This is a genomic window from Pseudarthrobacter sp. NamE2 (assembly GCF_005796205.1).
Taxonomy (GTDB): Bacteria; Actinomycetota; Actinomycetes; order Actinomycetales; family Micrococcaceae; genus Arthrobacter.
The window spans coordinates 115,344-171,971 of the sequence record NZ_VAHN01000006.1; the positions used below are offsets into that span (position 1 = coordinate 115,344).

Sequence of the window (56,628 nt, forward strand, 5' to 3'; positions counted from 1 at the left end):
GTAAACGAGCGGGATTCCCGCAGCGTTGGACTTCTCCTGGGCGGCGGTGATCTTCTCGAAGGTCCGGTTGCCCCACGTACCGGCCTTGACGCTGAAGTCGTTGGCGATGACACACACCTGGCGGCCGTCGACCCGACCGAACGCGATGACGACGGCGTCCCCCGGGAGTCCGTCTTCGAAACGGGCCAGCAGGCCGTCTTCAATGTATTCGTTGTCGTCGAACAGCAGCGCGAGCCGCTCACGCACCAGCAGCTTGCCGGATTCAACGATCTTCTTGCGGTTCTTCTCCGAACCGCCCAGCCGCGACTGTTCGAGCTTCTCCTGGAGAAGTTCGTGCACGGTAGGTGCTTTAGCCGTCGACGTCGACGCCTCTACTTCCGTGATCGTGGTGGTGCTCATACGGGCCTCCAGTTGAAACAGCAGGGTAAATACTTATGTGTTCCAGTATACGAACGAGCGCTCGCTCGTCTAGTCCTTCGAAAAAAATGCTTGGATTACAAGGGAAATTTGCTTCTGGACAGCAGTGAGGGCTGCCCGAAACGTCGGGCAGCCCTCGGTTCTGTGGCGCGCAGGAACTAGGAGCGGTAGTCGATCTCCAGGTCAACGATGTCCTGGTCCTCAAGGTTCACCACGATGTTGTCGGGGGTGCGGGTGGTCATCCAGATCAGCTCTTCGGTCTTGCTGGCGTTGCCTTCGATGTGGGGCATGTACGGCGGGACGAAGACGAAGTCCCCTTCTTCGAGGTAGACGATCTCGCTGTAGCCCTCGCCGAAACGAATGAAGCCACGGCCCTTGAGCACATAGCCGCCAGTGTTGGCCTCGCCATGATGGTGGGCGCCTGAGATCTCTCCCGGACCCGTGTAGACCTTGCCGAACCAGAGGCGCTCCACCGGGCTGTTTTCCTTGCTCACGCCGGAAATGCGGCGGGCGTTCTGCGTCTGGCCCGGAGCCGCTTCCAATTCGCCCGCCCGGTGAACACGGAAGATGTCTGTGTTCTTGTTGATGTCAAAGGCGACGTCAGTAGTCATCGCTGGTCCTTTCGAAGTGGGTGCGGGGATGTTGCGGATCGTCCAAACGAAGAACGAACGTCCTTTAGCCAAGTATCCAGCGAAGACGGCACGAGGTCAAGACGAACGTTCGTACGTAAATCGTAGGGGCACCTCCACCAGGAGCGAACTGTTCGATCGGGATTCCGAGCTAGAGATCGGACGGAAGCTCCAAGGACTCCGCAAGTACGGTGAGGGAGAACGGGCTAGGAAACGCGCGATCTGCTCTATCGCCACATTTGACCGTTATAAGGAAGCTGCTGCCTCTAACGCTAACGCCGAAGCCGACCGGATAATCCTGGCGGCGGCTCGGCTGCAGCCCCTCCACTCTTGGAAATGGCCCAAGCGGCTCATGGGTGAGGCGACTTCTTCAGGTCGTGTCGGTCATGAAGTAGTCGTTGTCCCCGGCGTAGATGCCCGGGAAGTTCGAACGGTAGATTCAGACGAGTTCGTGGGCGTAGTCCTCGGGCGCATTTAAGTCGTGGATCCCGCTGCACTGACCTTTTGCTTAGTGGATTGAGTGAAGGCGTCAGGCCCCGGCGAGGGCATCGCCTCGTCGCGGGCCTGCTTCACGAAGCCTAGCTGGGTCAGAGACCCCATCGTGGGGGGCTTAGATTATGCGAGGCGCGATACGCCACCGACCAAACAGTTGCCGAACGCCCATTCGATCCCGTTGTTCCGGTGAGTGACTTGCGCTGGCCTGACGCTAAGCCGTACTTCGGGGAAGGGTGGCCAGCTGATGTAGGTCCGATTGGTCTGTCGCCAGCGGCAGTAGGTAAAACTGGACGGCGCCGGCCCGAAAACCGGGCCGGCGCCGTCGCAGTTTAGTAAGTTAGGCCAAACCCGAAGGGGAAAAGCTCTCCGTCGGTGGTCTCCTTGTAACCCGGAAGGTCGCTGTACTGTTCACGGATCGCTTCAGCGGTGCCCGCCAGTGCGAACGGCATGCGGCCCTGCGGCGCGACCTTGCCCGAGAGGATATCCAGCAGTGCGGTGTCGCTCATGCCGAACCCGGCAACAATGGCGCCGGCGTCGCGCAGTCCGCTTGCTTCGTCCAGGACGAAGGGCTGGCGGAAGTACACCTGCAGTACTACCTTCTCAGGGTCCTCGACCTCGGCCATGACCTGCTTGATCGTGTCGAGTGACGGGGTGATCTTCCAGGACTCCGACTCGGCCATGGATGTGAAGTCCAGGATGCTTGACTCCCAGGGCAGGGAACCGCCGAAGCGCAGACCGTTGTCCGTGCACGACGGCGCACCCTGGGCTACGCATGCATCCGCTGCACCGTACGGGCTCTTCCCGTCCAGTCCAGCCACACCATCAAGCGTGATCGGGTTGATGTGCTCGGGGTTCATGCCGGAGGTCGGAGAATTGCTGACGTACGACGAGGTGTTGGTGTTGTTCACCGTCACCGAGATCAGTGCGTAGTCGCTGCCGGCGGCGCTCGGACGCTCGTCCGGGTTTGCCACGTTCCCGTTAGTGACGTTGTAGCCGTAGCTCTCCACGGTTTTCTGTGTGAAATCGCCAAGGATATAGACGTCTGATCCGTCCTTCAGCGGCAGGGTCTTGCCGCCGTCGGCTGTGTCCTTGTTCTGCAACAGAACCGCCGACTTGCGCTGGAGGTCCAGCCCCACTTCACGGTGGGCAGCGTTGCCGACGACGGCGCCAGCAGCTTCGGCGTCCACGTATGGGTTTTCGAAGAGACCCATGCTGAACATTGGCTTCAGCAAGCGGGTCGCGGCCAGCGTGACACGTTCCTCGGAGACAAGCCCGCTGTCCACCAAATCGGTGATGGTCTTGACGTCGTGAAAACCGGAGAGGGTGTCAGTTCCACCATTGATCGCTGCCGCGACGCGCTCGGGGACGGTCTTGTCCTCCAGGCCCCAGGCGCGGTCGTTGATGATGCCGGTGTCGGAGTTGACGTAACCGTCGAAGCCGAGCTTGCCGCGCAGGAGGTCGTTGACGATTTGGTTGGAGAATGCCATGCCTGTCTGGTCGTATGTGACGCCGTCGTGTGTGACGTCAACGGGAGCGCCGTAGTAGGGCATGATCGATGAGACGCCGGCTTTGATCGCCGCTTCGAAGGGCTGCAGGTGGTAGCCAAAGCCATCGCCGGGGTACACCTGCGTCTTGCCGAAGGAGTAGTGCGCGTCGAGGCCAAGCTCCTGCGGCCCGCCGCCGGGGAAATGCTTCATGGTCAGGGCCACGGAAGTGTCCGGGCTGAGCGAGTTTCCGTCGTCGTCAACAGGTCCCTGCAGGGTCTCCACGAGCTGGGTCATGATGTTGGAGTTAAGGTCCGCGTCCTCGGTGAAGGTTTCATGGGTGCGATACCAGCGTGGCTCCGTGGAGAGGTCGGCCATGTAACCGTACATCCCGCGCAGCCCGATCGCCTCCCATTCCTCGCCCATGACGGTGGCGAAGTCATCGACGACGGACATGTCACCGGTGGTGGGGTCCTGACCGGTCTGCCGTGCTTCCTCGCCGAGCGCTGCGGCGGCGATACCCGCTTCCTTTGGGAAGGCAGTGAAGGCGCCGGCTGCTTCGTTGATTCCTGCCCGGGCGTCCGGGTCGATGTGGTTGCGGGCGTTGGACTTGTAGAGCATGGGGATGCCCAGGCGGGTTGCTTCACCCAGTTCCTGGATGGTGTTCATGTATCGCGCGGCTTCTTGCGGTGTTAGAGACGTGCTGGCTGCGAAGCCACCAGACCCGCCGCCGCAGACTGCCTTGTCCTCGCTGGTCACGACGTTGCGGATGATGAACCGGTGCATTTGCTGGTTGTTGATGAAGTCGCTTGCCGTGGGGCCGAGGGTGCCGCGGGTCTGGGTTGCTGTGTCACACGCGGCGTTGAGCGTATCGATCAGCATAAGGCCGGCCTTCTCGTCCAGCGTCATGAGCGACACGAGGTTCGCCGTGCGGTCCTCGGCCGAAAGGCGCCAGTCCTCATAGGGGTCGAGGGTGCCGTTGGCGTTGAGGTCCTTAAAGGTCCGGCCGTTGACCTTGATCGTGTCCTTGACGCGTGCGCCGAGCACCGGGGGCTTGCTATGGTTGCCCTGGTCTTTGTTCGCGGCCTTCGTGGTCCCCTCCGGGGACTTGGCCTGAACCGGCAGCGCTCCGGCGGTCACCCCCAGCGTAAGGGTCAGGGGAACTGCCACCGCAGCGGCAAGGCGCTGGCGCGCCGACAATCGCTTCAATAAACGAGTCATTTCGTCTGCTCTCCATTGAGTGTGGGATGCTGCTTGGCGCCCGGAGACCAAAAGAGTCAGGTATGAAGCGCCTCTTCCACTCTTCCCGAATGCCAACCGAGGGTCTTAGGAGTTGCCACAAGTTGCTCCGGTTGCGGAAGTTGCATGGAACGGGGGCCGGAAACAACAAAAGCGCCGGAGTGGTGCAGGGATGGGTGATCCTGCACCTCTCCGGCGCTTCTATCGGTGTAGCCAGTCAATCTAAGCGACGATCAGCTCCAACTGCCTCCGCCGTCAATTAGCGATGGGTTGCCTACGGTTTCGTCAGGCCCATGACGGTGGGCAGCCACATGGATAGCTGGGGGATGAAGGCTACGAGGAAGAGGGCGACGGTGAGTGCCCAGAATATGGGCATGATCCTGGTAATCATTGGTTCAATGCTCACCTTGGCTACCCGCGCGGCCACGAAGAGGTTGTTTCCTACAGGAGGCGAGATATTCCCCAGGCACATGTTGAAGACCATCATCGTGCCGAAATGGATCGGATCAACACCAAGCTCCGTAACGATCGGCAGGAAGATCGGTGTGAAGATCAGGATGGCCGGCGTGGGATCCATCACCGTGCCGGCCAGGAGCATGATGATCATGATGATTACGAGTATCACGACGGTGTTGTCGGTCAGGCCCAGGAGGGCGTCACCGACGAGTGCCGGCACCTTCGCGAAGGACATTACCCAGGCAAGAATTCCCGAGACGCCGATGAGCAGCATAACGATCGCCGTCGTTTTGGCCGCTTCGAGGGTGATCGAGGGCAGCGCGCGCAGCGGCAACGTCTTCTGAATCAGGCCGAGGGCGAGGGAGTAGAGCACTGCGATGACGGCCGATTCTGTGGCGGTGAAGAACCCCGCGAGGATACCGCCGATGACGATGACGATCATCAGCAGGGAGGGGACGGCGCGCAGGAACACCATCCCGGCCTCGCGGGCGGTGGGACGCCGCCCGCCGCCCAGTTCGGGGTGCTTACGCGCGTAGATCGCGACCATGACGATGCAGACCAGCGCCCACAGCAGGCCCGGACCGACGCCGGCCATGAACAGCGCTGCGACAGAGGTGCTCGAGACCAGGGAATAGATAATGAAGGTGTTGCTCGGCGGTATCAGCATTCCCGCCGGCGAGGCGGCTGCGTTGACAGCGGCGGCAAAGGCCGGGTCGTAGCCCGCTTTACGCATCGGCGGCGAAAGCACCGAACCGACGGCGGCGGCCGAGGCGACGGAGGCACCGGAGACAGCGCCGAACATGGCGTTCGCCACTACGGTGGTCTGAGCCAGGGAGGCAGGCAAACGCCCTGCCAGGACCTGCGCTAAGTCAATGAGCCGTTGCGCAATTCCACCGGTATTCATCAATCCGCCCGCAAGAATGAAGAACGGAATCGCAAGCAAGGCGAAGGAATTACTGGCGGCGAACAGGCGCTGGGCCGACGTGAGAGCCGCGCCGTCCCAGCCGAGGAGGACGACAATGGCGAGGGCCGAGGGCACGCCCATTGCGACGGCAACGGGGACCCCCAGAGCAATTCCGATGACCAAGCCGCCGAGCAGTATGAGCGCGGCGAGTGTGACGGGTTCCATAATGCCTCAGATTCCTTGGTTGTTCTCGTCGATCTCAGGCATGGGCTCCTCCGTGCCAGCGAACATGCCGACCAGGTGGCACAGCGCGAAAAAGGTGATCAGTGCGCCCGCAACTGGCAGGACCAGGTAAATCTGGCCCACACTCACCGGCATCGTGGAAATGTTCTGGTTCCATGCATTCATCGCCACTTCATAACCGCCGAAGATCATCACGAACACGGCGAAGAATATGATCGTCGCTTCCACAACGAGGGCGACGCCCCTTTGCACCGGCTCCGGAAACTTCTTGATGAAGATTTCAACTGCGATGTGGCCACGCTCAGAGAACACCAGCGCAGCGCCGAGCAGTGCCAGGACGACGAAGACATAGCGGGCTGATTCCTCGGTCCAAGATGCCGGCGCGCCGAGCACCTGCCGTGAGATCACCTGCCAGGCGACAACGACTACCAGTGCAGCGAAGATCACCACGCACAGCAGGGCCAGGACCCGGTCGATGATACGCCGCACTGCCTCCAATGCGGCTACGGCAGGACCACCGGTGGGGCGTCGCTGCCCGACGCTTGCCCCTGGTGCCGGCACGGCGGAAGCACCGCCGTCCCGCCCGGTCATGGCCGGGACGTCACCGTCGGCCCCTGTTGGCTTCTTGCTGGTCATTATTTCCTCCGCTGGGGAGCAACGATGTCGCTGCTCCCTGTTGTCATCTATGTGCCCGATTCATGGGCACGCGGTGGTGGGGGCGCACTTGGTGCGCCCCCACCCGTTGGTCATTTCGCGGCGGCGCGAGCGGCGTCGTAGAGGGCCTGCTGGGCGTCATTCTCGATAAATTTTCCGGCGATCGGTTCGAGCACCTTGTCGAAAGCGGCCTCATCGACCTCGCTGAAGGTAGCACCAGCGGCCTTGGCGCTGGCGATATCCTCCTCGGTGGCCGTGGTCCAGAGCTTGGTGTGCTCTTCGTGCGTGGCCGTCCACTCCTTCTGGAACACGGCGCGGTCAGCCTCGGACATCTTCCCGAGCAGATCGGAGTTGACGATCAGATAGTCCAGACCGACCAGGTGATTGGTCTGGGAAAAGTGCGGGGCGACCTCGAAATGCTTCTGCGTGAAGTAGGAGACTTCGTTGTTCTCAGCTGCGTCTACCACTCCGGACTGCAAGGCTGTATAGAGCTCGCCGAAGGCCATCGGGGTTGCGGAGGCACCCAACGCCTCGGCCAGCGCTATCATCACGTCCGACTCCTGCACGCGCAGCTTTTTACCGGCCAGGTCCGCCGGCGTCTTCACCGGGGCGTCATTGGTGTAGATGCTGCGGGCCCCCTGGGTAAACCCACCCAGGACGGTGAGGTTGTTCGACTCCTCCAGCGAGGTGTACAGCTCTCCGGTGACCTTCGGGTCATGGATAACCTTCATCTGGTGCTCGACGTCATCGAAGACCTTGGGGAGGTTGAAGACCCGAAAGTCCTTATTGAGGTTCTCAAGTTGGGTGCCCGAGACGATCGCCAGGTCCACCGCTCCCTGGGAGACCAGCTGCAGGGCCTCCTGCTGGGCGCCGAGGGTCTCGTTCGGATACACGTCCATCTTCCAGCGGCCCTCAGTGGCCGCCTCAAGACGCTTCCCGAAGTTATCCAGGGCAATGTACGAGGGGTGCTCCTCGGTCTGGTTCAGCGCCACCCGCAAGGTGCCGCTTTCCCCACCGGTGCTGCTTCCCCCGGCCTCACCCCCGCCGCCGCAGCCCGTCAGGGCCAGCGCAGTGGCAGTGGCAACAGCCACCAGGGAAAAAATCTTTGTGCGCAACATGATGTTCCTTCTCTGCTCGTCGATGAGCTTCTGGGCACGTCGCGAGGCGACGCTGTCGTACCAATTGGGGCTGATGGCAACACGGGAAAACAAGGAGTTGCCATTTGTTGCAAGTCTTCAAATGACCCGCTCAACAACTCAGGTGGTTCCCGGTGCTTGAGCCGCCTCCCGCGCTTGCGCGCCGTCGTGCAGGGGTGCTTCGCTTCAAAAGTTCCCGGAGTACTAACTATGGGCCGTTGCGAACTGCACACTGCGGCATGGAGGCTTCCTCCATAAAGCCAATAAAGTACTGCAACCTACAAGTAGTTGCCAAGAATTGCCTTCACCGGTCTATGGTGGGCGGCGGAGGTAATCATGGCTGACTCACAAGGCTTACCCTCGATCTACGACGTCGCCCGCGTCGCCGGGGTGTCGGCATCTACCGTTTCGCGTGCCTTCGCCCGCCCGGGACGGGTCAGCCACCACACGGCACAGAAAATCTTCGCTGCCGCGATCGAGGTGGGCTACCGCTCGGCCCACGTGGCCGGAATCCAGCATCCCGGCGGGCAGCGCTCCTCGATGATCGCCCTGGTCATCGCGGACATCCGGAACCCTGTGTACGCGGAGATGGTGCGTGGGGCTGAAGCCGCGGCGGCAGAAGCGGGTTACACCATGCTGCTCGCCCACACACAGGAGTCCGAACGGAAGGAACGTGAAGCGCTCGAACGCGCTCTGCCCTCCGTAGACGGTATCGTCCTGTCCAGCTCGCGTATGTCCGACTCGGCAATCCGCATGATGGCCAAGCAGAAACCACTCATCGTCATGAACCGCGCTGTCAAGGACGTCGCCAGTGTGGTTACCGATAATCCCCGCGGCATCCGGCGTGCAGCCGAACACCTTGGGGAAATGGGACACCGCAGCATCACCTACCTGGCTGGGCCTGAGGCTTCCTGGGCCGATGGCATGCGGTGGCGTTCTCTACGCGAAGCTGCCATGGAACTGGAGCTCTCAGTTCGCCGGACCGCGTCGCATTTGCCGACGATTCAAGGCGGTGAGGAAGTCGCCGCCGAGTGGCTGCGCCACCGCACGCCCGGTGTCATCGCCTACAACGACCAAATGGCCATCGGCTTTATTCGTGCCCTGCAGCAGAGAGGCTTATCGGTTCCCGGCGACGCCAGCGTGGTAGGGCACGACAACAGCTACGGGGCCGCGCTCATCACTCCCTCTCTGACCACGATCGAGGCCCCCCTGTACTCCCTCGGTGCTACTGCAGTGAACAACCTGCTGGCCTTCGCTGCGGGCGCCCGTTCCCGATCCAACCAGCCGGTGGTTCTTCCTACACGGCTTGTTGTCCGCGACTCCACCAGGCCGGCGACCAGCTGACCCTCGCCTTGTTGCCAACAAATGGCAACTCGTTGACGCAAATCGTTCCCCTTGGCAACGATTGGGCGCATGCCCTCTTCAATTTCTTCCCTCGCAGCAGAGCCTGACCGGCTCCTGCCTGCGGAGCCCGGTGTGCGGGCGATAGCCCGGAACCTATTGGCCCGCGTGGAGTCACTGCCCATCATCTCCCCGCATGGCCACGTCGACGCTGCTGTATTGGCCCAGGATGAACCATTCCCCGATCCGGCGACGCTGCTGGTTACCCCGGACCACTATGTCGTCCGTCTGATCCACGCCAGCGGAGTTCCGCTCGACCGACTCAACCAAGGCCCGATTGCCAACACCGACCCCCGCACTGTGTGGCGCGAATTCTGCAAGGCCTGGCCGCTGTTCGATGGCACCGCATCCGGCTACTGGATCCGTTCGGAATTCGAGCACGTCTTCAAACTGGACCAGGAGATCTCAGAGGGCACTGCCGACAGCACCTTCGACGCGCTCCAGGCCCGCCTGAACGAGCCGGCATTCCGTCCGCGCCAGCTCTTCCATGACTTCAAGATCGAGGTGCTCGCGACCACCGATGACCCGCTTGACGACCTGCAGCACCACGCTGCCATCGCCGCTGATCCCACCTTCCGCGGCAAGGTGTTGCCCACCTTCCGCCCGGACGCGTACATCAATATCGCCCACCCTAACTGGGTGGAAAACGTCGACCGGCTGATCGGCCTCGCGGGCGATGGCGCGGCGGGCTACGCCGGATACATCCGGGCGATGGAGAACCGGCGGCACTACTTCGTGGAGCACGGTGCCGTGTCAGCAGACCACGGCGTACGCACGCCGCTGACCCTCAAACTGGGACGGTCTGATGCAGAGAGGCTCTTCACGCGTGCGCGGTGCGGTGAATGGACAGGCGAGGACCGCGACGTGTTCGAAGCCCACATGATGTACGAGATGGCGCGCATGTCCGTCCAGGACGGCCTCGTCATGACAATCCACCCGGGCTCCTATCGCAATCACCACCTGCCGAGCTTTGAGAAGTTCGGCAGCGACACCGGCCATGACATCCCGATTCCGGTGAGCTACACCGAAGCCATCCGCCCGCTGCTGCAGGACTTCGGAACCACACCCGACTTCCACCTGGTGCTGTTCACCCTGGACGAGACCGTCTTTTCCCGCGAACTGGCCCCGCTGGCCGGATTCTACCCTTCCGTCTACATCGGAGCGCCCTGGTGGTTCCTTGATGCCCCGGACGCAATGCTGCGCTTCAGATCCGCCATCACAGAAACCGCCGGGTTCTCCCGGTCCTCCGGCTTCATCGACGACACCAGGGCCTTCTGCTCCATCCCTGCCCGCCATGACGCCTCGCGCCGAATTGAAGCCTCCTTCCTCGCACGGCTTGTGGCCGAGCACCGCATCACGCCGGCACGCGCCGAAGAGCTGATCGTGGACTTGGTGGACCGTGCACCACGAAGGGTCTTCAAGTTGTGAGTACCCGGAACAAGCTAAGGTCGCTCAACCGCACCAACGTAGCCGCCCCCGCTGCACCCGTGCGGATTGTGCACATGGGACTCGGTGCGTTCCACCGCTCCCACCAGGCCTGGTATACAGAACAAGTCGACGCGGACCACCAGTGGGGCATCGCGGCGTTCACGGGCCGAAGCCCGGAAGCAGCAGCAACACTGGCTGCCCAGGACGGCCTCTACACCGTTGTCGAACGCGCTGATGATGGCGATACGTTCAGTGTTGTAGGCAGCATCACTGCGGCGTACGACGGCGGTGACCTCGCCCAACTGACGAAAGTACTGTCAGCACCGGAGACCTCGCTGCTGACAATCACCATCACGGAACCTGCTTACCACCTTGGCATGGACGGACTGCTCAATCCAGAGTCCGCTGCTGTCGCATCCGATGCAGCCGCCCTAAAGGAAATGTGGGCGGGCAGCGGGAGCTTGGAGGTGGAGGGTGATTATCCGCAGCTGACAACGATGGGTGCCCGCGTCCTGCCGGGGCTCGATGCAAGGCGCCGCACCAAAGCAGGCCCTATCGCCGTCGTCTCCTGCGACAACCTGACGTCCAACGGTTCGGCAGCTTCCCAGGCGATTCAGGGCCTCGCCGGCCTTGTGTCGGCCGAACTCTGTGAGTGGATTCAAGCGAACGTTTCGTTCGTCGATACCTCGGTGGACCGCATCACTCCCCGCACCACCGAAGCCGACACCACTGCAGTTTGCGAAGCCACCGGGTTTGACGACGCCGCGCCAGTTGTTACCGAGCCGTTTTCAAGCTGGATTCTCAGCGGTAAATTTCCCGCCGGGCGTCCTGCGTGGGAGAACGCCGGGGCCCTCTTCGTCGATGACATAGCGCCATTCGAGCAGCGCAAGCTTTGGCTGCTGAATGGTGCGCACTCGCTGCTTGCCTACGTCGGTCAGTTGCGGGGTTTGCGCACTGTCGCAGACGCGGTGGCCGACCCCTCCTGCGCCGCGGAGCTCGAGGCCTTTTGGGATGAAGCCGCCGCTCATCTTGATCACCCTGGCCTCAACACCCAGGCCTACCGGGCGGCCCTCCTCAACCGATTCCGGAACACCCGGATTGAGCACCTGCTGGAACAAATCGGCATCGATGGCACAACGAAACTCCGTATGCGTGCCGTCCCGGTCCTCATCGCCGAACGTTCAGCGGGCCGCACCGGTGAAGGTTCGGCACGCATCATCGCCGCATGGGCCGACTTCCTGGTCCACCAGCAGGAACACGGTGCGAGGCCGGCGGACGCAGAAGCAGACCGCCTCTCGGACATCCTAAAACTCTCCGGCAGGGACCTCACCAAGGCCCTCGTCACGACACTCAACGCCGATCTCGGAGCTGACACCGCCGTCGTGGACCTCGTCCACCGCCTCCGGTGCAGCTGGTAACAGATCCCCCTCCAATGCCTTTTCTCCCCCGCGCCTCAGCGCACCCGTAATGCACGAAAGGTTCAAAATGAAAATAGTCGCCGCTGAAGTCTTCGTGACCAGCCCCTCCCGAAACTTCGTGACCCTCCGGATCACCACCGAAGACGGTGTCACCGGTATCGGTGACGCCACCCTCAACGGCCGGGAACTCGCCGTCGCCGCCTACCTCAAGGAGCACGTCGCGCAGCTGCTGATCGGCAAGGACCCGCACCGGATCGAGGACACCTGGCAGTTCCTGTACCGCTCCTCGTACTGGCGCCGTGGGCCCGTGACCATGGCGGCCATTGCCGCCGTCGACATGGCGCTGTGGGACATCAAGGGCAAGCTGGCCGGCATGCCGGTGTACCAGCTCCTCGGCGGCGCTTCCCGCACCGGCCTTCGCGCCTACGGCCACGCCTCCGGCGCTGACATCCCGTCCCTCTTCGACTCCGTCCGTGAGCACCTGGAGCTCGGGTACAAGTCCATCCGCATCCAGACCGCCGTGCCGGGCATCAACGCCGTTTACGGTGTGGCCGCGCAGGCCCAGGCCTCCGGTGAGCGGTACGACTACGAGCCCGCCGGCCGGGGCGCGTTCCCTGTGGAGGAGGACTGGGACACCCGCGCCTACCTGCGCCACCTGCCCACCGTCTTCGAGGCGGTGCGGAACGAGTTCGGCCCGGAAATCCCGCTGCTCCACGACGGCCACCACCGCATGACCCCCATCCAGGCCGCCAAGCTCGGCAAAGCGCTGGAGCCCTATGACCTGTTTTGGCTCGAGGACTGCACCCCGGCCGAAAACCAGGAAGGACTGCGCCTGGTCCGCCAGCACACCACCACGCCGCTGGCCATCGGTGAAATTTTCAATACTGTGTGGGACTACCAGACCATCATCAAGGAACAGCTGATCGACTACGTCCGGGCAGCTTCCACCCACTTCGGTGGCATCAGCCCGTTGAAGAAGGTCATGGACTTCGCCGCGCAGTACCAGATCAAGTCCGGTTTCCACGGCCCCACCGATATCTCCCCGGTCGGGTTCGCCGCGCAGTTGCACGTGGGCCTGGCCATCCATAACTACGGCATCCAGGAATACATGCAGCACTCGGACAAGACCAACGAGGTCTTCCACCAGTCGATGACCTTCAAGGACGGCTACCTGCACCCCGGCGACAAGCCCGGCATCGGCGTCGAATTCAACGAAGAAGCTGCAGCGGCTTACCCGTACCAGCAGGCCTACCTGCCCTACAACCGCCTCATCGACGGAACGGTCCACGACTGGTGAGCACACACCACGTCATTGTCATGGGCGTCTCCGGCTGCGGCAAGAGCACCGTCGGAGCGCTCCTGGCGCAGGAAATCGGCGCCGCCTTCCTCGACGGGGACTCGCTGCACCCCTCCGCCAACATCGAGAAAATGGCAGCCGGAATCCCGCTGGACGACAACGACCGCCAGCCTTGGCTCCAGGAAGTAGGACGGCGCCTGGCAGCCGAGGGCGGTGATTCACTCGTCATAGCCTGCAGCGCCCTGAAACGTTCCTACCGGGACATAATCCGTACCGGCGCTGCAGACACCCGGTTCGTCCATCTGCATGGCACCGCGAGTCTTCTTGCCGCGAGAATGTCGGCTCGACCCGGGCATTTCATGCCGCCGTCACTCCTGGCGTCGCAACTGCAGACGCTGGAACCACTCGGCGAGGGTGAGTCAGGAATTGTTCTTGACATCGGTGAATCCCCTGCTCGGCTGGCGTCTGAAGCGGCGGCCTGGCTCGAATTCGCAGAACGCGGAGTCCGCTAAAGGTGCAAGCTAAGCGGACTCTATTAGCGGGTCCGCTTAGCTGGAAACCCGTAAACAGTATCGAAACAGTCTCTTCTCAGGTCTGCTCAAACTGCCGCTTCTCTAGATGCAGCGACCATGCGGCGTTAAGCACAGATGTCCTTCTAAGTACGACCTTCAGCGCGTCGGTTTTTCATAGTACGTACGGGTTTCGGGCATCCTCTCCGGTTCAACCGACGCCTGTCCGTGTCCGAAAGAAACTTGGCTGAGGTTCACCCCAGCCGGAGACGAGAATGCCGCCTCGTGGCAGGCCTGCTTTAGATGGCTAATCGGTCAGACCACTTCGCGGCGCTGATCGCTGCGCCCTTTTTCTGTATGGGACTGCTGTCGTGACTGTCGTGACTCCCTACGCTTGGTAGACGGAGCCCACCAAGAGCTCTGCGAGTCTGCCCGCGGCGCGCTTTAGTTCCGGGACTCCGGCCGTGAGGGAGTCTTCGGTGGCTGCTTCCATGGGGCTGGTGAGGGAGATGGATTCTGTTGGTCTGCCGCCCCTGTTCGGTACTGCGACGGCGACGGACATCACCCCGGTGGCCCGCTCGTCGGCGGAGTAGGCGTAGCCAGCGCCGGCCTCGGGCAGGCGTGCGTGGAGTGCTTCCAGAGTGAAGGCCCGGTCTTCGTGGCCGGCGGCGATGGCCGCCGCCGTGATCCGCTCCAGTTCCTCCTCTGGTTCGGAAGCGATCAGGATCTTGCCTGCGGCACCTGCGGTCAGCGGGAGCCGCTTGCCGAGCGGAAGGTCGTAACGGAGCGGCGCCGCACCGTCGAGGCGTGCCACGAGGAGCCTTTCGTATCCGAGCCTGGTGTAGAGCGATGCGGTCAGCCCCGTTTGTGATGCGAGCTGCTGAAGGATGGGGCGGGAGGCGACCACCAGGGGGTCATTCTCCAGGTAGCTGCGGGCTGCGGGCAGTACCGCCGGTCCAATGCGGTAGGACTTGTCCGTCTGCGTCACCATGCCAAAGTCCTGCAGGACGCGCAGGATGCGCAGGGTTGTCGGCAGGCTCATGCCGCAGGCCCTGGCCAGGTCGCTAAGCCGCTGCGGCCGCTCGGCGCGCTGAAGTTCGGCGAAGACTTCCATGGCGCGCGAGAGTGAGCGCATGTTCGTGGCCTTTGCGCCTTCATCGGCGACTCCGGCAGTGCTCTTCGCAGTCTCGGTCATTCTTTCATTGTATGTAACTTACTTGCGCTTGACATCACCTGTGGCTGGTGTCACTATTTTCTTTAGTCGAAACACTCTTTCAGTGTGTGTAAGAAATAAGCTAGTTGGAAGGAAGCCATGACAACGGAGTCAGTTATGACTGAACGTGCACCAAGGGTTGCCCCTTCTGTCCTGGTCGGAATCGGCTCGTTCGCTGCCGTCGGGACCTACACCTTGATCGATTCAATCGGTCTGGGGCTGTGGACATCACTGGGACCGGGGCCCGGGTTGTTCCCCTTCGCGATGGGCGTGTTGCTCGTAGCGATGTCAGCCCTGTGGCTGATCCAGGAACTGCGCAGCCCCAGTGAAGCAGCCGCGGTTGTGGACCGGCGGCTGGTGATCGAGGTTGTTGTCAGCCTCGTTATCCTCGCAGCGGTCATGGACCTGCTGGGGTTCCAGCTGAGCATGTTCTTCTTCCTGCTGTACCACCTGAAACTGCGGGGCCGCAGGTCGTGGGTTTCCTCGCTCATCATCGCCGTGGCCGGCAGCTTCGGAGCGTTCTATGCCTTTAATTACGGCCTGAACGTCGCCCTGCCGGTGTCCGCGATCCCCCTGCTGAACACGATCGGACTCTAGACGTGGATATTTTCAACGACCTGCTGGGCGGCTTTGCCGCCGCCATGACATGGCAGAACCTGCTGTTCGCCTTCCTTGGCTGCCTGCTCGGAACGATCATTGGCGTCCTGCCTGGCATCGGCCCTGTCGCCGGCGTGGCACTGCTGATTCCCCTGACCCTGAACATGGACGCCACAGGGGCCATCATCATGCTCTGTGCCATCTTCTACGGAACGGCCTACGGCGGAACCATCACCAGCGTCCTGCTGAACACCCCCGGTGAAGCTGCCTCGGCCATCACCACGATCGATGGCTACGCCATGACAAAGATCGGCAAGGCCGGCGCGGCTCTGACGATCGCCGCGGTCGGGTCCTTCGTTGGCGGAACCATAGCCACCATCGGCCTGGTCGCCGCCGCCAAACCGCTTGGGGAATTGGGCCTGCTGGTCGGGCCACCGGAATTCTTCGCCCTGATGGTGGTGGGGATCTCCCTGCTGGTTGCCCTGGCTGGAAAGTCGATGGTCAAGGCCGTCATTTCCGGCGCCCTGGGCCTGCTGATCGCCATGGTCGGCATCGACCCGGTAGCCGGTGCTCCGCGGTTTACGTTCGGCATGGACCGTCTGCTGGACGGCGTCAGCTTCGTAGCAGTGATCGTGGGTGTCTTCGGCCTCTCCGAACTGCTGTCCTACCGCAAAGACACCGCCACCGCCAACGTGCACGCCCCGAACTTCCGCTCGCTGCTTCCTACGGGCAAGGAATGGCGCCGCAGCGCCCCGGCCATGGCCCGCGGCACCGGCATCGGCTTCGGCCTGGGCCTGATCCCGGGCATGACCGGCTCGGTATCCTCCCTGCTGGCTTACGGGGCTGAGAAGAAGTTTTCCCGCCACCGCAACGAACTCGGCAAGGGTGCCATCGAGGGCGTCGCCGGTCCCGAAACGGCGAACAACTCCCACGCCAACGCGGCACTGATTCCTCTGTTCACCCTCGGCATCCCGGCCTCGCCCACCATCGCTGTGCTGATGGGCGCGTTCCTCCAGCAGGGCCTTACCCCGGGGCCCACCCTCTTCACCGAGAACTCCGAGATCGCCTGGGCCATCATCGCCAGCCTCTTTATTGGCAACCTGCTGCTGCTGGTGCTCAATGTCCCGCTGGTGGGCCTGTGGACCTCCATCCTGCGCGTCCCGTCATCGATCCTGACCGCCCTGATCCTGCTCTTCATGGTGATCGGCGCCTACACGATCAACTTCAGCGTCTTCGACGTGTTCGTCATGATCGGCTTCGGGCTCCTCGGCCTGGCGCTCCGGCACCTGGACATTCCGCTGGCGCCCATGGTCCTCACCCTGGTCCTTGGGCCCCTGATGGAACGCTCACTGCGCGAATCCCTTGAAATCTCACAGGGCGACTTCGGCATCTTCGTCAACCGCCCCATCTCCATGGTCCTGATCGGACTCGGACTCCTGATCCTCTTCAGCCCGCTCCTCAAGCTGCGCAAGCCCAGGGCACTGACCGAAGACCCCGAAACCTAAACCACGCTTCATCCCCCTCACCGGCTGAAAATCCCCCTCCAGCCATACACCCCAAGCAATAACACCCCTTCGAAGGAGAAGACCTTGTCCCGCACACGCATTGCCGCAGCCTTCGCAGTTGCATCCCTGATCGCTCTGACCGGTTGCGGCGCCAACGCCGGAGCCGGCAACAACGCCGCCGATGACTTCCCCAGGAAAGGTAAAACGATCGACCTCGTCGTCGCCTTCTCCTCGGGCGGAGCGGTGGACACCGCTGCCCGGCTCATCCAGCCCATCCTTGAAGAAGAGCTGGGAACCAACGTCGAGGTCATCAACAAGCCCGGCGCCGGCGGTCAGATCGGCTACACACAGCTGACCAGCGCCGCCCCCGACGGCTACACCATCGGCGCCACCGGATCCCCCTCTGTTGTGGTCTCACCCCTTGATCCCAGCCGCGGGGCCAAGTACACACGCGACAGCTTCCAGCCCCTTGGCCGGCAGGTCATCGACCCCACCGTCATCGCCGTCCAGCCCGACAGCCAGTACCAGACGCTGAAGGACCTGCTGGACGCCGCCAAGGCGAACCCGAAGTCGATGACCGCCAGCACTACCGGCCTGCAGACGGGCGAACACTTCGCACTGGCCCAGACCCAGGAAACCACCGGCGCCGAATTCGCCCCGGTCCACTTCTCCGAAGGCGCATCCCAGGCGACAACCGCGTTCCTGGGCAAGCACGTCGATGTCCTGGTGGCCAACGTCAGCGACGTGACCGACCTGACCAAGCAGGGCAAGGCACGGGTCCTGGGCGTGATGTCCGATGAGCGCGCACCTTCCCTGCCCGACGTTCCCACCTTCAAGGAGTCCGGCTACGACCTTGTCGCCGGAACAGCCCGCGGTTACTCCGCCCCCGCCGGCCTGCCCGACGCGGTGGCCAAGAAGCTTGAAGCCGCAATCCAGAAGGCCATCGAGGACCCCGCCGTGGTCAAGAAAATGGAAGACCTCGGCCTGCAGACCAGCTACCTCTCAGCTGCGGACTACAAGCAGTTCTGGGCCAACCAGGAGGAGGACTTCAAGAAGGTCCTTCCGCTGGTCACGAAGACTGACTAACCCTCCTGCACACTTTACGGAAGACACCATCATGACAACCCCAGCCCTCGACGCTATCGACGCCGACTTTCCCCGACCCGGCAGCGACGTCATTGCCCGACTCGCCAAATTGCCTGCCGCCAACATCGGCGACGCCACTGACCGTCTCGGTGTAGCGGACTCCGCCATTCAGGCCATCTGGCCCGGCGCACAGCTCGCTGGCCCGGCCTTCACGGTTTGGACCCGTCCAGGGGACAACAAGGGAATCCACCAGGCCTTGCAGCTCGCCCGCCCCGGGGACGTCATCGTCGTTGCCGGCGGCGGGGACGAATCCCGGGCGCTGCTGGGTGAACTCATCGGTGAACGTGCCATCAACGCCGGTATTGCCGGGTTCGCACTCGACGGCGCCGCCCGCGACGCCGAAACGCTGGGTGAAATCGGGATGCCCGTCTTTGCCCGTGCCACTAGCCCCGCCGGCCCCTACAAGGACGGCCCCTTCCGGATCGGCACCGCTGTTGCGTTCGGCGGGGTTCCCGTCCTGCCCGGCGATGTCATCGTCGGGGACTCGGACGGCGTCGTCGTTGTCCCCCGTGACCTTGCAGAAAAGGTGGCTGAAGCGGCTGAAGCCGTGTTCGCCGACGAAAGCAACCGCCGCGCCGCGATCATCGCGGACCGCCGCTAACCAGGAAGGACGGAAAATCCATGACAGCGTGCACCGTTATCGGCCTCGGCGAAGCCGGAGCCATCTACGCCACGGCCCTTGTCACCGCCGGCCACGAGGTCACCGGTTTCGATCCTGTAGCCCCTGCCACTCCTGACGGGGTGACCAGGGCCGCAACGGCAGCCGAAGCCTGTGCCGGGGCAGACATCGTGCTGGTCCTGACCGGTGCCGCCGCGGCACGGGCCGTAGCGGAGGAGTGCCTTCCGGTACTTCCTGAGGGCAGCACCTACGCGGACCTGACCTCATCCTCACCCCAGGTCATGCGCGAACTGGGACAGTTGCCGGGCAAAGCACTCTTCGCCGACGTCGCAATCCTCGGGCCCGTCCCCACCCAGGGCGCGAAAACACCGCTCATGGTCAGCGGTCCCGGAGCCCGCGCCGTGGCAGACCTCCTCTCGCCGCTCGGGGCCGAGGTAGAAATCGCCGAGGGTGAACCCGGTGAAGCGATGGCCCACAAGCTGCTCCGCAGCGTCCTGATGAAAGGCCTGGCCTCCGTAGTGGTGGAAGCCGTCACCGCAGGCCGGGCAGCTGGTCACGAGGACTGGATTCGCGGCCAGATCGCGCGCCAGCTGGCTGGCGACGGGCAGGCCGTCATCGACCGGTTCCTCACCGGAACAGTGAAGCACGCCCAGCGGCGTTCCAAGGAAATGCAGGACACTGCCGACTACCTGTCAGCCGAACTGGGCGTCCCAGCCGAAATGACCACCGCCTCGGCAGCAGCACATGCCCGGCTGGCAGCAACGACCGCGGAGCCCACACCGGCCTTGCGCTAACGCCTTCGTCTCGGACCTGGGGGCACGCGGCCACTGAAGGCCGCGCGCCCCCTTGCTGTGCCTCCGTTAAACCGACAGAGTCTGCTCAGCTACGGACGATAAGTACACCTGCCGCCTGTGAGGCGTCGGCACGACTTTACACGTCGGTGCGGTCGCCTAGTTGAGCTACACCGCAACCTGACACCGGCAGTCACGTGACGGAATTATCCGGCCCTTAGATAAAGGCGGGGAGAACCCGAAAAGGGCGTGTTTGCCCGCGCCGATCGACGGCATCCTGACAGCGCACCTGGAGGCGTAGCCTAACAGTTCGGCCGTGGCGGAAGCCGCACTGCTCTGGAATAAGGGGGTGGCAGGCGGTTCTTGGGGAGTTAGTTTCCCTTGCAGCCGCAGGATCTCCGCACCTGCAATTCGGCTGGAAAGATGAGGTGCTCGGATTCTCGGTTGCGTTGTGCTCCTATGAGGGCGCTAACGGCAGCTTCTGCCATGGCTTCGGCGGGTTGTACCACTGTGGTGAGCGGCGGCCAGCTGTACTCTGCCTCCGCTGAACCGTCGAATGAGGCGATGGCGATGTCATCCGGGATGGAAACGCCGGCTTCATGGAGTGCCCGGAGGATACCGACGGCCTGCAGGTCCGAACTGGCGAAGATGGCAGTTGGTTTATCCGCTGAGGCTAGGAGGCGGCGTCCGGCTATGTATCCTCCCTCACGTGTGAACGGGCTTCGAACGATAGGTCCTTCGGGCAGGCCTGCCTCGGTCAGGGCCTGCAGCCAGCCCTGTTCGCGTCCGTCAAGGAAGCCCCCCGTGTTGGTACCCATAGCAAGTGCGATTCTTGTGTGTCCATGACTGATCAGGTGTTCGACGACGCTCCTGGCGCTGCCTGTGAGGTCCACACCAACGCTGTTGAAGCCGGGCGCGTCGGCGCTGTGATTAAGAAGTACTGCAGGGATGTCCGCTGATTCGAGCTCTGCGAGGTCTGGTTCCATTAGGACGCTGGATAGGAGCACTCCATCGACCTGACGGGCTGCGAGGTTGCGGATGTTCCTACGTTCTTTGGCGAGATTGCCATCTGAATTGGTGAGCAGCAGTGCATAACCAAGTTCGGCGGCGGCGTCTTCCACAGCGTGCGCGAGCAGTGAGAAAAAGGGGTTACCGTTATCGGGGATCACGAGTCCAATGGTTTCCGTAGATCCCAGCTTCAGCGCTCTTGCCGCGGCATTGGGCCGGTAGCCCAGGACGCGGATTGCGTTTTGGACCTTGGCTTCGGTGGCCGGGGCGACGTTCTTGGGCCCGCCGTTCACCACGTAGCTGACGACGGCGGTGCTGACGCCGGCGTACCTGGCCACGTCCTTGCGGGTCACGGGACCGCCGCGCGGGGCCTGCACTGCGGGGGAAGTCATGTTCATCATGCTAGCTACTGGTACCCGGCGCATCGCCGAAGTCACGGATGGGAAGCCTCGCGCCATTCTGCTGCGCCGACTGGTGGGCCACGATTCCCGGGAGGGTGAAGCGGGCCGCAACCCACGCATTCACCGGCGGCAGTGAGCCCTCGTTGACGGCCGTGACAAAGTCATCCACCAGGAAATGGTGGCTGCCTTCGTGCCCGTTGGGGGCTCCCAGGAACTCCTTCGGCAGCCGTTCTGCGTCGTGGACCGGGGACAGTCCCGATACGAAGGCGTCGCGGAGTTCCGGCGCCACATTGGCCAGGAAGGGATCGTCCAGTGGAATGCTGGGCCGGGTTTCCATCTGCTCCGAAATGTCGTGGACATTTTGTTTGTCCTGCCAGACCGTGACTTTGGCGAGCTGCTCAAAGCTTGCCTCGGTGCCGAAGAACCGGAACCGGGATTCGCGGATGTGGGAGGGGTAGCCGACGCGGCGCATTTCGTTGGTGCGCATGGCGCCGCCGTCGTTTAGTTCGAAGAGCGCCGTGGCGTTGGAGAAGTCGTTGCCGAACATGCTGACGTCTTTGTTGAAGACGCCGTCGTTACGGCCGTCCCGCATTCCCACGCAGCTGACACTGACGGCATACGCCGGGATGGCGCCTAGGACTCCGCCGATGGAGTGGGTCGGGTAGAGCATAGGCGGGTAGCTGGCGGTTTCCTTCCACCGTTCGCCACCGCTGTACTGGTAGGCGTCGTAGAAGCCCAGATCCATGTCGTGGACGTAGTCGCCCTCGGCGTAAAAGATGCGTCCAAACTTGCCGGCCGCGTGCTGCTCTCGGGCGTAGACCGTGGCCGGGTTGTAGTAGCTGGTCTCCCCCATCATGTACACCAGCCCGGTGTCCTGCACCGCGTCGATGATGCGGGCTATTTCTTCTTCGCTCACTGCCATGGGAACGGCCGAGTACACGTGCTTGCCGGCGTGGAGGGCCTGCTCCACAAGCGGGCCGTGCGTCCAGCGCTGCGTGAAGATGGCGACGGCGTCGACTTCGGAAGCCAGCAGGTCATCGAAGGCCGGCTTTACCCCTGCCAGGCCGTAGCGTTCCACCGCTTCGGCAGCCCGCTCGGGGCGTTCATCCACCACGTATACATCGTTGACTCCGGGGTGGAGATTGAACAAGTGCGCGAACTGGGTGCCGAACTGCCCTGCGCCCACTACGCCTATCGAAAACGTCATTGTTTGCCCGCCCCTCCTACTCCTGAGTCATGCACACATACACACGACATCGTCTCCGTAGTGTCCCATCCCTGATCTACTCGAGTCAACATTGAGTACAGCTGCAGTGGTGGAAATGCGAAAAGAAAGAGAACTAACTTGCCCTGCTATATCTACTCGTATAGATTTGCTCCCAGTTGTTAGCCCCGTCACAGTCAGGAAAGGGTCGAAGATGACCACCCTTGCCAAACACTCGAGATCGGCAACGCCGGCTTCCCCATCCTCCAAGCCGCGCGGCGGCTTCCGTCAGTCCGGGGATCTTAGGATCGCCCTGTTTTTTATCGCACCGGCACTGATCGGGTTCGTCTTCTTCTACCTGGTCCCCACCGTGCGCGGCATCTACCTCAGCTTCACCGAGTACAACATCCTCGGCGATCCGGAATGGGTCGGTATGGAGAACTATCAGGCGATTGCAAAGGATCCCCTGTTTTGGAACTCACTCGCCGTCACCGGCCAGTACGTGTTCCTGAACATCGTCCTCCAGACGGCCCTGGCCCTGGGACTGGCGCTGCTGATGCACCAGGTGGCTAAATCCACGATCATCCGCGGCGCACTGCTCCTGCCGTACCTGATGTCCAACGTGATCGCGGCACTGCTGTGGTTCTGGATGCTGGACTACCAGATCGGCGTCGTGAACCAGTTCATCGACTGGGCGGGATTGCCACGCGTGGCGTTCTTCGGCAGCGAGGAATGGGCCATCCCCACCCAGGCACTCATTAACACCTGGCGGCACATGGGCTACACCGCCCTGCTGATATTCGCCGGCCTGCAGGCGATCCCGGGCCATGTGTACGAGGTGGCAAAGCTGGACGGTGCTTCCGCCTGGCAAACGTTCCGCAAAATCACCACCCCGCTGCTGCGCCCGGTGCTGGTCCTGGTGCTGGTGGTGACGGTCATCGGTTCCTTCCAGGTCTTCGACACCGTTGCCGTGACCACTGGAGGCGGCCCGGTCAACGCCACGCGCGTCATCCAGTACTACATCTACCAGCGGGCCTTCACGGAGTCGGACTTCGGTTACGGATCCGCTATCGCCGTCATTCTCTTTCTCATCCTCGCCCTCGTGGCCTTCATCCAGATGAAGTTCCTCAAGGGCAACGAGTCGGACCTGGACTAAGGAGTCCTCCCATGACCACCACCACAAACCGCGCCCGGCTGGCCAAACCGGCCGCCTGCCGTCGTCCGTTCAACGCCCGCCGTGCCGGCGCTTGGGCACTCCTGGTCCTGGCCATCGCCGTCTCTGTGCTCCCCTTCCTCTGGGTGCTGCGCACTGCCTTCTCCACTAACAACGCGCTGGCATCCAACGCCACCAGCCTGCTGCCGGCCGACTTCACCTTCGGCGCCTTCCTGCGGGTCTTCGGGCTCCAGACCCCGGCCGAGGCAGTGGCCGAGGGAGGATCGGGCGCAGCCATCGACTTCTGGCTCTACCTGCGCAACTCCATCATCTTTTCCTCCATCACCACCGCCGGGGCCGTGTTCTTCAGCGCCATGGCCGCCTACGCCTTCGCCCGACTCCGGTGGAAAGGCCGCAACGCAGTCTTCAGCCTGTTCCTGGGCACCATGCTGGTCCCGCCGATCTTCACCGCGCTGCCCAACTTCCTGCTCATCAAGAACCTGGACCTGCTGAACACCATGCTCGGAATGGTCCTGCCCTACGTCTTCATGACCCCGTTCGCCATCTTCTTCCTGCGCCAGTTCTTCCTGAACATGTCCCGCGAGGTGGAGGAAGCAGCAATGCTCGACGGCGCCAAGCACCTTCGTATCTTCTTCCAGATCGTGCTGCCCAACGCCGCCGCCCCCATCGCCACACTCGCGCTCCTCACCTTCATCGGCCAGTGGAACGAATACTTCTGGCCCCTGCTGGTCGGATCCCAGGACGACGTCCGCGTCCTCCAGGTAGGGCTCGGCGTCTTCAAGTCCCAGTCTCCGCAGGGTGCCCCGGACTGGTCCGGCCTCATGGCCGCGACCCTCATCTCGGCCCTGCCCGTCCTGGTCCTGTTCGCCGCCTTCGGCAAGAAGATCGTCAACTCCATCGGCTTCTCCGGCATCAAGTAACAGCCGTCATCATCTGACTTCCCGCTTCACACCCATACACCCTCTCCAATTCCCAATCGGAAAGTAGAACCATGAAGAAATCCCTCGGCGCCGTCGCCGTCGCCGCAGCTGTGGCCCTCTCCCTCTCTGCCTGCAACGGATCCTCCTCGGAAGAATCCGCCAAGGGCGAAATCAGCTACTGGCTCTGGGACGCCAATCAGCTGCCCGCCTACCAGCAGTGCGCCGACGACTTCACCAAGGCCAACCCGGACGTCACCGTGAAGATCACCCAGCGCGGCTGGGACGATTACTGGTCCACCCTCACCAACGGCTTCGTGGGCGGCACAGCACCGGACGTCTTCACCAACCACCTGGGCCGCTACGGCGAACTCGCCGAAAACAACCAACTGCTCCCCATCGACGACGCCGTCGAGCAGAACAACATCGACCTCTCCGCCTACAACGAGGGCCTCGCGGACCTGTGGGTGGGCCAGGACGGCAAGCGGTACGGCCTGCCCAAGGACTGGGACACCATCGGCCTGTTCTACAACAAGGCCATGCTCGCCGCCGCGGGCATCTCCGAGGACCAGATGAAGGACCTCACCTGGAACCCCGAAGACGGCGGCACCTACGAAAAGGTCATCGCCCACCTCACGGTGGACAACAGCGGAAAGCGCGGCGACGAGCCCGGGTTCGACAAGAACAACGTGGACGTGTACGGCCTCGGCCTGAACGGCGGCGGCGACTCCTCCGGCCAGACCGAGTGGAGCTACCTCACCAACACCACCGGCTGGTCCCACACGGACAAAAACCCGTGGGGCACCCACTACAACTACGACGACCCCAAGTTCCAGGCATCCATGGACTGGTTCGCCGGCCTCGCTGACAAGGGCTACATGCCCAAGCTGGAGACCACCGTCGGCGCAGCCATGGCAGACACCTTCGCCGCCGGCAAGTCCGCCATCAACGCCCACGGTTCATGGATGATCGGCCAGTACACCGGCTACCAGGGCATCGAAGTGGGCATCGCCCCCACCCCCGTCGGCCCGCAGGGTGAGCGCGCCTCCATGTTCAACGGCCTGGCCGACTCCATCTGGGCCGGAACCGAGAAGAAGGACGCCGCCACCAAGTGGGTCGCCTACCTTGCATCCGCTGACTGCCAAGACGTGGTTGCCTCCAAGGCCGTGGTCTTCCCGGCGCTGAAGGCCTCCTCCGACAAGGCCGCCGAAGCGTTCGCGGCCAAGGGTGTTGACGTGACCGCCTTCACCGAGCACGTCAAGAACAAGACCACGTTCCTGTACCCCATCACGGACAACACGGCCAAGGTCAAGGGCATCATGGAACCGGCCATGGACGCCGTGGTTTCAGGCAAGGCCCCGGCCAGCTCCCTGACCGCCGCCAACGAGCAGGTCAACGCCCTCTTCAAGTAACCCCATAAACGTGGCTGCGTATGTGGTCGCAGCCACTTGCGCTGGATGCCGCCGCTCCTCCTCGCGGCGGCGGCATCCAGCCCCCTTTCCACCGACTCGCCCAACGACTTTTCCCCACTGGGGGCAGCCTAAGACGCACCCCGTGAATACCGAAAGAGACTTATGGACCCCCTCCACCTCCGTTCCGCCGGGACCAGCCTGGTCATCAGCTTCGACAGCGGGGAGGCCGAGGTCATCCACTGGGGCGCGGACCTTGGCAGCACACTGCCGGACCTCGCCATCCTGGGTGAACCGGTCCCCCACTCGGCCATCGACGCGCGTGTTCCCGCCGGCCTGCTGCCCCAGGCCTCCTCGAGCTGGCGTGGACGTCCGGGCATGCGCGGGCACCGCATAGCCGACGGCGTCTCCGGACTCGACTTCTCCCCGCGCTTGCGCACCGTGGATGCGCGCCTTGAAAACACCACCGCCGTTATCACCCAGGCCGACCACGACACGGGCATCAGCGTCGCATCCACCCTGAAGTTGCACGACGGCGGGCTGCTGGAGCTGCGGCACACCGTCACCAATACCGGCACCACGCCCTACCAGCTCGACGAACTGGCCACCATCCTCCCGGTGGCGCCCGACGCAGTCGAACTCCTTGACCTGACCGGCCGCTGGTGCCGGGAAAACTACCCGCAGCGCCGCGTCATCCAGCAGGGCACCTGGGTACGCACGGGTCGGCACGGACGCACCGGCCACGACTCCTCTCTCCTGCTTGCCGCAGGAACCCCCGGCTTCGGGAACCGCCACGGCAAGGTCTGGGCCACGCACCTAGCCTGGAGCGGCAACCACGAACAGTTCACAGACACCATCGGTGACGGCCGCACCATGATCGGTGGGTCAGAACTCTTGGGCCCGGCCGAGGTCATCCTCGAACCGCAGGGCAGCTACACCACCCCTGCCCTGTTCGCCGCCTACTCCAACTGCGGTCTGGACGGCATCAGTGAAGCCTTCTACAACTGGTTCCGCTCCCGCCCCCACCACGTCCTCCCAGCCGTCGGTGGCGGGAAGCGCCGGCCGGTGGTCCTGAACACCTGGGAAGCGGTCTACTTCGACCACAACCTGGACACGCTGATCGAGCTCGCGGACTCTGCCGCGGAGCTCGGTGTTGAACGCTTCGTGCTCGACGACGGCTGGTTCCGCGGCCGCCGTGACGACCACGCCGGCCTCGGCGACTGGTACGTCGACGAGACCCTCTGGCCCGAAGGGCTCACCCCACTCATCGACGCCGTAACGTCCCGCGGCATGGAATTCGGGCTGTGGGTGGAACCGGAAATGGTCAACCTCAACTCCGACGTCGCCCGTGCACACCCCGACTGGATCGTGGGCCCGGCGGCACTGTCGCACAAGGACGGCGGGCGCCTGCCGCTCGAGTGGCGGAACCAGCACGTCATCGACCTGGTCAACCCCGAAGCGTGGCAGTACATCTACGACCGCATCGATGCCCTCCTGACCGAAAACAACATCAGCTACCTCAAATGGGACCAGAACCGGGACCTGCTTGAGCACGGCCACGGCGGCCGCTCCTCGGTGCACGAACAGACCCTGGCCGCCTACCGCCTGTTCGACGAGCTCAAGAAGGCCCACCCCGGCGTCGAAATTGAAAGCTGCTCCTCGGGCGGGGCACGGGTGGACCTGGGAATCCTGGAAAGGACAGACCGGATCTGGGCCTCGGACTGCAACGACGCGCTGGAGCGGCAGAGCATCCAGCGCTGGACCGGGCTCGTGGTTCCCCCGGAACTGGTGGGCGGGCACATCGGCCCCACCACCTCGCACACCACCGCCCGCACCCATGACCTCTCCTTTCGCGCCATCACTGCGCTGTTCGGGCACTTCGGCATGGAATGGGACGTCCGGCAGGTCACCGGGGCAGAGCGTGAGGAACTGAAGCGGTTCATTGCACTGTTTAAGGAACACCGGGACCTCATCCACAGCGGACGGATGGTCCGCGCTGACGTAGCAGACGAGTCGCTGATGCTGCACGGCACAGTGGCTGCCTCCTCACCTACGCCGGGTACGACTGCGGCACTGTTCGCCCTGGTCAGCACGCGCACCGCGTTCGCCGAGCAGCCCGGCAAGGTAGCTATTCCCGGTCTCGACCAGGACCGCGAATACCGGGTGGAAGCCATTTTCCCGTCACCTGCAGACGCCGATTACCGCCACACCTTCACGCAGGTCCAGCCGCCGGCCTGGCTGTCGGACGGAGCGGTAGCCAACGGCCGGTTTCTGGCCGAAGTGGGCCTGCCGATGCCCATCCTCAACCCCGAACACGCCCTGCTGCTGAAGTTCACAGCACTTTAGTCCCTGCAAGTCCAAAGCTGCCCCGGAGTCCATTGCCATCAGGCAACGGCTGCGGGGCAGCTTGGCTCCACACAAGGAAAGTCCATGCAAATTCTGGTGACAGGGGGAACCGGGTATATCGGTTCCCACACTGTTTTGTCCCTGCAGGAAGCCGGCCACGACGTTGTTGTCATCGACAACCTCATCAACTCAAGCGAGGAGTCGCTCCGGCGGGTGGCTGAGCTCACCGGCAAGACCGCGGCGTTCCATAACGTGGACCTGGTGGACGAAGCTGCGGTGGAGCAGGTTTTCGCCGATACGGCGATCGATGCCGTCATCCACTTCGCCGGACTGAAGGCCGTCGGCGAATCCGTGCAGGAGCCCCTAAAGTACTACTACAACAACCTGGTCGGCACCCTGAACCTGATCCGCGTCATGGACCGGCACGGCGTCCGCTCCTTCGTCTTCAGTTCGTCCGCCACCGTGTACGGCGAACACAACCCCATCCCCTACGTCGAAAAGATGGAGATCGGAGCCAACAACCCCTACGGCCGCACCAAAGAACAGATCGAGGACATCCTCTCCGACCTCGGCGCATCCGACCCCCGCTGGCATATAGCCCTGCTGCGCTACTTCAACCCCGTGGGCGCCCACCCCTCCGGCCGGATCGGTGAGGACCCGCAGGGCATCCCCAACAACCTTGTCCCCTTCATCGCCCAAGTGGCCGTCGGCCGGCGCGAAAAGCTGATGGTGTTCGGCGGCAACTACGACACCCCGGACGGCACCTGCCTCCGCGACTACATCCACGTCGTCGACCTCGCACAGGGCCACGTGGCCGCCCTCAACCACGTGGCTGACCGCGAGGGCGTCTACCGCTGGAACCTCGGCTCCGGCAAGGGCTCCTCGGTGCTGGAGGTTCTGCGCTCCTTCGAAAAGGCCGTCGGCAGGCCCATCCCGTATGAGATCACCGGCCGCCGCGCCGGCGACCTGCCCGCCTTCTGGGCAGACGCGACGTCGGCCCTGGCCGACCTCAGCTGGTCTACCACCAAGACGGTGGACCAGATGTGCGAGGACCACTGGCGGTGGCAGAAAAACAACCCCCAGGGCTACGACGCCCAACAAGGCCACATCGGCCTGCGCTGACTTCGGTTCAGCCTCTACTTACGCTAGGCTCTCGCGCTGCAAGGCACTCGCCCCGCTGGGGCGATCCAGCCACCAACTTGTGAACCACATTAATGCGCGACGCGGTTCTCCTTGTCGCCGCTGCCACCCCTCACTGGTCTGTTGAAGTACACCCCAACCTGACGTCAGGCTGGGGTGTAGGAGGCGTCCGCGTAGGGTCTGATTCTCCTATTTCTGACAGGCCGACATCAGCCTCTAGACCCAAACCTGACAGGCCCTCGCTGGTTCTTGTTGCTCCACTGAGAGTGGATCTTTTGTCAACTTAGATTGGTTGACAAGAAGTTTCCGACCAAGTTGGGTGCGAGCGGATGAGTGCAGCTGCGTCACTTCGGGCAGCCTTTACGGCCTTGCTCGTCCAACCTAAATATGCAGCGGCGTCGGCCAGCTTGGTGAACTGCTGGGCCGCTGCCACTTCATTGGCGCGCTGCTGACGTCCCGGGTCTGAACTGGGGTCCTCGAAGAACTTCGCATCCTTCAGCAAACCCTTGACCGTCTCGAAGCTGCAGTCGAACGCTTGGGCAATTTCTTTTCTCGTGAACCCATCCTTTTGGAGGGTCAACGCGTGGTTTGCCCGATCGAGGCGCTCGTTCCTGCTTGTGTCATTCGCGTTTGCGGCCGTCAGGCCTGCACGCTGAAGAGTGGAACGTACCTTGGTTTCGGAGCATTTCAGTCTTGCGGCTATTCCCGACTTACTTAGTCCTTTGCGTGCCAATTGGCGTATGGATTCGTCAAGCGCCTCGCGGGCTTCTGCCTTCGCCGCCCGTTCCTGGCGCTTAGCCTCACGGGCTAACTCGCGTGCGGCATCCCGAACCCTCCGCTCTTCCTCCTTCCGCGCAATGTCCAGGTCGATGAGCCGAAGACGTAAAGCGACGGGAATCTGGTTTCCTCCGCGCTTAGACCAAACTAGATGTGGCGCAGAGGACCTCTTCGACCGGATAAGCCGCGCATCTTCATCGGATAGGTTTTGGGACGTTTGCATGACACGCTCGCGGGCTTCATCAGTCAAAAGGGCCAATAAAGTGTCGCACTCGGCATGTACGCCCGAGTCGACTTGAAACGCCTCTCGTTCGGGCCACCATGGCAGGAATACGGCCGCCAGCTTTACGCCATCTTCAGGGCGGACGCGCGCCTCGCCCGAGGCATACACTGCCCGCCCTCGCCTGTTATGCCCAGCGACGAACTCATGCATTTCGTCCGCAAAATCCGACCCTAGATATCCAATGCGCTGGCCTTTCACATGAAATGCGACCGCCCAACGGTCATGAGGGTTGCCCGGCTCCGGAACCAACTCGACGTCGAGACTCTGCCCCTGTGCAAACTCAACGAGTGCCGGCTGATGATAAATGGCACCGCGAACATAGTGGTAGTCGAAGTTAAAATTTTCAACTCGCAGCCAGTATTTCTCCTTTGGCCGTGAATACTCGCCCGGGGGAGGTGTGTAAACGCTGCTTGTCATCCTGGCCTTTCATCTATTGTGAGCAAAACGAGAATACTTCCTTGAACAGCAAATTCTATTAGTGGCCGGCACCCCTCTTTGCCGTTTCGCACCAGCCCGTGGACTGGCCTCGTGAAGCTTTGCGTCTCCACCTGAACCGTGGTGCTGCAGGGGCAGGACTTCGGGTGTGCCAGGTGAGGTTCCCGTGCTCCTGGGGGCTCCAGCACCCTCCTCAAGAGGCCGTATTAAGCCCGACTCGGCTGTCAGTGCGGCATTCCCGCGCCCGATACACAGATGCTGAACTGCGCAGATACTGTCTGCACAGCTCGTCGACGTGGCTATTCTTTTGTCCGAGGTCCAAGGCGTTATCGATGGCTTCGCGCAGGCTTCGTATTAGGTATAGGAAGCAACGGCTATCACCGCCGGGGTCTCATGCCGATGCCGGCCCAGTGCTGCTCCTCATGCTAGCGGGAGGGTGCAGTACCGAGACTACGCTTGTCGCGTGAAGATTATCCCTGTCACGGACCCGAGCGAAATTGCGCACAGCCAGAGGATCATGGGCTACTTTCAACGCACAGAGGAGGTAGCCACAGCACTGGGTCCACTCATATCCCCGCAATCTGGGTCAGGTTTGGCACAAGACGATGCGCGCTGCCCCCACCACGACGTTGCGGGCTATGCCTTCAACCAACTGACGGTGGCTACTTCTTGTATTGAAGCGATGAGGCGAATGATGGTGCAGGAATCTGATCAGTCCATCATGCTGACAGCTAGCGCTTTTGGTGCCTATGCCCTCGCTCGCAACTCAATGGACGCTGCGGCCACGGCACTATGGCTCTTAGAACCAGTGAATGGCACTTTGCGCATCAAGCGAAGGATCCTACTTGGGCTCGATGAGGAGGAAAAGAAGGGGGCGATGTTTCAAAGCATCGGGAAGCCCTGGGTGGAAGTGAAGCGCCGCCGGCGCCAGCGCTTGAAGGAGGTTGCGGGCGAGGCTCAACTCGGGGTGTGGAACCCATTTGCAGATAGCCTCCCTACTATGACCAAGACCCTTCGAATGTTGGAGCATCGACACGAGAACGTTGTGATGCCGTGGCTCGCCGCTTGGCAGCTGGCAAGCGGTCACGCTCACGGCAAAATGTGGGCGCATCTGGCGTCCAATGAGATCGAGGAAATTCCGGGCACGCAGACGTCTACCGGCGCGCAATACGTGATGACGATCAACTTCGGCATGCTTGCGGTGGTGCTCTACGAAGCGGTGCAACTTCTGGAGGTAGCGGGTCTCAGGTACCTAAATCTCGCGAGAAGGCCCTAACGTTCTGTTAGCAGCGAGGGCGGCCGAATTGATACTGCATACCCGGAGCAACACGTCATCGACGAGTGTGACGCAGGAAGTTGAGCTCGTCGGCGTACTCCGGGAACTTCCCGATCTTTTCAATTCCATGACGCCGTAGCCCGATAACTCCACCGGCGTTGAACGGGCGCCCTGTCGTGAATTGTCCAGAGTTTTGTGGACGGTTCAGGACTGTCACACTGCCAGCACAGAATGCAGGTGGCGGCCATCGGAATGGGCCCTACTCCCCCTATGGTTCTTCTGAGCCTGGTTCGGCCCACTCCAGAGCGGCGACGAGATGCCCCTCGTCAGGGAGTGCTTGCTGTTCTGCTGGCGGCAGTTTGTCGTAGGTGTAGGCGGCCACGGCCATGGGGGATGTGGAGCGGCCAAGACTGTAGCGGACGCTACGGTCATTCTTGGTCCCGCAGATAAGGATCCCAACTGTTTCATTGTGGAAGTCCCGGCGCATAACATCATCGACCAGCGCGACGTAGAAGTTCAACTTGCCCGCGAATTCCGGCTGGAACTTGCCCGTCTTGAGCTCAACGACAACATACCTCAGCTGTTCTAGGTGGAAGAAAAGCAGATCAATGTAGAAGTCGTCGCCGTCGACCTCGAAGTGGACTTGGCGGCCGACGAAGGCGAAGCCTGGGCCCAGCTCCCGGAGAGTTTCCGTGATCCTGCTGGTGAGCGCGTCTTCCAGGTCCCTTTCGGCCACTTCGCCGGAGAGTCCGAGGAACTCGAAGTTGTAGGGGTCCTTGGCGATCTGTTGGGCGAGCTCGGAATCTTGTGCAACAAGCTGTTGCACAAAGTTTGAGGGCGCTGCCCCGGTACGCTCCAGGGTCTTGTTCATGATCATGTTCAGCAGGACGTTGCGGGACCAGCCGTATTCAACGGCTGAGGAGGCGTACCAGGCTCTGGCCTCCGGAGTGTCGAGTTTGTCCAACAGCACGGTGATGTGACCCCACGGCAATTGTCCAACAGGCTGTTGGACAATTGGCTCCGGCCAGGCCGCGGCGAATCCGCGCATGTAAAACAAGTTAGACCGGGAGAGTCCTTTCATCTCGGGGAACTCGGCCCGTAGATCATCGGCCAGTCGTCCGATGACTCCGCTCCCCCAGCCTTGATAGTCCTGGCGTTCCAGGATCGTCCTGCCGATGCTCCAGTAGAGCTCGATGAGTTGCGTGTTGACCGTTCGTATCGCCTGGGTGCGTGCCGCCCGAACCCGTTCTTTGAGCTGGCCCAAAAGCTCTGTGTAGCCGGAAGGGAGAGCGAGGTCGCGGGCATCAGTCATGAATTCGATCCTATCCATCATGCGATACCCGGTACGGGCACTCCCACTCCCCCTACAGCCGGAGTCTTAGCAACCGCGCCTAGAGATTCAGCGTTTACCGGCTCGAACGGTTTTGAAGGAGCTTTGTAGGCCATGGGTTCCACGCGATTTGCGGGCCTCTGTCACCTGCCCAGGGCTGCGCTGGTGACGTGCGCTGGTCCTGGTCGGCATTGAGTCGTGCCTGTACAGCTTCACGGTGGCCATGCCTTCGTGGCTGGCGGCCAGAGCCTTGCCGTCGTTCTTCGTGGAAGACTCCACGTCAAGTGGAAGACTGATCAAGTCGGATTCTGAATTCTTACTGGAGGGGCGATGGCTGCCGAGTGGGCCATTGGGATTGCATCCAAAGCTGCAGGCCCTATTCTTGGAAAGCTAACCATTACCGCCTGGCAGCGTGTCTCTCTGTCATGGATTGTGGCTTGGCGTGCACGCGGCCAAGTCAAGGCACTTCATCTTCCTGTGCCCGAGTACTGGAGTTTTCGCCGTTACCTTAGCGGTCCAGAACCACTCGCCGCACTGAAGAGTGGTGATCCTGAGCGAGTCGAGAGGCTCGCTGAGGACCTTCGGAGACAACCATTTGGCGCCTCCTGGGCGCTCACCGCAGACGAATCGTCCCAAGTCGTTTCTGCCCTGCTTTCCGCCTACACGCAGGGGCTTACCGTCAACGAAGCCATTGAAGTTCAATCATCGGCTACACGGGCGGAAATAAGGTCTGCGCTTATCCCTCCAGCCTCCGTCTTTGACTCAGACCTGCAGTTTATGGCTCCCCTGCGCGCTAAGCATGCCAAGATCCTGGCCGCAGATTGGCCGGCTGTTCAACGGTTCGTTCATGAATTTGTTGCTGCAGAGGATCCTGCCACTGCCTTACGGGACTGGGCCCAAAACCGACCGAGCTGGCTAGGGCAACCAAATTCACAAGCCCTACTCTGGATGGCTGACCTCGCATCCGATTTTGGCTTGAATACCGAAGCCATAGAACTCATCGATCAAGGCCTAAAGCAAGGGGCAACACCCGCTGCCTACTGGGAGGTCCGACGTGAGCTGCTCAGGGAAGCCCCGACTCCTGCTGCCCAACGGGAGCGAATGATGCATCAGGCAGGGCACCCTCTGGCTGATGCCATAATAGCCGCACTGGATAACGCCCCAGCCCGAGCCCTAGACATCCTGAAGACATGGGAGACGCCAGAAGCACCAGAACGCGCGCTCAAAACCTCGATGCAGTGCCAATTCCTCGCCGCCCAAGGTGATATCGATGGCGCAGTGCGACTAGCTCGTCTGGCGTTGGAAAACGACGAAATTACGGGGCCAGCCCAACTGGCCGCTGACTATCTCCTGCACCGAGGTACATCCCGGGAGTCAAGGCTGCACTTCTCTGATCTTGAGATCAGCCTCGAGTTGGCGTTGGACGTTCGTAACAGAATCCGAAGGTGGAGAGGGCCCTCCCATCGTGCCGTTGCCACTGCAATCCAAGCCGCCCAGGCTCTCGGCAACAGCAGAATGGCGTGGAAACTGACGCAAACGTCACCAAACGGGGAAGCGACCGTCCAGGAGGCCAGTAACAAAGATATCCGTCAGCGGGCACTCATTATCGCTGCAGAAATCAGGCCAGACAACGAGGTTGTTACCCTCCTAGAGAATGAGTCTGACCCGCTCTCAGGACTCGAAGCCAAGGCACTGATGGCCGAACACCGGGAGGACAAAAAGGCAGCCCTGGAACTTTGGCTGGAGGCGGCCAATCTAGCTACAACACCGTCCGAGCAATTTCGAATCGGACTGCACCTCGCCATGCACGGAACCATTTCCTCAAAGCTGCAAGCGTTGGCTAGTACTAATGAGGACCTCGTCAGCGACATCAAACTCATAGCCGAGGCTTTCAGCGGGGTCGCGGGACAATTTGAGGCGCTTAGGACACGAGCAAGACAACGGCGCCCCCTTGCCTTTGCCCTCTACAAGTACTTCGATTCACGCGCTGAGTTTGCACAAGCCGCGCAAGTCGCAGCAAACGCGGCGGAGCAATGGTCTGACGCCGAACTTTGGTTCACAGCAGCAAACGCATACCTACGCTCCGATGATAAAAAGGCCGCAGTGGAATGCGCCCGACACGCTCTTGCCACAGCCAACTCGCAGTGGGGAAAACAGGAGGATGTTTGGCGTCTGCTGATAGAGAACCTCTCCGCGGTTGGCCGCTGGGCAGAAGCTGCGGAGGCCGCAGCACAGCTGATGTCCCATGATCCGCATAATCCATCAGCAGTCTGGGCCCTCGTGGAATGCCAGATGCGTTTGGGCCAACTCGATGAAGCATGGAGAACTTATGCGGACTTCGGAGGCAAACCCTCGCCCCGCAACGAGCATGAAGCTATCGTCCGCATCGAATTGTGGCGACGCAATCAAAAGGCAGGCGATGCCTTATCCGACCTTCTTAAAGTCCTCGATGCATTCAGCGCGAGCAAACAGGTCCGTGTCATGGCAACCAAGGCACTGTTGGGAGCACCCGAAGACCTGCCTGAAGCAGTCTCCGAACAAATTCGGACCAGGTTCGCAGAACTGCTGCCCAGCCTCGAGGATGTCTTCGTTCCCCAGACCGTGGACCTCGATGACCCGCTGGCCACCTTGGACACGCTCGTGGCGCAAATACCCGACACTTCGGATCTGGACCGGCAAGTCGAGGAGGGCGAGCTTCCGTTCGGTTTGGCCGCTTCCGTGCACCACCGCAGCTATGTAGAGCTTCTTGCCTGCCGCACAGGAACAGCATTTTCCGGCAACGCGGCGGCATTCAACCAAGAGGTGTCAACTGCCATCTCGGCCCGCAACTTGGAAGTTGTCGTCGACGTCAGTGCTCTTGAGGCACTCGGCCACTTTGAGCAAGAACTGGGTGATCAGTTGCTTGGCTACATCCGGGATATTGTCGCGCCCTTGGAACAAATGCTCGACTCAATCCAGGCTCTGGACGCGTTAGCCCATCGTTCCACGATGTCAGTTGGCAGGACGAGCGCCGGCACAGCCCAAATACACACGATCCCCGAGCAGGAGGCCGATCAGCGCTTCAGCCGTGCGAAGCATGTACACACGCGCCTTCAAGGGATGAGGTGCCAGGGACGCTCAACTCGGACGAACATCCCAAGTGCCAAGGCCGAAGGAAAAGTGTTCGTATGGCTTACTGCTCTAGACCTCGCGATGGACGAACCGCGGAAGCCTCTGTGGTGCGACGATGCAAGTATTCGTCAACTGGCCGCTTCCTTAGGTATTGAGTCCTTTGGAACGTCTGCACTCATTGAAGCGATGAGACGTCAGCACGCCCTGACCGATGACTTGGCGACGACGCTGCAAGCGATTCTAATCAACCATCACCATGTCGGATCGGTCTTTCGCCGGGAGTGGTTAGAAGCCGCTGCTGTACTCGACGGGTGGCGAGCTGGCGGCTGTGCCAGCTATATCGCTTGGGCTCCCCTTGGAATCGCTCCGGAGGAGCCTGTCCGTTTTGTCCTGGAGGCGCTCACCCGATCGGCCAATGACCCCGGTTCGGTCCAAGGTTGGGTGGAGGCTACCTCTCGTTGGCTTATTCGTATTGGCGCCCACGACGCTTACTCAAACCTGGTGTTGTTTCTACAGAGGCTTCTGGAGCAGAGCTGGCTTACCGCGAATCAGCTGCCCTTCGTATTAGCGGGCGTTCGAGCGGCAGCGACCAAGGCGGATATCGCTGATCCCTTTGAAGAAGCTCTAGCCAGTCACTACCAGGGACTTACGGAAACGGCAGGGCCAGAATTGGCATCCCAGTATGTACGCGGCCTCGTCCAGCAGACAGAGGCCAACGACCGCTGGGTGACACACCGCATAATCCTTACCAGCAACTGATCGCAGCCTCATCGTCATAGAAAAGCAGGCGACCAGTCACCCTGCCCTCGACGACAAGATCCGGAACAGCTCAGCGCCCAGTAGAGCAAAGATCCCGCTCGGGCTGACGATTGCCGAACCGATGGTCTCCGCAACGGAAATGTTTCCGTTGTCCTTCCGGCTCTCTCACGTCGCTGTTTGAGATACTTCATCCATGTCTGAAGAACGCCATGGTGAAAAATGGAATATTGGAGACCGTATACGCTATCCGCATCCGAATCCAGATAGTCGTCGAACAGTCGAGGGAACGATTCTCGACAAAACCTGGGGCCGGGAGAGCGGAACCCCGATCTATCACTTCACCGTCAAAGCCGACGGTGAAACAGAAACTTGGGTAATTGGTCCCAACGTTATTCAACCTGCCACAGGAGCACCGACACCGGCGTCTGTTGAAACGGCCGCGGCCCCTGATGCCAACGCGCAGCCTAGCGATAACCTTTCTCATGGCTCCGAAACAGCTGCACCCGTGGAGTATCCCGAACCGTTCCCCGAAAAGACCGGTTTCGGTCCGCTCGACGCAGACAACCAACGCGAATGGCGGAAAGACAAGGCCCGGTGGGAGAAGGAAAACAGGCCATAAGGCCCGGCAAGCCTACTTCCGAGTGGGATTTCGTCCCGGTCACGAGCGGCAGACCTTAAGCCTTGGTTAGACGCATTGATCGCTAACAACTAGCCAATTGCAGCGCGAAGGGGAGAACGCCAAGCGCTTTCTCCCCTTCGCACTTGGGTGCATGAGCTAATGGAAACTAACGGCTTAATCCGCCTTTGCCTCGTTCAGCGCCCACCGCTGCCCCTGCACGAGTTTTTCTAGCCTTGGCCGCGCCCTTGCCCATGGTGACGGCGGCGCTGGGGTGGGCGCCTTCGCTGCGTGACGCGGTGAGCCGCCCTCGGATCTGGGCTTCGTTGGCGCCGCTGTCCTCCAAGGACTGAGCGAATTTTGCGTGGTGTTCGGCTGAGCCGTAGCCGGTAGCTGATGTGGCTTCCAGGGTAGGTGCCTGGTCTTTGAGTTGGCTGCTGTCGTTGCCTGTGACGCAGTTTTCGATCTCGCGGCCGATGTTTTCGAGGCGGGCGAAGAGTTCCTTCTCGGCCCGTTCATACCGTTGCTCCATTGATGCGAATTGAGAGTGTGTGAATCCGCCTTCGGCCAGGAGTTTGGCTTCGTGCATCGCCTTGGCTGCTTTCACGAACTGGGGATCGTTGAAGTGGGATTCGCCGGCACCGTTGATGGTCGCGGTGGTTTCTTTGCGCAGCTGCTCAATTTCGGGGCCGTTGATGCCGTCCTTGCCGATAAGGAACAACCGCTCTTTGATGTCGGCGTCTGCAGCCGCGGCAGCTTTGGGGGTTTTCGCGTTGTGGGCGCGTTGCAGGGCCTGTGCCAGTTCGGGGTTTGCAAGGTATTCCACGGGGACCTGGTGGCGCTCCATTTCAGGTGCCAGTTTCGCCGCCTGGGCTCGAAGTTCTTCTGCCTGTGCAGCGGCGATCAGCTGCATGGCTTTCTCGTGTCCTGCGGCGGTTTTCCGTGCTTCTTCCTGGCTTCGTGCCAGCTCGTCCAGCCGGGCCTTCTCGGTTGCGATGGTCGCGATGCCGGATTCGAGGTAGGCGGTGTCCGTGCCGACGTCGTGGGTGTCGATGCCGTACCGGGCTAGGACTTCTTCGCGGATTTTCGTGGAGGCTTCCAGGGCGGTGGGGTCGTGGTCTTTCCAGCCTTCAGCGACCGCGTGTGCCGTGGCGATGTCGGCCGGCTGTGCCTTGTCCCACCACTCGTCTTTTTGTACGGGTGCGAGGACGGCGAGGGCTGAGCTGCGTTCAGCACTAAGGCGCGTCTGGGCTTCGTGCGCTGCCTGGGAGTCCAGGTATTCCTGCTGTCGCTGGGCTTCCTGCCGGCGGCGGGCCAGCGTCTCTGCGATGCGTGCGGCGACCATGAGGGATTGCCGCATTCCGTTGTCGAGAAAGTCGTCGATGCCGTCTGATTCACTCATTGGTGTTCCCCTTGCACTAGTGGTGTGATTCTTATCGGTCGAGTCCCGGTCCGATGTTACGGCTGGGCTGATGGGTCTTGGCTGGTGTCGCCGGTGTAGGTGTCGTTGGGACCACCGACCCGGGACGGAGCGGGGCCATGCCGCGGCGGGCAATATCCACCGCCCTCGGCCGTACCGCAGCCTCTTTGGCCGGGTGCTGTTCAGCTCCTACGGTCACGGCCTTGGGCATCGTCGCAGTAAACGGGGCCAGCTGGTTCTCGACAACTGCCCGGATGCGCTGGGCTTCGCGGGCACGGCCGGACTGCGCGTGCATTTCATACACCGCGAATGCGGTGTTGATCAGCTGCACCATGAGTGCTGTTTGAGCGGCTGTCTTGTCCTTGCTGGACGCTGCCATGAACAACATGGCCGTCCCGGCAATGGAGGGAAGTGCTACCGGTCTGCTGTGCTGGCGGGGTGCGCGCAGCTGGGCTGTACGGGACAGTTCCGCTGCGGTGGCCGCCAATGGCCCGGGTGTCGATTCGAGCCGGTATGACCAGGCTGCGAAGGCACCGGAAACCTCACGCGCTGCCTTCGCCCAGGTTGCGTGATCGTCGCGGGGAATGGTGCGCAGCTGGTCGGCCAGTGCTGTGGCGTTGCGGGTGTATTCCACCCACGCATCCGCTGACGGCGTCCTGGTCTCGCGGCCGTTCGTGAAGGCCTTGCGTTTGTTGCGTGCGGCAGCGTTCCACTCGGCCGCTGCTTCTGTTGCCGCCTGTGGAGTGTCGGTCCATTCCTGCCGCAGTTGTCCAAGGCGTAGGTCGGTGGCGAGGGTGCCACCGCCGAACCAGATGGGCCGCTCCCCCGGCTTCGGTTGTTCGGCTACGGAGTAGCCGACGATGACGTCGGTGGTGTTCTTCGCGTACCGTGGCCGGACCAGCAGACCAGTGTCCCTGGCGCGGCGGACGAACTCCGCTTCACTACCGGAGGCGGAAGCGCTGGCACGCACTTTGCGGGCGAGGGAGGCCCGGTGCATCTCGCGCTGGTCGCGTGCCGCTGTGGCCTTTTCGGCTCGTTCGTAACCGCGGGTGGCGTGCACGCTGGAGAGCTCTTCCAGCCCGTACTTTGCCTCCAGAGCCCGGCAAGTTTTCTGGGCCTTGGCGTAGTCACCGTGGGTGGAGGCTTTGGTGCCGTCTTCGCGGACCAGGGACACGGCGATGTGGATGTGGTGGTTGCCGTTCTCACTGGTTCCGTGGTTGATCGCGACCCATCGGCACTGTGCTTTGCCGCTGGCTTCGGTGAAGCCCATCGCGTCGACGAAGTCGTTGGCGATATCGCCCCACTGCTGGTCCGTCAGGGCGCCTTCCTCGGCGTGCAGACTTAGGGAGCAGTGCCAGACGCTGGCATCTTTGTAGCCGGCGAAAACCCGCTGCTTCTGCACCGGATCCCAGACCATGTCCTTGACCCGGACCTCGACGCCGAACGCCTTGCGCGGCTGGTCCAGGTGCTTCGCAATCGCCGCCGCGTCGTCCTTGTCCAGGACACCGTCGTCGTACCAGGCCATGATGGCCGCATCCCCGGCGACCAGGTGCGGGTCGGTGTGCGCGTTCTTCGTCTTATCCGCATCCGTCGACACCAGGTACACCATCAGGCCGCCCATCCGAGAGCCGCGGGTGATGTTCGGAATCATCCCTACATCAACCCCTCAATGGTGCGGTCGATCCGCATCGCAACCTCACGCACATAAGCCAAAGCAGCCTTGGCGTCCTGGGGGAACTCGTCGCCGGCGTTGGCATGCCGGGCGATCTGGTTCACGTTGTTCGACACCCGAGCCAGCAGCGTGTGGATCGCCATCAGTTCAGCCATCGCAGCGCGCCGCTCCGTCGGGGTCTCCGACGACTCCGACAACGCAGCGGTCAGCAGCAGGTTCGGGACCGTGACTTTCTGCCGGGCAGCCTTCCCGATCAGCGCGGCTTCTTCCTCCGCCGTAACCCACACATCGCGGCGCTTCTTCGTCCCCGCAGGCGAATTCGCCCGCCGCCGCCGGGAAAGCCGGGAATGCGCCACATCCTCGGTAGACACGCACTCCCCCAATCCCTCGGTTACCGCAGTCAAAAGCCCAGCACAGCGACCCCGAAACCGGGGACCCACAAGCCAGTGTGCCAAACGCCGACGCAGGAGTCGTGCAGGACACGCCCGATTACACCCGTGTAAACGTATAGCTTGCTCCGCCAGGTCGCTCAAGCCCTATTCACACCCCAGGTGCTGACCAGGTCGCCAATTGGAGCTCCGCTGCGCGTCGCTCCAACACAACCGGCATCCGCTGTGGTTACGGTGGGGGCATGCCTACCATCAATATTGAACAGACCCGCAACCAGGCCCGCGCCCTGCTGGATTCGCGCATCGAGTCCGTCACGAGCCTGGTCAAGACCAGGCAGCGCATCACCGACCTGCGCGAGCAGCTCGCCGAAGCCGAGCGTGAAGACAAGCGCGCCTACGTGCGCGCCACCAAAGACGGGTGGAGCCCCGATGAACTGAAGAAGCTCGGGCTCGAATCCGGCGCCGCAGCGCGGCGCCGGAAACCGGCCACCACCCGCACCACAGACGACAGCACGCCGTCCTCAGCCAGCGGGGACACCGGGGCTGAGTAAACCTGCCCCTCGTCCACATGGGCACGGCAAAAGCTGAAACCTACGGGCTTTTCCCGTGCCCACGTGGACGACGGGACCCACCCGACCGGCTGAACACAAATGCCAGGACACCATCCAAGGGCACGTCACCATCCGCTACCGGCGCATGTGCACAGCCTCCGAAGTCACAACGCACCAGCGGCCCCCTTTCCCATGGTCCAAGCCCGATGCTTCCGACGCGCCCAGAGGGGCGGCTGGGTTTCTTCAGCAGGGACGACAGGGGACGAGACGATCAGGCATCTCCGGATACATATGAAACCACTCGAGGGGGCCGGCTTCTAAGGCACAAGGGGGCTTTCCGGGCCGGTACAGAGCGGTACGAATCACCACAATCGTGCGCAGGCCCGCGTGATCCCAGCAAAGGGACCAGCCGCACCCAGAGGATTTCGCAAGAAGCGGTGTCCGGCTAGAAACTGAAGAAGGCCGGCACCTGTCATAGGTGCCGACCTTCGCAGTCTCAAACGCTCGCGGGTTAATCGTCCTCGGGGGCCTCGCCCTCGGCGACCTGGCCCGAAGCAATGCGTTCCGCTGTCTTTTCGTAAGCGGCCTCAATGTACGCGGCCAGATCGTCTTCGCGGACCCTCCAGACACCCCTCCCGCCGAACTGCGCCGCCCTCAGCTCACCACTGCGAACCAGCGCGTAGACCAGCGGTTTGCCGAGGTTCAGGACTTCCTCGACCTGCTCCAGCGTCAGCATCTTGGGAAACGGGCCGGCCACCGGCGCGCTGTTCCTGCTTACTTCTTCGGTCCGCTTAGCCACGGTTATGTTTCCTCGTTTCGGTGCTGCATTTCATCCAACGTTCTCTGTCCCCGGCGTAGTTCGCCGGCCTGCACCGGAGGCCATGGCTTACCGCCGTTGTACTTGCGTTGCAGGCGCTTCACCTCACGCATCGTTGCCCTGACGATAAGGTCGGAAACGCTCGCGTCGCCCTCCTGCAGCCCGGCGGCCTTGAACGCGGCCCGGACCTGTCCCGCCTGGTCCTCGGTGTAGTACGGCGTGAACGCCGGAAACCGCTTCGGTTTCGCCATCAACAAAGCTCCTGGTTAGACGGTACGCAGCGTCCGCGGCCAGGGGTGCAGGCTGTCCAGGTAGCCCTTCCCCAGGGACATCGTCCCGTCCTCGTTAAAGCGGATATCCGAGTGCTGGTGGCTGCCGCCGGCATGAGCGATCGCCGCCAGGACCAGGTCCAGGTTCTCGCGATCCAGTCCCGGCACGATGTCACCCAAAACGGCGGGAACGTCCTCAGCCAGTGACGCCGCCAGCATGAGGAAGCGGCGCTCCCCGCCCGACAGTGCGCCGGCCTCTTCCGGGATGGACGCGAAGTCGATCCATGCACTTACCTGCCCGGGTCCTTGCGGCTCTGTGCTCGTGTGGACCCAGGGGTTCCCCGGGGCAGCGAACTTCCCGCCAAAGCCCCGCAGCAGCAGCTCCGTTGCCGCCTCGATGGTGTACATGCCCCTGGCCCAGGCGCGGAGGTCATCTGCGTGCGTCATAGCGGTGTTCCTTCTTACTCGCGGTTGGGATTAGCGGGTTGTGCCTGTCGGGGCCAGCGTACCTGCCGGCCCGACAGCTGTACTGCTTAGAAGGGAGGTTCGGAGTCGGGTCCGTTGCCCCATCCACCGGCGGCGTTGCTGTTGGCCGGCACGACCCAGGGATCGTCCTGCGGGCCGGATTGCGGCTGGTTGCTGGCGCTGACCTGGTAGCCGTTCCCCTGCCCGCCCTGGGGGCTGCGCTGGGTGCGGTTGACCTTCGCGTTCGCGTACCGGAGGGAAGGGCCGATATCGTCGACTTCGAGTTCGATCACAGTGCGCTTCTCGCCTTCCTTGGTTTCGTAGGAACGGGACTTCAGCCGTCCGGTGGCGATCACGCGCGTGCCCTTGGTCAGGGACTCGGCCACGTTCTCAGCTGCTTCCCGCCAGACACTGGCCCGGAGGAAAAGTGTCTCCCCGTCCTTCCACTCGTTGGACTGACGGTCAAAGGTCCTGGGCGTTGAAGCGATGGTGAAGTTCGCTACGGCCGACCCACTCGGAGTAAAGCGCAACTCTGGTTCCGATGTCAGGTTTCCAATGACAGTAATCGTGGTTTCGCCGGCCATGATGGTTCCTTTTCCTCGTGTGCTGGTGATGTTCTCGGTATCTGTTGCGGGTTCGTTCTGAAGTTCGGTCCCGCCCGGCTCGTCGTGGGTGAGGTCGTTGAGTTGGTACTGGTTCGCAGTGTGTTCATCCCAGAGCCCGCCCTCCCCGAGCGGGGCTCGGTTGATCGCCTCAAGGTACCCGTCATCCCCTCCTTGGTCCGGGACGGCGTAGCCGTCGTACAGGTCCTCAACGAGGGGTTCCACAATGGCGGGTTCCACAACGTAGGGGTCCACAGCGTCGGGGATGATCCTGCCGCTGGGGTTGACCTGCCGGAACAGGTCCACCTCCAACGGGATCCGTGGGCTGAGGTTGTACCCGACAACCGGGCGCGGGGTGGTCACGGTCGTCACGCTGCCTTGTGACTCATGGCCGCCTGGACGAGCTTGTCGCGGCGCAGGCCGGACCAGTGGTCCTGGTCATCGGAGTTGTTCACGACAACGGGCGCCCGGGAGTAGCCGAGTTCAGCGGTGATGTACTCCAGCGCTGCCGGCACTTCGGTGATGTCCACGGCCGTGTAGGTGATGCCCTTGGAGTCGAAGTAGCCCTTCGTCTTCTCACAGTTCGGGCAGTCGGGCTTGGTGTAGACCGTGTAAGCGGTGGGTAAAGCAGTCATTTTCAGCACCTGGTTTCGTATCAAAGGAGTTTCGTTCGTCTGGTTGACTTGCTACTTCAATTCTAGCAATCATTCAACTGAATGAATAGCGGTTCTGCTCCTTGTTTTAGGGGTTTCTGGCATGGTGATTTTCGGCCGAATAGTGGCACTTCCCGCTTTTGGACCACGGCTGTTGATTTCAGAAGCTGACTGCACAGATGTCAGGAGTCCTCTGCTCTGCGGGCATCCAGGGCGGCCTGGTTCTTCTTCTGCGTGTTCGATCAAAATAGCCGGCATTTCACAACCCCCGGGAATGTCCGCAAAGATTGCATTAGTACCGTCAGACGTGGAAGGCCAAGGACGACCCTGACAAACGGGTTCGATAACTTACAGTCACCCCTAGTTCGCCCCATCACAAAGTTGCGGTTTGAGATGACTTCAAACGGTAGGACCGCCTGAGCATGGACCCCAAGTATCTGGAAGCACTCTTCGCCAAGTACCCGGAGCTTCTTTCGCCTCAAGACCTCGAAGAACTCTTCGGACTCTCCCGAAATACCCTGTACCGCTGGCTCCAAAACGGAGTGATTCCTGCTTACCAAGTCGAGAAGACATGGTTGATCGCCAGAGATCAAGTCAAGGACTGGGTCTGGAAAAACCGGAAAACACTCAGGAAGGGCCAGACATCGGAAGTCAACGACGAGGACCAACCCTAGAGCGAAGCGGCCGGAGTTCCGCCGCCGGTTACTGTGGTCATCCCCGCAGGTTCGCCAACACCGAAGCCCCCCTGTGCCTGAAAAGTTCCATGTCGAGCGGTGATGTGGGCACCTGGCTGGAGTAGCAGTGCCGAATAGGTGTCGTCCCTGCTGGAGGAAGATCAACCGGGGCGGCCGGTTCGTCGGCAACGCAGGGTTTGGACCATGGGGAACGTGTCCGCGCGGTTCTCTTCTTCGCGCAGCTTACGGCTTCCGAAGGCGCTTCGGTTTGAAAAGTAAGCATGCTTTCTATTAGTTTGGTGTTAGCTTCCCCGCTTATCCCCCATCAGGCGGAGTGGTTGCCAGGGAGGCCCCGCCACTGCTCGGTGTTGCGGGGTTTTTCTCTATCCGCATTTGCGTAGCAGGTGTCAGGTAACCGAACGGCAGAAGGAGTATGCAGTGGCTCAGGGTGACATCGAGACGTACTACGAAGACGGTTCGTGGAAGAACAAGCGCGAGGGCAGCGACCATGCATTCGGCGCCGGCTATGGCACGAAGGATGAAGCGGCAGCTGTAGGCCGGGAAGCTGCCCAGGCGGACAAGGTCGAGCACGTGATCAAGAACCAGGACGGCCAGATCGGTTCCAAGAGCAGTTACGGCAATGATCCCAGGAATGTCCCGGGTTGATTGCTACGCCATCCCTTTGGCGCTTTGGTGCGTGGGGAGACAAGAAGGGCCGGCTCAGAAATGAGCCGGCCCTTCTGGTTCTCCTCGGCAAAGGAAATTTACGAATTCAGCCTAGCTAAATTTTGTCGGTGGTTGCTGCAGCCGCTCCTGCGCCGTCGTTGTCCCCGGCAGCGCGGCAACTGGTGGTGCGTGTGGTGGGTGCGTTATGGCGGTCCGCCGCTGGTGAGTGGCTGCTGTGGTTCGCCCTGGGCGGCGGACCGCCCGACTTCTGAAAGGCTCCTGGCCCACGGATGATGAGTGGCCGGGAGCCTTGCCGGGCGGCGTTCGCTTCCGCCCGGCAAGGGGTTTTTATGCTGCCGATTCTTCCTCGGCCTGTTGGCCGCTGTCGATGATGATTTGTTCGACCTCGCTTGCGGTGTATCCCCAGAGGACCAGCTGGTTCAGGTAGTCCCGGTGCGTCTGGCTCGGGGACCGCCACGAGTCTTTGGCGATGGTCTTTTCGTATCCGGCGCAGACCAGCGCAATCAGTCCGAATTCCGGGCGTGCGGTCGTTTTGGCGACGTGGTCCCTGAGCGGGTTCCATGCCCACTGGTTGGATTCTTCGAACTTTGTCCCGACCATTTCAGCGGCCACTTTGCCCTCGTAGCCGCTGGCGGTTTCGGGGTGGTGGGTGATCGCGTGGAGGGTGAAGTACTGCCATCCCTTGGGGGCCTGCTTTTTGGCCAGCAGGTTCTTGACCCATTCGCAGCGGACGGTGGCAGCTGACTGCATCAGCTTGTTGTTCTCGATCAGGGTCTTCCGTTCGGCCTTCTGCTCGTCAGTCATGGGGCCTTTGGGGGCCGAGGAGGTGCCGTAGCCGCTGTAATAGCGGAGCGTGAAGCCCAGGTCTTTCCAGCCGGTGACGACGGCGACGGTGGAGTGTTCGCCGCGATAGTCCGTCTCGATGTAGACGGCGTTGCCGTCCTCGTCGGTGGCCGGCTCACCGTCCGCCCTTTTCAGGGACGTGACGCGGAGGGTTTCGCTGTCTTCCCCGTACCCGCATTCGGGAACAACGACCGTTCCGGCTGCTTCCAGCTCTGCGGTGAGGGCGGCCAGCGCGGCGGCGCGGTCGCGCTTGTCGCGCAGTTGCTGGGTGACGTGCAGGAGCATGTCGGGTTCATCCATGATGACCGATTCAAGCTCTGCGGTGGCTTCCTCGTCGGATTCAAATTCCGCGAGAATAAGGGCTTCTTCAATGGTGTAGCCCTTGCCCAGGGCAGCGGCTCCGGTGTAGGTGGACTTGGCCTTCAAGGCGCTTTCGACGGTGGTCCTGGTCCGTCCGGTCTTCTTGGCGATCGCGGCGGCCGAGACACCGATCAGGGACAGCTGGTGGTAGGCGTCGGCCTCGTCGGCTTCGGTGAGTTCGGCGCGCTGGATGTTCTCGACCACCTGCGTGACGATGCGTTCTGCTTCCTCAGGGCTGTCGATGATCATCACCGGGATCAGGGGCCGTTCGGCTTCGACGGCGGCGCGGGTGCGGCGCTGACCCATCAGGACGTGCACGGTGCCGTCGCCCTTGCGGTGGGCGATTACAGGTTCCATCACGCCGTGTTCAGCGATGCTGGCGATGAAATCGGAGGTCAGGGCGGCGTCCTTCCGGACGTTGACATCAACGGTCAGGGTTGCCGGGTCAAGCATTTCAAGCGTAGGTGCTGCGGTCATTGGTGTTGCTCCTTCTTGCCGAGAAGTTGGGTGGGTGGGGCGGCTTAGGTGACCGGCCAGCTCCCCTTCTCCCCCTCGTTGTTTTGGCTGCTGGCGGAGCTTGCGGAGCTGTGCCCGTGCAGGCCCGTCTACCCGTAAGGGCAAGACCCGGAAAATCTTCGGAGGAAATAAGCGACGAAGGAGCGCCGGAGAAGACTTCTGCGGGCCGCAGGCCCCGACGAAGGAGGGGCTAGAGGGGCCGGAACGGGCACGTACAATCCGTCAGGACAGCAGCCAAAACGTCGTAGACAGACAGGGCCAGGGACGGCGGAGCCCTGCGGAGCCGGCACTGGACCCAACAGCCGGCCGCGCCAGCGGACGCCCACCAACTGGTTGCAGCGCAGCGGAAACCACGGCGAGCCCAGCGAGCCTGCACTTTCCTTCAGTAGTGTTGGGGCATGAGTGATCGAGCTCCACGCCCTGGCCGCAGCGGTGAAGCCGGCCGCGCAAGCGCCTGGAAGTCACCACGGGCCTGGCGGGTCCTGGCTGTAATGTTCAGCGTTGCCGCGATCGGATCGGTGGTGCTGGTGGTCGTGGATCTTGTTCTCGGCCGGCCTGCTGCCGGCGACCTCTTTATCGCCTTTCTCAATAGTCTCGCGGCCGTGGCCCTCTGGCGGCTTGGCTCTGAGACGCGTCGGACATGACGAAGGGCCGGCACGTTCGACGTGCCGGCCCTTCGCGGTATTCCTCGGCAAAAGGAAACTTATGGGGTGCAGCGTCAGCGCTGCTTGCGGTTACAGCTCGTAGTGTCTTTGGTCTTTCCTTGGCCGGTCCACGGGGCCGGTGAATGGGCCTGCGGTGAGCAGGCTCAGTTCCAGGATGTCTTCAAGGGGGCTCGCGTCCGGGGAAACGGTGTCGTCCTCGGTTATGCGGAATTGATCTGCCACGCTGGGGACTCCTTGGCTGTACGGACGGGACGGCGGTGTCCTGTCACAGTATCGGCAGTTCCTGCGTGCGGGCTGGAAGTCGCGGTGCCCGCGCAGCGTGACGCGGCCGGCGGAGATGTTCCTATAGACAAGCCCCAACGATGCAGGCCTTGGTTTGGAGCCTCTGAATCACTTGATCTTGCGACTGCGAAGGTCAACAACGGATGCAGTTATCGCCAGAATGACCTCCAGCGTCACACGAAGGATTACCCACATGAAGGCGAAGCACCAGACTATGTTGAGCAGGATTACTGGCGAGTTGGCGAGGATTTCAGAGGCTCCGCCCAGCGTTGGGTCGATTCTGCCCACGGTTGTGAAGAGAACCCCAAATATCGGGACGGACAGAACAAGCAACCAATAGATGAAGGTTTGGTCTGATTGGAAGAAGGCCAGTATCAGGAGCACGGCCGCAAGTACGGCATAGCCCGCTGCGATCTGTCGTACTACACGCGCTGCTTGGTCGCGGAACTCTTGGGATATGAGTCCTGACGCCACTTTTGCTCCCGCCGCTTTGATGATTCCTGAGCCCAATGTACCGGCCAGCGGGTGCCCCTGGTACTTTTATCCCACCCCGCAGAGGTCTCTTTTGAGGCTGTAGTAGATCTCTCTGGCGATGAAGCGTTTGAGGCAGCGTATGGCATCTGCGGGCGAGTGCCCTTGTGCTCGTTTGCGGTCGCGGTAGGCCTGGGACCTGGTGTCGTAGCGGAGGCGGCAGATGGCGATGAGGTAGATGACCCTGTTGGCTTGGCGATTTCCTCCTCGGTGGAGGCGCATACGGTGCGATTTTCCCGACGAGACAGGTATTGGCGCGACTCCGCAGAGCCGGGCGAAGGCTGCTTCGTTGCGGAAGCGGTCAAAGTTCTCGCCGGCGGTTATGAGCAGTTGGGCGACACTGACGGGGCCTACTTGGGGCAGCGCCAGGGTGTTCGGCGCCACAGAGGAAACCAGCTGGGTCAGATGCTTGTCCAGTTCGTTAATCTCAGCCGTGAGATCGTAAATCCTGCGGCCGAGCTCTCGGAGCGCATACTTCACAGCCTGCTCGGGTTCATGGATTCGGCTCAGGTCCGGCCGCAGGGCGCGGGCTTGAGTGGCTTTACCCTCGAGAGTTTTGGCGGTCAGTCTGGTCCTGAGATGATCCGGTGCGGTGAGCAGAACATCGCGCAGCTGGACACAAGCCGCGCTGCGGGCCTTGACTGCAGAGTCTCTGACCAGGTGAAGATTGCGGATGGCTTCCACCGCTCCGGTGGTGTCCTTCGCCGGCTCTGAGCATTCACCGGAAAGGACCTTGCGGGCGGCAGCTTCAGCGTCGACGGCGTCACTCTTACCGACACGGTGCCGCACTTGGGAGTGGCCACGGTTGACCTCCACGACATCGATGCCGGCGGCTTTCAAGTGCCGGGTCAGCCCGGCGCCGTAGGAGCCGGTGCATTCGACGCCGAAGGCGTTGATGATGCCGAAGCTTGCCGCCCAGTCCAACAGTTGTTGGTAGCCGTCGCGGGTCGAAGGGAATTTCCGGTCCCCGAGCATCCGCCCGTCCTGGTCGACTGCCGCGGCATGGTGGACCAGCTGGTGAGTGTCTACTCCGACGGTTACAGCCCTAACGGGGTGTGTCGTTGTAAGAGTCATGCCTGCTCATTCCTGTCGAGGTTGAGATTGGCGAGCACGATTGACCGGGCCGGGCGGACAAAGCACTGAAAAGCTAAGCTGCACGTTCCTATCAAGTCACGACTCCGTCCGGCCCGGTCGCCCTAAGTGAGTGACAGGGAAGTGGAACCGACAGATCTCCGCATAGACAGTTCGCGCATTACTGCGGTTCGTCACGCAGCGGGCAAGTCAGGAACCACTCCCTGCCACGGTCTAATGTTGACCAGCTGGCACCACTCGCGAAGTGCGACGCGCTCACACGGAGCCAAAAGTGTGTAGCAAGCGAGCCGTACCGACAGATCTCCTCCTAGACAGAAACACACAGCAACTGCGTCCATCGTCACGATGCGGGGAAGTCAGGAACTGCTCCCCTGCCACCCTCTCATTCTCCTCAGTGCGAAGCGGGGGAGGCCGCCGCGCACCTGTGGAAGATCCCGCGACACGGGCCGGACCCCTTTTGTAGTGGAGTCCGGCCTTGTCGAGGCTAGCGCTTCAGGCGGCGGTCATAGGCCTTTTTCGGGTCCCGGCTGCAGTCTGCCAGCAGGCCGCGGTTGACCAGTTCGCTCAGCAGTTCCGCCAGCCGGTACCCGGCGGTGTCCTCCAGCGCGAGCTTGAAGTACCGGGCAGCGAAACTGGATTGTCCTTTGAGCCATTCCAGCCAACCGATCAGGCACAACATGGGGGCGCGCTGGCCTTCCGGAGTGGCTTTCATCAGCTCGAACGCGACTTCCTGCGCCATGTCCACGCGCGCCCAGTCCGGGCGGGCAAGGAAGACACCGAGCATGACGGAGGTGAACTGCTCCGGCGCGTGCGGGACGATGTCGCCCATCATGTAGTCCCGGATGGTGGGGTGCTGCAACGCTCCTGCCAGCTGGTGCGCGGTTTCGGTCGTCAGGCTCTGGGGGTCATCCAGCACCTTGGCCCAGGCAGCACGGCTGGCTTCGAGGTCTTCGGGCCAGCCGTCGGGCTTGTGCGCGGCGATCGCCTCGCGTGCTGCCTCGTCCCCGGTGAACGGTGCCGGTGCGATGAAGCCGGTCACGGCGCTCCCCCGGTAGATCAGGGCGGCGTTGCCGTTGCTGGTGGTGATCGAGTCCAGCGACTCATCAGGGCAGCAGCTGGTGTCCGCGCACAGGTAGTTCCGCCACAGCTTCGAGGTCACCAACCATGCGTCCTGCAGCGGCATCCCGGCAGTTTCGAGTTCGGTGCGCAATGCCTGCACTTGCCCGGCAAAGGGGCGGCTGCCATCGGTGGTGCTCTCATCGGTGTAGATAACCAGCAGGCTGCCGGTGGCGGCCTCATCAGCGGTCAGGTAGCTGACGACGGTTTGCGCGAAGCCAACCGGCTCCTGTCCAAACGGGGCATCCACGCGCAGGGTCGCGCCAATCTTGTTGCCCTGCATGGTCAGTGCGACAAAGGACTCCGTGGGGGTCTGTCCCAGCGTGTGCGGGATAAAGGCCAGGACGTCGGCCGGGCCGGTGAATTTAATGAAGTCGTTCATTGGTGTTGCTCCTTCTTGCCGAGAAGTTGGGTGGTGGGGCGACCAAAGGTGACCGGCCAGCTCCCCTCTCCCCCTCGTTGTTTTTGGCTGCTGGCGAAGCTTGCGGAGCTGTGCCCGAACCGGCCCGTCTACCCATCGGGCAAGGGCCGAAAAATCTTGCGGGATCGGCGCGGAGCGTTGATCCCTGGCTGAAGAATTTTCGGCACGCAGGCCCCCGGAGGGGGCTAGACGGGTTGGGGCGTGCACGTACAATCCGTCAGGACAGCAGCCAAAAACGTCGTAGACACACAGGGCAAGGGACGGCGGAGCCCTGCGGAGCCGGCACTGGACCCAACAGCCGGCCGCGCCAGCGGACGCCCATCAACTGGTTGAAGCGCAGCGGAAACCAGGGCGAGCCCAGCGAGCCTGCCTTCCCCTTGGCCACGGACAACCCAACGACACCACCAACCCGCGGCTTGCCGCCCGCGGCTGCCAGCCGTGCACCTGATTGCTGCGGGATTGGCGGTCCGCCGTCGGCGACCACCAGCGAAAGCCGGCCACGACGGCGGACCGCCCGCGGTGACCGGCCCCAAAAGAACCGGCCACCCCCGGCCTTATTCGCGGCGGTCGTGCAGCGGGACGGCTCCATAATGTCCGGCTGCACGGCGGAATCGGGCGTCACTGCTGAAGATGAACGTGCCGCCAAACATGTACCACGGGACGGGTTCTCCCGCCGGAGTGATCGGCTCGGCGTGGATCACGGTCTCGCGGTGGAAGTGCTCGTTCTTCACGAGCCGGACGGCGGGACGTTCCTCCGTGGCCTCGAACACCGGGTCGATGCCCTCACCGATGACGGTTACTTCCATGACGCGGGCGGAAATTCCCCGGTTCGAGAAGTCCGTGCCCAGGTCGTCCCGGTAGATCAGGGCGGTGATGCCCCTGGGGGCGCTGGTGTCGTTGCTCATGTGCTGGCTCCTTTGAAGTCGTTGGGGTGCTGTACTGCCCGGCCCGTGGCCGGGAAGTACAGCGGGTTGCCGGTGCTGGTTAGGCGGCGTCCCGCACGGCGTAGGGCATCCGGTACCGGCTGGGCAGTTCGGCGGCGGCCTCCGGCAGGTCTGCCGGGCCTTGGGCCTGCCCGTTCTTCCAACTGGTGAACGCCTGCTCCGGCCTGGTGGGAAAACCGCCAGAACGTGCCCGTAGGAGCCGGGAACGTCATCGACATCGAACACTGGCGGGTCCAGGTCCGCCTCGGGTCGGCCTCACCACTGCGGACCTTCGAGCTGCGCCGCGAACCCCTCTCTGAGCAGTGGCTTCTGGAGGCCATCACTGACACTGACAACTGAGCCCAGCCCTGCCGTAGCGTAGGGCCATGGGACTAGGAAGCGGGTTGCCGGCAGGGCTTGCCCCGCCGGTAAAAGTCGCGCTTGCCCGCGCCGTCAACACAATGCCGCGGGATAACGCACTGCCCGGGAATCTGTCGTTTGAACCCAAGTGGGACGGGTACATTCACTGAACACTGTCAAGCAGCGGCCTCTCGGACTGCCGCCGAACACCTCAGATCCCAAGAGCTTAAGACAATCCGATTGTGTAACTTCATGGCCTCTTCTCGGGACAGCCTTGCGGGCGGTTAATTCGGGAATTAGACGCCATACCGCCGGGGCGTCCCTGACGGCCGCATACGGCGCGGCCGGTTGAGGACCCTTCAAGGGTCAAAGGGTCAGCTAAGCGACCGGCTCATGACATAGCTTGAGTACAACTAGCTGGACGAAGAGCTGAAATCCTTCGAGCTAGGCCGCTGGCGCACCTGCTAGAAAGATGTCGGTCGCACCGGATTGAGTCGTCGAATACCTCAGCCTCAGGTCAGCGCCTGCAGTTTCCACGGATTGCCCAGTCGCATATGAGCTGTCCGGGGTCCTCAATAATTCCATTCTCTTGGAGCAAGGCGACGCCGACGCCGACCCCGACTAGCAGGGCTATAAAAGCTAATGCCAAAATGGCCGAACGTATCCGGTTGCTCCTCCGGTTTCCCATACGTTGAGCTTCGCACGTTACGGAGCTAGAGGCGGATAACTAACTTCACCATGGAGCTGCTTCCGGCAGGATCACGAAAGTTATGGATCGGCACATTTACACTTCGAACATGAGAACAAGCTTCAAGATCGCGCTCGGGTTCGCGGCTAGCATCACACTATTCTTGCTGCTATCAACTCTGTTTCCGGATAAGCCAGGAATAGCTTCAATACCCGGAGCGCTCTTCGTCGGTTACGTAGCAAAGCTCACCTACGAGCACAATAAAAAGGGCGGAACCAACACGCGTTGAGGGATCGGCTTATGGGTGGCGCACTTTTTCGCACGAGCAAGCTGGCCTTCGATGGGATACCCGCCTGACAGGGCAAGATGCTTGCATGAGCAAGTTGAACCATGAATGGGCAATCAAGGAAATCGACCAGCTCCTACGCATGACTGACCAGGTCGGCTACGACAACAGCGGCGGAGGAGTCGTAGTGCTTGGAACACGCATGCGCGGATCGCAGACTGAAGCGTCCCAGCGTGCGCATGTTGTGGAACAAATACTTGATCGTGTTCTCCCCGGTTGGAGACAGGATCGGCCAGAGAAGGACGCGAAATTTGCTTGGCTCCGAGACCAAGCCTCAAGAGCCAAAGCCGCGATGCAAAGGGCAGCAGAGCTCGCTGAAAACCTAGGGGATAACGCTCCGGACATGGACGCGGCCAATCTTCACCCCTGGGCTTGGGAAAACGGGCGATCCTACTGGAACACAGGGCATTATCATCAGGCCGTGATGCAGGCCGCTATCCGTGTCAACGCCGAGACGCAAGCGAAGATGGGGCGCATGGATGTCTCTGAGACAGCGCTGTTCAATGAGGCGTTTTCAATGGATGCGCCAAAGGAAGGCGCGCCGCGACTCAGGCTGACAGAAGATGACGGGGGTAAGACGTATCAGAACCTTCACCGGGGCGCTCGATCTTTCGCGGATGGGCTTTATACAGCTATCCGTAATCCTGGCATGCATAAGCCACAGGAAAGTCACGGCGGCGAGGAGCAGCTTGCCTTAGAACAACTGGCAGCCTTCAGCTTGCTGGCTCGTTGGATCGACCAAGCAAAAGTCCACCGGATATAAGCTTCGGATCGTGATCCTTTATCGGGTGCTGCTCTCGGTTCCACGGCTGAACAAGGAGACAGAGACGACTTTCACTTACAGGGGCCTAGTGTTGGGTCATGGATCGCTCTGGTGAAGCCCTCCCGTCGACGCTTCGCCCGCCACTGGAGGTGGTGTTGGCGAAGGCCGTGAAGGGCATTCCGGCGCCTGCTGCTCTACCCGGTCAGATGCTCTTCGAACCGAAGTTCGACGGCTACCGTGTTCTGATCTTCCGCGACCGAGACGGCGTGAGCTTGTGGTCACGCCAGGGCAAAAATCTGACCCGGTACTTTCCAGATTTAGCGGAGGCGGCAGGTCTAATGCTTCCCACCGGCTTCGTGGTTGATGGGGAAGCCGTGGTGTGGTCGGAGGGGAGGTTGAATTTTGAGGCCCTCCAACGCAGGTTATCAGCAGGTGGGCCGGCACTGCGGTCCGCGGCCGCCGAACTGCCAGCCAACTTCGTGGGCTTCGATATTCTCGGCGTGGCTGGGCAGGATGCCAGGGCCTTGCCACTGGCGGATCGTCGGGTCCTTTTGGAAGAGCTGGCAACGCTGTGGGCTCCCCCGTTTTCGTTATCGCCCCAGACCACCGACCGGGAGCTCGCCCGGCAGTGGTTTGAGGGCCTCGCCGGGGCCGGGATGGAAGGGCTTGTGGCCAAGAGCAGCATCCAGACCTACACAGGCGGGAAACGGATTTGGCTTAAGGCCAAGCACGTCTCAGAGCTGGACGTCGTTTGCGCTGCCGTTGTCGGCCCGATGGAGAGGCCGACCGAAATGGTGGCCGGCCTGCCTATTGACGGCGAGCTGCGTATTGTCGGCCGCAGCTCCACCCTAAAAGCCGCTGACAGTAAGGCGCTTTCCCGCTGGCTACGGACACCTGAAGGGCCTCACCCTTGGCCGCCAGTGGTGAAAGGAACAACGCTGGACAGGTTCAACCGTGACGCCTCCCCTACTGGGCTGACTCTCGTTGAGCCCGTCGTGGTCGAGGTGCTAGCCGATGCTGCCTGGTCCGGTCAGTCGTTTCGGCATTCACTGAGATTCCGGAGAGTACGTCCCGAGCTGGACCCCATTGACGTCGGGCTCCCCTCAAGCCTGACCGTCGGTGACACGGACAGGCCAGGGTGATCCAGCATTTCGTTGCGTCGGCGACGAAGGTGGACCAGGTTCTCCTCGAGGGCTTTGACCTCGCCCAGCCACTGGTGCTTCCGGGCTTCGTCCAGGCGAGCTTCGGCGTTCGCGGTCATGTCCTCTACACGTCCTGCTTGTGCGGGGTCGACCTGCAGGAAGCGGCACTTGATGCAGGCGTGTTCGTGCACGCAGGGGGTGGCGTAGGGCCGGTGACAGGTCCCCAGAGCGACCCGGCGCAGGAGGAAATGTTGTTCGAACTCTTGCCACTCCTCCGATGATGCCGTGCGCAGTTCATGGCCGGGACGGGTTTGTCTGCGGCGTTCAATAAAGGCGTGGTGGGCCTGGATGACGTGCTCGGGGAACACTGCCGTGTAGCCGCGGGTGGTTTCCAGGTTCAGGTGTCCAAGGAGGGTGGAGACGATATGCAGAGGTAGGCCCGAGTCTACGAGCTCGGTGGCGAAGAGCCGTCGAAAATCGTGGGGTGTGAAAGTCACGGGCATGCCCCCATCGCTGAGTCCTGCGTGGGAGGCGATACCTATTAGTAGCTTCCGAACGTAGTGGTTAGACAGAACGTTTTGGGTGGGCCCGACCAGCCGGGCGAATAGGTGAGG

53 protein-coding genes (2 of these 53 running past the window's edge) are annotated in these 56,628 nt (G+C 62.1%); 27 read left to right on the forward strand and 26 right to left on the reverse strand.

The genetic code is table 11. The features are described from left to right. The 6 genes from FDW83_RS09175 to FDW83_RS09200 form a co-directional block, all read right to left on the reverse strand. Positions 1-399, reverse strand: partial view of an acyl-CoA carboxylase subunit beta gene (locus tag FDW83_RS09175; protein WP_205754662.1) — the 5' end (the start) only. 1,182 nt of this gene lie to the left of the window's left edge; only the first 399 of its 1,581 coding nucleotides appear in the window; the start codon lies at positions 397-399; its stop codon lies beyond the left edge, outside the window. A 176-nt stretch (positions 400-575) separates the two neighbouring features. Beyond that, on the reverse strand, positions 576-1,028 hold the full coding sequence (locus FDW83_RS09180) for a cupin domain-containing protein (protein WP_138137695.1): 453 nt from the start codon (positions 1,026-1,028) through the stop codon (positions 576-578). An 842-nt stretch (positions 1,029-1,870) separates the two neighbouring features. Beyond that, positions 1,871-4,246 (reverse strand): glycoside hydrolase family 3 N-terminal domain-containing protein, encoded by a 2,376-nt coding sequence (locus tag FDW83_RS09185; protein ID WP_138137697.1) that lies wholly within the window; start codon positions 4,244-4,246, stop codon positions 1,871-1,873. A gap of 292 nt (positions 4,247-4,538) precedes the next feature. After that, the gene (locus FDW83_RS09190; protein ID WP_205754663.1) at positions 4,539-5,849 is read right to left on the reverse strand and encodes a TRAP transporter large permease; all 1,311 of its coding nucleotides are present in this window, start codon (positions 5,847-5,849) and stop codon (positions 4,539-4,541) included. Positions 5,850-5,855: 6 nt separating this feature from the next. Beyond that, positions 5,856-6,503: a TRAP transporter small permease gene (locus FDW83_RS09195; protein WP_138137701.1), complete on the reverse strand. Its 648-nt coding sequence runs from the start codon at positions 6,501-6,503 to the stop codon at positions 5,856-5,858. A gap of 110 nt (positions 6,504-6,613) precedes the next feature. Then, the gene (locus FDW83_RS09200; RefSeq protein WP_138137703.1) at positions 6,614-7,639 is read right to left on the reverse strand and encodes a TRAP transporter substrate-binding protein; all 1,026 of its coding nucleotides are present in this window, start codon (positions 7,637-7,639) and stop codon (positions 6,614-6,616) included. Between FDW83_RS09200 and FDW83_RS19120 the strand changes: the two genes are divergently transcribed. From FDW83_RS19120 to FDW83_RS09225, 6 genes are all read left to right on the forward strand, one after another. Next, positions 7,629-7,799, forward strand: a complete 171-nt coding sequence (locus FDW83_RS19120; protein WP_171027510.1) for a hypothetical protein — start codon at positions 7,629-7,631, stop codon at positions 7,797-7,799. The two genes, FDW83_RS09200 and FDW83_RS19120, sit on opposite strands and share 11 nt — an antisense overlap. A gap of 194 nt (positions 7,800-7,993) precedes the next feature. After that, positions 7,994-9,001 carry a LacI family DNA-binding transcriptional regulator gene (locus tag FDW83_RS09205; RefSeq protein ID WP_138137705.1) on the forward strand — a complete coding sequence of 336 codons (1,008 nt, stop codon included), beginning with the start codon at positions 7,994-7,996 and terminating at the stop codon, positions 8,999-9,001. A gap of 69 nt (positions 9,002-9,070) precedes the next feature. Further along, on the forward strand, positions 9,071-10,486 hold the full coding sequence (gene uxaC / locus FDW83_RS09210; RefSeq protein ID WP_138137707.1) for a glucuronate isomerase: 1,416 nt from the start codon (positions 9,071-9,073) through the stop codon (positions 10,484-10,486). Beyond that, on the forward strand, positions 10,483-11,904 hold the full coding sequence (locus tag FDW83_RS09215) for a mannitol dehydrogenase family protein (RefSeq protein WP_240720926.1): 1,422 nt from the start codon (positions 10,483-10,485) through the stop codon (positions 11,902-11,904). Before uxaC ends, FDW83_RS09215 begins: the two co-directional genes overlap by 4 nt. A gap of 67 nt (positions 11,905-11,971) precedes the next feature. Beyond that, positions 11,972-13,201: a D-mannonate dehydratase ManD gene (gene manD / locus FDW83_RS09220; protein WP_138137708.1), complete on the forward strand. Its 1,230-nt coding sequence runs from the start codon at positions 11,972-11,974 to the stop codon at positions 13,199-13,201. Next, complete coding sequence (locus tag FDW83_RS09225; protein WP_240720927.1) at positions 13,198-13,713, forward strand: gluconokinase, GntK/IdnK-type; 516 nt, start codon at positions 13,198-13,200, stop codon at positions 13,711-13,713. The genes manD and FDW83_RS09225 overlap by 4 nt, the downstream gene beginning before the upstream one ends. Before the next feature lie 385 nt (positions 13,714-14,098). Here the strand turns inward: FDW83_RS09225 and FDW83_RS09230 are convergent, their stop codons facing one another. Beyond that, positions 14,099-14,905, reverse strand: coding sequence for an IclR family transcriptional regulator (locus tag FDW83_RS09230; RefSeq protein WP_138137710.1), 807 nt, complete (start codon positions 14,903-14,905; stop codon positions 14,099-14,101). 117 nt (positions 14,906-15,022) lie between these two features. Here FDW83_RS09230 and FDW83_RS09235 point away from each other — a divergent pair, with 117 nt between their 5' ends. The 5 genes from FDW83_RS09235 (at position 15,023) to FDW83_RS09255 (ending at position 19,584) form a co-directional block, all read left to right on the forward strand. Then, entirely contained in the window at positions 15,023-15,520 is a 498-nt protein-coding gene (locus tag FDW83_RS09235) for a tripartite tricarboxylate transporter TctB family protein (RefSeq protein WP_138137712.1), read from the forward strand. Between the two features lie 44 nt (positions 15,521-15,564). Next, positions 15,565-17,025: a tripartite tricarboxylate transporter permease gene (locus FDW83_RS09240; protein WP_370281199.1), complete on the forward strand. Its 1,461-nt coding sequence runs from the start codon at positions 15,565-15,567 to the stop codon at positions 17,023-17,025. A gap of 84 nt (positions 17,026-17,109) precedes the next feature. Next, positions 17,110-18,111, forward strand: coding sequence for a tripartite tricarboxylate transporter substrate binding protein (locus tag FDW83_RS09245; RefSeq protein WP_138137716.1), 1,002 nt, complete (start codon positions 17,110-17,112; stop codon positions 18,109-18,111). Positions 18,112-18,142: 31 nt separating this feature from the next. After that, positions 18,143-18,772, forward strand: a complete 630-nt coding sequence (locus FDW83_RS09250; RefSeq protein ID WP_138137718.1) for a methyltransferase — start codon at positions 18,143-18,145, stop codon at positions 18,770-18,772. 20 nt (positions 18,773-18,792) lie between these two features. Further along, positions 18,793-19,584, forward strand: a complete 792-nt coding sequence (locus FDW83_RS09255; protein WP_138137720.1) for an NAD(P)-dependent oxidoreductase — start codon at positions 18,793-18,795, stop codon at positions 19,582-19,584. Positions 19,585-19,952: 368 nt separating this feature from the next. Here FDW83_RS09255 and FDW83_RS09260 read toward each other — a convergent pair whose 3' ends face one another. Both FDW83_RS09260 and FDW83_RS09265 read right to left on the reverse strand, forming a co-directional pair. Next, positions 19,953-20,981 (reverse strand): LacI family DNA-binding transcriptional regulator, encoded by a 1,029-nt coding sequence (locus tag FDW83_RS09260; protein ID WP_138137722.1) that lies wholly within the window; start codon positions 20,979-20,981, stop codon positions 19,953-19,955. A 10-nt stretch (positions 20,982-20,991) separates the two neighbouring features. Further along, positions 20,992-22,197, reverse strand: a complete 1,206-nt coding sequence (locus tag FDW83_RS09265) for a Gfo/Idh/MocA family protein (protein WP_138137724.1) — start codon at positions 22,195-22,197, stop codon at positions 20,992-20,994. Positions 22,198-22,408: 211 nt separating this feature from the next. Between FDW83_RS09265 and FDW83_RS09270 the strand changes: the two genes are divergently transcribed. The 5 genes from FDW83_RS09270 (at position 22,409) to galE (ending at position 29,162) form a co-directional block, all read left to right on the forward strand. Then, on the forward strand, positions 22,409-23,350 hold the full coding sequence (locus tag FDW83_RS09270) for a carbohydrate ABC transporter permease (protein WP_138137726.1): 942 nt from the start codon (positions 22,409-22,411) through the stop codon (positions 23,348-23,350). Between the two features lie 11 nt (positions 23,351-23,361). Continuing rightward, positions 23,362-24,288, forward strand: a complete 927-nt coding sequence (locus FDW83_RS09275; RefSeq protein ID WP_138137728.1) for a carbohydrate ABC transporter permease — start codon at positions 23,362-23,364, stop codon at positions 24,286-24,288. A gap of 71 nt (positions 24,289-24,359) precedes the next feature. Further along, positions 24,360-25,697, forward strand: coding sequence for a sugar ABC transporter substrate-binding protein (locus FDW83_RS09280; RefSeq protein WP_138137730.1), 1,338 nt, complete (start codon positions 24,360-24,362; stop codon positions 25,695-25,697). 162 nt (positions 25,698-25,859) lie between these two features. Further along, on the forward strand, positions 25,860-28,040 hold the full coding sequence (locus FDW83_RS09285; RefSeq protein ID WP_138137732.1) for an alpha-galactosidase: 2,181 nt from the start codon (positions 25,860-25,862) through the stop codon (positions 28,038-28,040). An 84-nt stretch (positions 28,041-28,124) separates the two neighbouring features. Then, the gene (gene galE, locus FDW83_RS09290; RefSeq protein ID WP_138137734.1) at positions 28,125-29,162 is read left to right on the forward strand and encodes a UDP-glucose 4-epimerase GalE; all 1,038 of its coding nucleotides are present in this window, start codon (positions 28,125-28,127) and stop codon (positions 29,160-29,162) included. 301 nt (positions 29,163-29,463) lie between these two features. On the opposite strand, the gene FDW83_RS09295 is transcribed toward galE, so the two are convergent. Next, positions 29,464-30,657 (reverse strand): hypothetical protein, encoded by a 1,194-nt coding sequence (locus FDW83_RS09295; protein WP_138137736.1) that lies wholly within the window; start codon positions 30,655-30,657, stop codon positions 29,464-29,466. Between the two features lie 481 nt (positions 30,658-31,138). Here FDW83_RS09295 and FDW83_RS09300 point away from each other — a divergent pair, with 481 nt between their 5' ends. Then, positions 31,139-31,951 carry a hypothetical protein gene (locus FDW83_RS09300; RefSeq protein WP_138137738.1) on the forward strand — a complete coding sequence of 271 codons (813 nt, stop codon included), beginning with the start codon at positions 31,139-31,141 and terminating at the stop codon, positions 31,949-31,951. 268 nt (positions 31,952-32,219) lie between these two features. Here FDW83_RS09300 and FDW83_RS09305 read toward each other — a convergent pair whose 3' ends face one another. Next, positions 32,220-33,263: a YhcG family protein gene (locus tag FDW83_RS09305; protein WP_138137740.1), complete on the reverse strand. Its 1,044-nt coding sequence runs from the start codon at positions 33,261-33,263 to the stop codon at positions 32,220-32,222. A gap of 966 nt (positions 33,264-34,229) precedes the next feature. Between FDW83_RS09305 and FDW83_RS09310 the strand changes: the two genes are divergently transcribed. Further along, positions 34,230-37,151 (forward strand): lipopolysaccharide assembly protein LapB, encoded by a 2,922-nt coding sequence (locus FDW83_RS09310; protein WP_171027511.1) that lies wholly within the window; start codon positions 34,230-34,232, stop codon positions 37,149-37,151. 193 nt (positions 37,152-37,344) lie between these two features. After that, complete coding sequence (locus FDW83_RS09315) at positions 37,345-37,770, forward strand: hypothetical protein (RefSeq protein WP_138137744.1); 426 nt, start codon at positions 37,345-37,347, stop codon at positions 37,768-37,770. 166 nt (positions 37,771-37,936) lie between these two features. On the opposite strand, the gene FDW83_RS09320 is transcribed toward FDW83_RS09315, so the two are convergent. The 3 genes from FDW83_RS09320 to FDW83_RS09330 are packed head-to-tail and all read right to left on the reverse strand — an operon-like array spanning position 37,937 to position 41,230. Next, positions 37,937-39,169: a hypothetical protein gene (locus FDW83_RS09320; RefSeq protein ID WP_138137746.1), complete on the reverse strand. Its 1,233-nt coding sequence runs from the start codon at positions 39,167-39,169 to the stop codon at positions 37,937-37,939. 31 nt (positions 39,170-39,200) lie between these two features. Then, on the reverse strand, positions 39,201-40,838 hold the full coding sequence (locus FDW83_RS09325) for a relaxase/mobilization nuclease domain-containing protein (RefSeq protein WP_138137748.1): 1,638 nt from the start codon (positions 40,836-40,838) through the stop codon (positions 39,201-39,203). Positions 40,839-40,840: 2 nt separating this feature from the next. After that, on the reverse strand, positions 40,841-41,230 hold the full coding sequence (locus FDW83_RS09330) for a MobC family plasmid mobilization relaxosome protein (RefSeq protein ID WP_240720928.1): 390 nt from the start codon (positions 41,228-41,230) through the stop codon (positions 40,841-40,843). A 260-nt stretch (positions 41,231-41,490) separates the two neighbouring features. On the opposite strand from FDW83_RS09330, the gene FDW83_RS09335 reads away from it, so the two are divergent. Next, complete coding sequence (locus FDW83_RS09335; protein ID WP_138137750.1) at positions 41,491-41,799, forward strand: hypothetical protein; 309 nt, start codon at positions 41,491-41,493, stop codon at positions 41,797-41,799. Between the two features lie 511 nt (positions 41,800-42,310). On the opposite strand, the gene FDW83_RS09340 is transcribed toward FDW83_RS09335, so the two are convergent. The 5 genes from FDW83_RS09340 to FDW83_RS09360 form a co-directional block, all read right to left on the reverse strand. Beyond that, positions 42,311-42,598 carry a helix-turn-helix domain-containing protein gene (locus tag FDW83_RS09340; protein WP_138137752.1) on the reverse strand — a complete coding sequence of 96 codons (288 nt, stop codon included), beginning with the start codon at positions 42,596-42,598 and terminating at the stop codon, positions 42,311-42,313. A 2-nt stretch (positions 42,599-42,600) separates the two neighbouring features. Then, complete coding sequence (locus tag FDW83_RS09345) at positions 42,601-42,867, reverse strand: hypothetical protein (protein ID WP_138137754.1); 267 nt, start codon at positions 42,865-42,867, stop codon at positions 42,601-42,603. Positions 42,868-42,882: 15 nt separating this feature from the next. After that, positions 42,883-43,332 carry a hypothetical protein gene (locus tag FDW83_RS09350; RefSeq protein WP_138137756.1) on the reverse strand — a complete coding sequence of 150 codons (450 nt, stop codon included), beginning with the start codon at positions 43,330-43,332 and terminating at the stop codon, positions 42,883-42,885. An 86-nt stretch (positions 43,333-43,418) separates the two neighbouring features. After that, complete coding sequence (locus FDW83_RS09355; protein WP_138137757.1) at positions 43,419-44,315, reverse strand: single-stranded DNA-binding protein; 897 nt, start codon at positions 44,313-44,315, stop codon at positions 43,419-43,421. Between the two features lie 5 nt (positions 44,316-44,320). Beyond that, positions 44,321-44,587: a glutaredoxin family protein gene (locus FDW83_RS09360; RefSeq protein ID WP_138137758.1), complete on the reverse strand. Its 267-nt coding sequence runs from the start codon at positions 44,585-44,587 to the stop codon at positions 44,321-44,323. 440 nt (positions 44,588-45,027) lie between these two features. Between FDW83_RS09360 and FDW83_RS09365 the strand changes: the two genes are divergently transcribed. The 3 genes from FDW83_RS09365 to FDW83_RS19125 all read left to right on the forward strand — a co-directional run bounded on the left by FDW83_RS09365 (position 45,028) and on the right by FDW83_RS19125 (position 46,217). Beyond that, positions 45,028-45,279, forward strand: coding sequence for a helix-turn-helix domain-containing protein (locus tag FDW83_RS09365; protein WP_138137759.1), 252 nt, complete (start codon positions 45,028-45,030; stop codon positions 45,277-45,279). A 438-nt stretch (positions 45,280-45,717) separates the two neighbouring features. Continuing rightward, positions 45,718-45,945, forward strand: a complete 228-nt coding sequence (locus FDW83_RS09370; protein ID WP_138137760.1) for a DUF2188 domain-containing protein — start codon at positions 45,718-45,720, stop codon at positions 45,943-45,945. A gap of 128 nt (positions 45,946-46,073) precedes the next feature. Next, the gene (locus FDW83_RS19125) at positions 46,074-46,217 is read left to right on the forward strand and encodes a hypothetical protein (RefSeq protein ID WP_171027512.1); all 144 of its coding nucleotides are present in this window, start codon (positions 46,074-46,076) and stop codon (positions 46,215-46,217) included. A gap of 76 nt (positions 46,218-46,293) precedes the next feature. Here the strand turns inward: FDW83_RS19125 and FDW83_RS09375 are convergent, their stop codons facing one another. After that, complete coding sequence (locus tag FDW83_RS09375; protein ID WP_138137761.1) at positions 46,294-47,646, reverse strand: ParB/RepB/Spo0J family partition protein; 1,353 nt, start codon at positions 47,644-47,646, stop codon at positions 46,294-46,296. Positions 47,647-48,083: 437 nt separating this feature from the next. On the opposite strand from FDW83_RS09375, the gene FDW83_RS09380 reads away from it, so the two are divergent. After that, the gene (locus FDW83_RS09380; protein ID WP_138137762.1) at positions 48,084-48,329 is read left to right on the forward strand and encodes a hypothetical protein; all 246 of its coding nucleotides are present in this window, start codon (positions 48,084-48,086) and stop codon (positions 48,327-48,329) included. A gap of 90 nt (positions 48,330-48,419) precedes the next feature. Here FDW83_RS09380 and FDW83_RS19130 read toward each other — a convergent pair whose 3' ends face one another. The 5 genes from FDW83_RS19130 to FDW83_RS09400 all read right to left on the reverse strand — a co-directional run bounded on the left by FDW83_RS19130 (position 48,420) and on the right by FDW83_RS09400 (position 52,697). Beyond that, entirely contained in the window at positions 48,420-48,572 is a 153-nt protein-coding gene (locus FDW83_RS19130) for a hypothetical protein (RefSeq protein ID WP_171027513.1), read from the reverse strand. 168 nt (positions 48,573-48,740) lie between these two features. Continuing rightward, positions 48,741-49,106 carry a hypothetical protein gene (locus tag FDW83_RS09385; protein ID WP_138137764.1) on the reverse strand — a complete coding sequence of 122 codons (366 nt, stop codon included), beginning with the start codon at positions 49,104-49,106 and terminating at the stop codon, positions 48,741-48,743. A gap of 66 nt (positions 49,107-49,172) precedes the next feature. Next, the gene (locus FDW83_RS09390; protein WP_138137766.1) at positions 49,173-50,237 is read right to left on the reverse strand and encodes an IS110 family transposase; all 1,065 of its coding nucleotides are present in this window, start codon (positions 50,235-50,237) and stop codon (positions 49,173-49,175) included. 502 nt (positions 50,238-50,739) lie between these two features. Then, positions 50,740-51,753, reverse strand: a complete 1,014-nt coding sequence (locus tag FDW83_RS09395) for a DUF4192 domain-containing protein (RefSeq protein WP_138137767.1) — start codon at positions 51,751-51,753, stop codon at positions 50,740-50,742. A gap of 593 nt (positions 51,754-52,346) precedes the next feature. Continuing rightward, positions 52,347-52,697 carry a hypothetical protein gene (locus FDW83_RS09400; RefSeq protein ID WP_138137769.1) on the reverse strand — a complete coding sequence of 117 codons (351 nt, stop codon included), beginning with the start codon at positions 52,695-52,697 and terminating at the stop codon, positions 52,347-52,349. 225 nt (positions 52,698-52,922) lie between these two features. Between FDW83_RS09400 and FDW83_RS19135 the strand changes: the two genes are divergently transcribed. The 3 genes from FDW83_RS19135 to FDW83_RS09415 all read left to right on the forward strand — a co-directional run bounded on the left by FDW83_RS19135 (position 52,923) and on the right by FDW83_RS09415 (position 56,014). Then, a complete protein-coding gene (locus FDW83_RS19135; protein ID WP_171027514.1) occupies positions 52,923-53,075 on the forward strand; it encodes a hypothetical protein in 153 nt (50 codons plus the stop codon). A 1,062-nt stretch (positions 53,076-54,137) separates the two neighbouring features. Then, complete coding sequence (locus FDW83_RS09410) at positions 54,138-54,872, forward strand: TIGR02391 family protein (protein ID WP_138137771.1); 735 nt, start codon at positions 54,138-54,140, stop codon at positions 54,870-54,872. Between the two features lie 98 nt (positions 54,873-54,970). Continuing rightward, positions 54,971-56,014 (forward strand): ATP-dependent DNA ligase, encoded by a 1,044-nt coding sequence (locus FDW83_RS09415; RefSeq protein ID WP_138137773.1) that lies wholly within the window; start codon positions 54,971-54,973, stop codon positions 56,012-56,014. Here FDW83_RS09415 and FDW83_RS09420 read toward each other — a convergent pair. Further along, a protein-coding gene (locus tag FDW83_RS09420) for a site-specific integrase (RefSeq protein ID WP_138137775.1) crosses the window boundary here: on the reverse strand, positions 55,903-56,628 show its 3' portion. Its footprint extends 1,836 nt past the window's final position; only the last 726 of its 2,562 coding nucleotides appear in the window; the start codon falls outside the window, past its right edge; the stop codon is at positions 55,903-55,905. The two genes, FDW83_RS09415 and FDW83_RS09420, sit on opposite strands and share 112 nt — an antisense overlap.

What these genes read in the sequence shown, in the direction of transcription:
- FDW83_RS09180 (WP_138137695.1), bottom strand. Translation starts at nt 1,028, where the DNA reads ATGACTACTGACGTCGCCTTTGACATCAACAAGAACACAGACATCTTC.
- FDW83_RS09185 (WP_138137697.1), bottom strand. Translation starts at nt 4,246, where the DNA reads ATGACTCGTTTATTGAAGCGATTGTCGGCGCGCCAGCGCCTTGCCGCT.
- FDW83_RS09190 (WP_205754663.1), bottom strand. Translation starts at nt 5,849, where the DNA reads ATGGAACCCGTCACACTCGCCGCGCTCATACTGCTCGGCGGCTTGGTC.
- FDW83_RS09195 (WP_138137701.1), bottom strand. Translation starts at nt 6,503, where the DNA reads ATGACCAGCAAGAAGCCAACAGGGGCCGACGGTGACGTCCCGGCCATG.
- FDW83_RS09200 (WP_138137703.1), bottom strand. Translation starts at nt 7,639, where the DNA reads ATGTTGCGCACAAAGATTTTTTCCCTGGTGGCTGTTGCCACTGCCACT.
- FDW83_RS09205 (WP_138137705.1), top strand. Translation starts at nt 7,994, where the DNA reads ATGGCTGACTCACAAGGCTTACCCTCGATCTACGACGTCGCCCGCGTC.
- uxaC (WP_138137707.1), top strand. Translation starts at nt 9,071, where the DNA reads ATGCCCTCTTCAATTTCTTCCCTCGCAGCAGAGCCTGACCGGCTCCTG.
- manD (WP_138137708.1), top strand. Translation starts at nt 11,972, where the DNA reads ATGAAAATAGTCGCCGCTGAAGTCTTCGTGACCAGCCCCTCCCGAAAC.
- FDW83_RS09230 (WP_138137710.1), bottom strand. Translation starts at nt 14,905, where the DNA reads ATGACCGAGACTGCGAAGAGCACTGCCGGAGTCGCCGATGAAGGCGCA.
- FDW83_RS09235 (WP_138137712.1), top strand. Translation starts at nt 15,023, where the DNA reads ATGACAACGGAGTCAGTTATGACTGAACGTGCACCAAGGGTTGCCCCT.
- FDW83_RS09240 (WP_370281199.1), top strand. Translation starts at nt 15,565, where the DNA reads ATGACATGGCAGAACCTGCTGTTCGCCTTCCTTGGCTGCCTGCTCGGA.
- FDW83_RS09250 (WP_138137718.1), top strand. Translation starts at nt 18,143, where the DNA reads ATGACAACCCCAGCCCTCGACGCTATCGACGCCGACTTTCCCCGACCC.
- FDW83_RS09255 (WP_138137720.1), top strand. Translation starts at nt 18,793, where the DNA reads ATGACAGCGTGCACCGTTATCGGCCTCGGCGAAGCCGGAGCCATCTAC.
- FDW83_RS09260 (WP_138137722.1), bottom strand. Translation starts at nt 20,981, where the DNA reads ATGACTTCCCCCGCAGTGCAGGCCCCGCGCGGCGGTCCCGTGACCCGC.
- FDW83_RS09265 (WP_138137724.1), bottom strand. Translation starts at nt 22,197, where the DNA reads ATGACGTTTTCGATAGGCGTAGTGGGCGCAGGGCAGTTCGGCACCCAG.
- FDW83_RS09270 (WP_138137726.1), top strand. Translation starts at nt 22,409, where the DNA reads ATGACCACCCTTGCCAAACACTCGAGATCGGCAACGCCGGCTTCCCCA.
- FDW83_RS09275 (WP_138137728.1), top strand. Translation starts at nt 23,362, where the DNA reads ATGACCACCACCACAAACCGCGCCCGGCTGGCCAAACCGGCCGCCTGC.
- FDW83_RS09280 (WP_138137730.1), top strand. Translation starts at nt 24,360, where the DNA reads ATGAAGAAATCCCTCGGCGCCGTCGCCGTCGCCGCAGCTGTGGCCCTC.
- FDW83_RS09285 (WP_138137732.1), top strand. Translation starts at nt 25,860, where the DNA reads ATGGACCCCCTCCACCTCCGTTCCGCCGGGACCAGCCTGGTCATCAGC.
- galE (WP_138137734.1), top strand. Translation starts at nt 28,125, where the DNA reads ATGCAAATTCTGGTGACAGGGGGAACCGGGTATATCGGTTCCCACACT.
- FDW83_RS09295 (WP_138137736.1), bottom strand. Translation starts at nt 30,657, where the DNA reads ATGACAAGCAGCGTTTACACACCTCCCCCGGGCGAGTATTCACGGCCA.
- FDW83_RS09305 (WP_138137740.1), bottom strand. Translation starts at nt 33,263, where the DNA reads ATGACTGATGCCCGCGACCTCGCTCTCCCTTCCGGCTACACAGAGCTT.
- FDW83_RS09310 (WP_171027511.1), top strand. Translation starts at nt 34,230, where the DNA reads ATGGCTGACCTCGCATCCGATTTTGGCTTGAATACCGAAGCCATAGAA.
- FDW83_RS09315 (WP_138137744.1), top strand. Translation starts at nt 37,345, where the DNA reads ATGTCTGAAGAACGCCATGGTGAAAAATGGAATATTGGAGACCGTATA.
- FDW83_RS09320 (WP_138137746.1), bottom strand. Translation starts at nt 39,169, where the DNA reads ATGAGTGAATCAGACGGCATCGACGACTTTCTCGACAACGGAATGCGG.
- FDW83_RS09325 (WP_138137748.1), bottom strand. Translation starts at nt 40,838, where the DNA reads ATGATTCCGAACATCACCCGCGGCTCTCGGATGGGCGGCCTGATGGTG.
- FDW83_RS09335 (WP_138137750.1), top strand. Translation starts at nt 41,491, where the DNA reads ATGCCTACCATCAATATTGAACAGACCCGCAACCAGGCCCGCGCCCTG.
- FDW83_RS09345 (WP_138137754.1), bottom strand. Translation starts at nt 42,867, where the DNA reads ATGGCGAAACCGAAGCGGTTTCCGGCGTTCACGCCGTACTACACCGAG.
- FDW83_RS09350 (WP_138137756.1), bottom strand. Translation starts at nt 43,332, where the DNA reads ATGACGCACGCAGATGACCTCCGCGCCTGGGCCAGGGGCATGTACACC.
- FDW83_RS09360 (WP_138137758.1), bottom strand. Translation starts at nt 44,587, where the DNA reads ATGACTGCTTTACCCACCGCTTACACGGTCTACACCAAGCCCGACTGC.
- FDW83_RS09365 (WP_138137759.1), top strand. Translation starts at nt 45,028, where the DNA reads ATGGACCCCAAGTATCTGGAAGCACTCTTCGCCAAGTACCCGGAGCTT.
- FDW83_RS09375 (WP_138137761.1), bottom strand. Translation starts at nt 47,646, where the DNA reads ATGACCGCAGCACCTACGCTTGAAATGCTTGACCCGGCAACCCTGACC.
- FDW83_RS09380 (WP_138137762.1), top strand. Translation starts at nt 48,084, where the DNA reads ATGAGTGATCGAGCTCCACGCCCTGGCCGCAGCGGTGAAGCCGGCCGC.
- FDW83_RS09390 (WP_138137766.1), bottom strand. Translation starts at nt 50,237, where the DNA reads ATGACTCTTACAACGACACACCCCGTTAGGGCTGTAACCGTCGGAGTA.
- FDW83_RS09395 (WP_138137767.1), bottom strand. Translation starts at nt 51,753, where the DNA reads ATGAACGACTTCATTAAATTCACCGGCCCGGCCGACGTCCTGGCCTTT.
- FDW83_RS09400 (WP_138137769.1), bottom strand. Translation starts at nt 52,697, where the DNA reads ATGAGCAACGACACCAGCGCCCCCAGGGGCATCACCGCCCTGATCTAC.
- FDW83_RS09410 (WP_138137771.1), top strand. Translation starts at nt 54,138, where the DNA reads ATGAGCAAGTTGAACCATGAATGGGCAATCAAGGAAATCGACCAGCTC.
- FDW83_RS09415 (WP_138137773.1), top strand. Translation starts at nt 54,971, where the DNA reads ATGGATCGCTCTGGTGAAGCCCTCCCGTCGACGCTTCGCCCGCCACTG.